The 54,933-nt window shown below is 72.7% G+C and carries 53 protein-coding genes, 3 tRNA genes and 1 pseudogene (2 of these 57 running past the window's edge); 34 read left to right on the forward strand and 23 right to left on the reverse strand.

Annotation, left to right across the window (positions count from 1 at the left end):
- Positions 1-1,141: the 5' portion of a CocE/NonD family hydrolase gene (locus tag AB0Q96_RS02075; protein ID WP_365321094.1), read on the reverse strand. The gene continues 878 nt to the left of window position 1, outside the view; the window shows 1,141 of its 2,019 coding nt (coding positions 1-1,141); it begins with the start codon at positions 1,139-1,141; its stop codon lies off the left edge, out of view.
- A gap of 21 nt (positions 1,142-1,162) precedes the next feature.
- On the reverse strand, positions 1,163-2,668 hold the full coding sequence (locus AB0Q96_RS02080) for a peptide MFS transporter (protein WP_365321095.1): 1,506 nt from the start codon (positions 2,666-2,668) through the stop codon (positions 1,163-1,165).
- Positions 2,669-2,889: 221 nt separating this feature from the next.
- On the opposite strand from AB0Q96_RS02080, the gene AB0Q96_RS02085 reads away from it, so the two are divergent.
- Entirely contained in the window at positions 2,890-3,900 is a 1,011-nt protein-coding gene (locus AB0Q96_RS02085) for a polyprenyl synthetase family protein (protein ID WP_365321096.1), read from the forward strand.
- A 138-nt stretch (positions 3,901-4,038) separates the two neighbouring features.
- On the forward strand, positions 4,039-5,205 hold the full coding sequence (locus AB0Q96_RS02090) for a DUF2092 domain-containing protein (protein ID WP_365321097.1): 1,167 nt from the start codon (positions 4,039-4,041) through the stop codon (positions 5,203-5,205).
- Between the two features lie 103 nt (positions 5,206-5,308).
- On the opposite strand, the gene AB0Q96_RS02095 is transcribed toward AB0Q96_RS02090, so the two are convergent.
- Both AB0Q96_RS02095 and AB0Q96_RS02100 read right to left on the reverse strand, forming a co-directional pair.
- Entirely contained in the window at positions 5,309-6,616 is a 1,308-nt protein-coding gene (locus AB0Q96_RS02095) for a M28 family metallopeptidase (protein ID WP_365321098.1), read from the reverse strand.
- Positions 6,617-6,821: 205 nt separating this feature from the next.
- Positions 6,822-8,648 carry a DUF4157 domain-containing protein gene (locus AB0Q96_RS02100; protein WP_365321183.1) on the reverse strand — a complete coding sequence of 609 codons (1,827 nt, stop codon included), beginning with the start codon at positions 8,646-8,648 and terminating at the stop codon, positions 6,822-6,824.
- Between the two features lie 675 nt (positions 8,649-9,323).
- Here AB0Q96_RS02100 and AB0Q96_RS02105 point away from each other — a divergent pair.
- The gene (locus AB0Q96_RS02105) at positions 9,324-10,973 is read left to right on the forward strand and encodes a CocE/NonD family hydrolase (protein ID WP_365321099.1); all 1,650 of its coding nucleotides are present in this window, start codon (positions 9,324-9,326) and stop codon (positions 10,971-10,973) included.
- A 94-nt stretch (positions 10,974-11,067) separates the two neighbouring features.
- On the opposite strand, the gene AB0Q96_RS02110 is transcribed toward AB0Q96_RS02105, so the two are convergent.
- Together AB0Q96_RS02110 and AB0Q96_RS02115 are read right to left on the reverse strand one after the other, a co-directional pair.
- The gene (locus AB0Q96_RS02110; RefSeq protein ID WP_365321100.1) at positions 11,068-11,922 is read right to left on the reverse strand and encodes a helix-turn-helix domain-containing protein; all 855 of its coding nucleotides are present in this window, start codon (positions 11,920-11,922) and stop codon (positions 11,068-11,070) included.
- A 271-nt stretch (positions 11,923-12,193) separates the two neighbouring features.
- Positions 12,194-12,613 carry an ATP-binding protein gene (locus AB0Q96_RS02115; protein ID WP_365321101.1) on the reverse strand — a complete coding sequence of 140 codons (420 nt, stop codon included), beginning with the start codon at positions 12,611-12,613 and terminating at the stop codon, positions 12,194-12,196.
- Between the two features lie 142 nt (positions 12,614-12,755).
- Between AB0Q96_RS02115 and AB0Q96_RS02120 the strand changes: the two genes are divergently transcribed.
- From AB0Q96_RS02120 to AB0Q96_RS02130, 3 genes are read left to right on the forward strand one after another with little or no spacing between them, the layout of a single operon-like run.
- Positions 12,756-13,622 (forward strand): helix-turn-helix transcriptional regulator, encoded by an 867-nt coding sequence (locus tag AB0Q96_RS02120; protein WP_365321102.1) that lies wholly within the window; start codon positions 12,756-12,758, stop codon positions 13,620-13,622.
- The gene (locus AB0Q96_RS02125; RefSeq protein ID WP_365321103.1) at positions 13,619-13,807 is read left to right on the forward strand and encodes a DUF397 domain-containing protein; all 189 of its coding nucleotides are present in this window, start codon (positions 13,619-13,621) and stop codon (positions 13,805-13,807) included. Before AB0Q96_RS02120 ends, AB0Q96_RS02125 begins: the two co-directional genes overlap by 4 nt.
- Before the next feature lie 38 nt (positions 13,808-13,845).
- Positions 13,846-14,358, forward strand: a complete 513-nt coding sequence (locus AB0Q96_RS02130) for a DUF1203 domain-containing protein (RefSeq protein WP_365321104.1) — start codon at positions 13,846-13,848, stop codon at positions 14,356-14,358.
- A gap of 216 nt (positions 14,359-14,574) precedes the next feature.
- Here AB0Q96_RS02130 and AB0Q96_RS02135 read toward each other — a convergent pair whose 3' ends face one another.
- The 3 genes from AB0Q96_RS02135 to AB0Q96_RS02145 form a co-directional block, all read right to left on the reverse strand.
- Positions 14,575-15,126, reverse strand: coding sequence for a DinB family protein (locus AB0Q96_RS02135; RefSeq protein ID WP_365321105.1), 552 nt, complete (start codon positions 15,124-15,126; stop codon positions 14,575-14,577).
- A 66-nt stretch (positions 15,127-15,192) separates the two neighbouring features.
- The gene (gene dapB / locus AB0Q96_RS02140; RefSeq protein WP_365321106.1) at positions 15,193-16,011 is read right to left on the reverse strand and encodes a 4-hydroxy-tetrahydrodipicolinate reductase; all 819 of its coding nucleotides are present in this window, start codon (positions 16,009-16,011) and stop codon (positions 15,193-15,195) included.
- Between the two features lie 5 nt (positions 16,012-16,016).
- Complete coding sequence (locus AB0Q96_RS02145) at positions 16,017-16,472, reverse strand: VOC family protein (protein ID WP_365321107.1); 456 nt, start codon at positions 16,470-16,472, stop codon at positions 16,017-16,019.
- Positions 16,473-16,538: 66 nt separating this feature from the next.
- On the opposite strand from AB0Q96_RS02145, the pseudogene AB0Q96_RS02150 reads away from it, so the two are divergent.
- Together AB0Q96_RS02150 and AB0Q96_RS02155 are read left to right on the forward strand one after the other, a co-directional pair.
- A pseudogene (locus AB0Q96_RS02150) lies at positions 16,539-17,111 on the forward strand (MFS transporter); the annotation flags it as partial.
- Positions 17,112-17,152: 41 nt separating this feature from the next.
- Positions 17,153-17,476 carry a DUF6401 family natural product biosynthesis protein gene (locus tag AB0Q96_RS02155; protein WP_365321108.1) on the forward strand — a complete coding sequence of 108 codons (324 nt, stop codon included), beginning with the start codon at positions 17,153-17,155 and terminating at the stop codon, positions 17,474-17,476.
- Between the two features lie 61 nt (positions 17,477-17,537).
- On the opposite strand, the gene rarD is transcribed toward AB0Q96_RS02155, so the two are convergent.
- Positions 17,538-18,638, reverse strand: coding sequence for an EamA family transporter RarD (rarD, locus tag AB0Q96_RS02160; protein ID WP_365321109.1), 1,101 nt, complete (start codon positions 18,636-18,638; stop codon positions 17,538-17,540).
- A 105-nt stretch (positions 18,639-18,743) separates the two neighbouring features.
- Positions 18,744-19,610 (reverse strand): NmrA family NAD(P)-binding protein, encoded by an 867-nt coding sequence (locus AB0Q96_RS02165; protein ID WP_365321110.1) that lies wholly within the window; start codon positions 19,608-19,610, stop codon positions 18,744-18,746.
- Positions 19,611-19,721: 111 nt separating this feature from the next.
- On the opposite strand from AB0Q96_RS02165, the gene AB0Q96_RS02170 reads away from it, so the two are divergent.
- From AB0Q96_RS02170 to AB0Q96_RS02185, 4 genes are all read left to right on the forward strand, one after another.
- On the forward strand, positions 19,722-20,114 hold the full coding sequence (locus tag AB0Q96_RS02170) for a helix-turn-helix domain-containing protein (protein WP_365321111.1): 393 nt from the start codon (positions 19,722-19,724) through the stop codon (positions 20,112-20,114).
- 140 nt (positions 20,115-20,254) lie between these two features.
- Positions 20,255-21,049 carry a hypothetical protein gene (locus AB0Q96_RS02175; protein ID WP_365321112.1) on the forward strand — a complete coding sequence of 265 codons (795 nt, stop codon included), beginning with the start codon at positions 20,255-20,257 and terminating at the stop codon, positions 21,047-21,049.
- A gap of 149 nt (positions 21,050-21,198) precedes the next feature.
- Complete coding sequence (locus AB0Q96_RS02180; RefSeq protein ID WP_365321184.1) at positions 21,199-23,421, forward strand: bifunctional serine/threonine-protein kinase/ABC transporter substrate-binding protein; 2,223 nt, start codon at positions 21,199-21,201, stop codon at positions 23,419-23,421.
- Between the two features lie 6 nt (positions 23,422-23,427).
- On the forward strand, positions 23,428-25,605 hold the full coding sequence (locus AB0Q96_RS02185; protein WP_365321113.1) for a bifunctional serine/threonine-protein kinase/ABC transporter substrate-binding protein: 2,178 nt from the start codon (positions 23,428-23,430) through the stop codon (positions 25,603-25,605).
- Positions 25,606-25,662: 57 nt separating this feature from the next.
- Here the strand turns inward: AB0Q96_RS02185 and AB0Q96_RS02190 are convergent, their stop codons facing one another.
- From AB0Q96_RS02190 to AB0Q96_RS02210, 5 genes are all read right to left on the reverse strand, one after another.
- A complete protein-coding gene (locus tag AB0Q96_RS02190) occupies positions 25,663-26,715 on the reverse strand; it encodes a 2-oxoacid:ferredoxin oxidoreductase subunit beta (RefSeq protein WP_365321114.1) in 1,053 nt (350 codons plus the stop codon).
- Positions 26,708-28,645: a 2-oxoacid:acceptor oxidoreductase subunit alpha gene (locus tag AB0Q96_RS02195; protein WP_365321115.1), complete on the reverse strand. Its 1,938-nt coding sequence runs from the start codon at positions 28,643-28,645 to the stop codon at positions 26,708-26,710. Before AB0Q96_RS02195 ends, AB0Q96_RS02190 begins: the two co-directional genes overlap by 8 nt.
- Before the next feature lie 277 nt (positions 28,646-28,922).
- Entirely contained in the window at positions 28,923-29,597 is a 675-nt protein-coding gene (locus tag AB0Q96_RS02200; protein ID WP_365321185.1) for a response regulator transcription factor, read from the reverse strand.
- 131 nt (positions 29,598-29,728) lie between these two features.
- Entirely contained in the window at positions 29,729-31,015 is a 1,287-nt protein-coding gene (locus tag AB0Q96_RS02205) for a sensor domain-containing protein (RefSeq protein WP_365321116.1), read from the reverse strand.
- Between the two features lie 472 nt (positions 31,016-31,487).
- Positions 31,488-32,672, reverse strand: coding sequence for a sensor domain-containing protein (locus AB0Q96_RS02210; protein WP_365321117.1), 1,185 nt, complete (start codon positions 32,670-32,672; stop codon positions 31,488-31,490).
- 193 nt (positions 32,673-32,865) lie between these two features.
- Between AB0Q96_RS02210 and AB0Q96_RS02215 the strand changes: the two genes are divergently transcribed.
- From AB0Q96_RS02215 to AB0Q96_RS02280, 14 genes are all read left to right on the forward strand, one after another.
- Positions 32,866-33,288: an NADH-quinone oxidoreductase subunit A gene (locus AB0Q96_RS02215; RefSeq protein WP_365321118.1), complete on the forward strand. Its 423-nt coding sequence runs from the start codon at positions 32,866-32,868 to the stop codon at positions 33,286-33,288.
- Positions 33,279-33,851, forward strand: a complete 573-nt coding sequence (locus tag AB0Q96_RS02220) for an NADH-quinone oxidoreductase subunit B family protein (RefSeq protein ID WP_365321119.1) — start codon at positions 33,279-33,281, stop codon at positions 33,849-33,851. The genes AB0Q96_RS02215 and AB0Q96_RS02220 overlap by 10 nt, the downstream gene beginning before the upstream one ends.
- Complete coding sequence (locus AB0Q96_RS02225) at positions 33,848-35,344, forward strand: NADH-quinone oxidoreductase subunit C (RefSeq protein WP_365321120.1); 1,497 nt, start codon at positions 33,848-33,850, stop codon at positions 35,342-35,344. Before AB0Q96_RS02220 ends, AB0Q96_RS02225 begins: the two co-directional genes overlap by 4 nt.
- Entirely contained in the window at positions 35,341-36,309 is a 969-nt protein-coding gene (locus AB0Q96_RS02230) for a complex I subunit 1 family protein (RefSeq protein WP_365321121.1), read from the forward strand. The genes AB0Q96_RS02225 and AB0Q96_RS02230 overlap by 4 nt, the downstream gene beginning before the upstream one ends.
- A gap of 2 nt (positions 36,310-36,311) precedes the next feature.
- The gene (locus AB0Q96_RS02235) at positions 36,312-36,899 is read left to right on the forward strand and encodes an NADH-quinone oxidoreductase subunit I (RefSeq protein ID WP_365321122.1); all 588 of its coding nucleotides are present in this window, start codon (positions 36,312-36,314) and stop codon (positions 36,897-36,899) included.
- The gene (locus AB0Q96_RS02240; protein WP_365321123.1) at positions 36,896-37,459 is read left to right on the forward strand and encodes an NADH-quinone oxidoreductase subunit J; all 564 of its coding nucleotides are present in this window, start codon (positions 36,896-36,898) and stop codon (positions 37,457-37,459) included. Before AB0Q96_RS02235 ends, AB0Q96_RS02240 begins: the two co-directional genes overlap by 4 nt.
- Positions 37,459-37,800: an NADH-quinone oxidoreductase subunit NuoK gene (gene nuoK, locus AB0Q96_RS02245; protein WP_365321124.1), complete on the forward strand. Its 342-nt coding sequence runs from the start codon at positions 37,459-37,461 to the stop codon at positions 37,798-37,800. The genes AB0Q96_RS02240 and nuoK overlap by 1 nt, the downstream gene beginning before the upstream one ends.
- Complete coding sequence (locus AB0Q96_RS02250) at positions 37,797-39,770, forward strand: NADH-quinone oxidoreductase subunit L (protein WP_365321125.1); 1,974 nt, start codon at positions 37,797-37,799, stop codon at positions 39,768-39,770. The genes nuoK and AB0Q96_RS02250 overlap by 4 nt, the downstream gene beginning before the upstream one ends.
- A gap of 27 nt (positions 39,771-39,797) precedes the next feature.
- Positions 39,798-41,351, forward strand: a complete 1,554-nt coding sequence (locus AB0Q96_RS02255; RefSeq protein WP_365321186.1) for an NADH-quinone oxidoreductase subunit M — start codon at positions 39,798-39,800, stop codon at positions 41,349-41,351.
- A complete protein-coding gene (locus AB0Q96_RS02260) occupies positions 41,351-42,862 on the forward strand; it encodes an NADH-quinone oxidoreductase subunit N (protein WP_365321126.1) in 1,512 nt (503 codons plus the stop codon). The genes AB0Q96_RS02255 and AB0Q96_RS02260 overlap by 1 nt, the downstream gene beginning before the upstream one ends.
- A gap of 34 nt (positions 42,863-42,896) precedes the next feature.
- Positions 42,897-43,367, forward strand: coding sequence for a large conductance mechanosensitive channel protein MscL (mscL, locus tag AB0Q96_RS02265; protein ID WP_365321127.1), 471 nt, complete (start codon positions 42,897-42,899; stop codon positions 43,365-43,367).
- Between the two features lie 145 nt (positions 43,368-43,512).
- On the forward strand, positions 43,513-44,376 hold the full coding sequence (gene htpX, locus AB0Q96_RS02270; protein ID WP_365321128.1) for a zinc metalloprotease HtpX: 864 nt from the start codon (positions 43,513-43,515) through the stop codon (positions 44,374-44,376).
- Entirely contained in the window at positions 44,373-44,774 is a 402-nt protein-coding gene (locus AB0Q96_RS02275; protein WP_365321129.1) for a YccF domain-containing protein, read from the forward strand. Before htpX ends, AB0Q96_RS02275 begins: the two co-directional genes overlap by 4 nt.
- A complete protein-coding gene (locus AB0Q96_RS02280; protein WP_365321130.1) occupies positions 44,774-45,790 on the forward strand; it encodes a hypothetical protein in 1,017 nt (338 codons plus the stop codon). The genes AB0Q96_RS02275 and AB0Q96_RS02280 overlap by 1 nt, the downstream gene beginning before the upstream one ends.
- On the opposite strand, the gene AB0Q96_RS02285 is transcribed toward AB0Q96_RS02280, so the two are convergent.
- On the reverse strand, positions 45,771-47,000 hold the full coding sequence (locus tag AB0Q96_RS02285) for an APC family permease (protein WP_365321131.1): 1,230 nt from the start codon (positions 46,998-47,000) through the stop codon (positions 45,771-45,773). The two genes, AB0Q96_RS02280 and AB0Q96_RS02285, sit on opposite strands and share 20 nt — an antisense overlap.
- A 57-nt stretch (positions 47,001-47,057) precedes the next feature.
- Between AB0Q96_RS02285 and AB0Q96_RS02290 the strand changes: the two genes are divergently transcribed.
- On the forward strand, positions 47,058-47,327 hold the full coding sequence (locus AB0Q96_RS02290) for a GlsB/YeaQ/YmgE family stress response membrane protein (RefSeq protein WP_365321132.1): 270 nt from the start codon (positions 47,058-47,060) through the stop codon (positions 47,325-47,327).
- A gap of 18 nt (positions 47,328-47,345) precedes the next feature.
- Here the strand turns inward: AB0Q96_RS02290 and AB0Q96_RS02295 are convergent, their stop codons facing one another.
- The 3 genes from AB0Q96_RS02295 to AB0Q96_RS02305 all read right to left on the reverse strand — a co-directional run bounded on the left by AB0Q96_RS02295 (position 47,346) and on the right by AB0Q96_RS02305 (position 49,032).
- A complete protein-coding gene (locus AB0Q96_RS02295; protein ID WP_365321133.1) occupies positions 47,346-47,975 on the reverse strand; it encodes an alpha-ketoglutarate-dependent dioxygenase AlkB in 630 nt (209 codons plus the stop codon).
- A complete protein-coding gene (locus tag AB0Q96_RS02300; protein WP_365321134.1) occupies positions 47,972-48,478 on the reverse strand; it encodes a methylated-DNA--[protein]-cysteine S-methyltransferase in 507 nt (168 codons plus the stop codon). The genes AB0Q96_RS02295 and AB0Q96_RS02300 overlap by 4 nt, the downstream gene beginning before the upstream one ends.
- A gap of 62 nt (positions 48,479-48,540) precedes the next feature.
- The gene (locus AB0Q96_RS02305) at positions 48,541-49,032 is read right to left on the reverse strand and encodes a YajQ family cyclic di-GMP-binding protein (RefSeq protein WP_365321135.1); all 492 of its coding nucleotides are present in this window, start codon (positions 49,030-49,032) and stop codon (positions 48,541-48,543) included.
- A gap of 172 nt (positions 49,033-49,204) precedes the next feature.
- Between AB0Q96_RS02305 and AB0Q96_RS02310 the strand changes: the two genes are divergently transcribed.
- Positions 49,205-49,286 (forward strand) — tRNA-Tyr (locus AB0Q96_RS02310).
- A gap of 71 nt (positions 49,287-49,357) precedes the next feature.
- Here AB0Q96_RS02310 and AB0Q96_RS02315 read toward each other — a convergent pair.
- From AB0Q96_RS02315 to AB0Q96_RS02325, 3 genes are read right to left on the reverse strand one after another with little or no spacing between them, the layout of a single operon-like run.
- On the reverse strand, positions 49,358-50,347 hold the full coding sequence (locus AB0Q96_RS02315) for a DUF6236 family protein (protein ID WP_365321136.1): 990 nt from the start codon (positions 50,345-50,347) through the stop codon (positions 49,358-49,360).
- A 52-nt stretch (positions 50,348-50,399) separates the two neighbouring features.
- Complete coding sequence (locus AB0Q96_RS02320; RefSeq protein ID WP_365321137.1) at positions 50,400-51,056, reverse strand: SDR family oxidoreductase; 657 nt, start codon at positions 51,054-51,056, stop codon at positions 50,400-50,402.
- A 17-nt stretch (positions 51,057-51,073) separates the two neighbouring features.
- Positions 51,074-52,339 (reverse strand): amidohydrolase family protein, encoded by a 1,266-nt coding sequence (locus AB0Q96_RS02325; RefSeq protein WP_365321138.1) that lies wholly within the window; start codon positions 52,337-52,339, stop codon positions 51,074-51,076.
- Positions 52,340-52,559: 220 nt separating this feature from the next.
- Between AB0Q96_RS02325 and AB0Q96_RS02330 the strand changes: the two genes are divergently transcribed.
- The 6 genes from AB0Q96_RS02330 to AB0Q96_RS02355 form a co-directional block, all read left to right on the forward strand.
- Positions 52,560-52,632: transfer RNA gene (locus tag AB0Q96_RS02330), tRNA-Thr, on the forward strand.
- 44 nt (positions 52,633-52,676) lie between these two features.
- Positions 52,677-52,749, forward strand: a tRNA-Met gene (locus AB0Q96_RS02335).
- An 88-nt stretch (positions 52,750-52,837) separates the two neighbouring features.
- Positions 52,838-53,002 (forward strand): 50S ribosomal protein L33, encoded by a 165-nt coding sequence (gene rpmG, locus AB0Q96_RS02340; protein ID WP_003956487.1) that lies wholly within the window; start codon positions 52,838-52,840, stop codon positions 53,000-53,002.
- Positions 53,003-53,084: 82 nt separating this feature from the next.
- A complete protein-coding gene (locus AB0Q96_RS02345) occupies positions 53,085-53,537 on the forward strand; it encodes a MaoC family dehydratase N-terminal domain-containing protein (protein ID WP_329423164.1) in 453 nt (150 codons plus the stop codon).
- Between the two features lie 2 nt (positions 53,538-53,539).
- Positions 53,540-53,968 carry a MaoC family dehydratase gene (locus AB0Q96_RS02350; RefSeq protein ID WP_365321139.1) on the forward strand — a complete coding sequence of 143 codons (429 nt, stop codon included), beginning with the start codon at positions 53,540-53,542 and terminating at the stop codon, positions 53,966-53,968.
- 55 nt (positions 53,969-54,023) lie between these two features.
- A protein-coding gene (locus tag AB0Q96_RS02355; protein WP_365321140.1) for a UDP-N-acetylmuramate dehydrogenase crosses the window boundary here: on the forward strand, positions 54,024-54,933 show its 5' portion. The gene runs 146 nt beyond the window's last position; 910 of the gene's 1,056 nt are visible here — the first part of the coding sequence; it begins with the start codon at positions 54,024-54,026; the stop codon falls past the right edge of the window.

The following is a 54,933-nucleotide window of genomic DNA, read 5'->3' on the forward strand; positions in this document are numbered from 1 at the left end:
CGTCGTTGCCGAAGGGGAAGAAGCGGCCCGCGTCGAGGCCGGTCTGCTGCGGGGAGCGGACCGGCACCGGGTCGCCCGCGAAGGCGTACGTGACGGGGGTGACGTGCGGGGAGGGCCAGGCGGGGTCGGTGACCCAGCGGCCGGGCAGCTCCTCGTACACGGTGGCCGGCGGGTGCGAGCCGCTGATCCAGGAGCGCAGCAGCGGTTCGGCCATGACGTCGTTGTCGGCGCCCTTGAGGTGGTGGTCCCACCAGCGCAGGGTCTCCTGGAGGAAGCCGATGGCGGGGCCGGGCGGCAGCCCGCGGTCCGGGTACTGGTGCGACCAGGGGCCGATGATGCCGCGCACCCGGTCCTGGGGGAGGTGTTCGACCAGGCGGAGGACGGTGTCGCGGTACGGGTCGTGCCAGCCGCCGACGGCGAGGACGGCCGCCCCGATCGCGGAGTAGTCCTCGCAGACGCTGCCGTGCCGCCAGTAGGCGTCGCGGGTCTGGTGGGCGAGCCAGGTGTGGAGGAACGGTTCGACGGCCTCCAGGCGCTTCAGCCACAGCTCGCGCCACTCCTCGCCCGCGTACAGCGGGTCCGGCGGCCGGGCGACGAAGGCGAGCATGGTAGCCGCCCAGGCGTGCATGTCGACGGCGAGCACGGAGCCGCCCATGTAGTGCACGTCGTTGTCGTAGCGGTCGTCGGTGGAGCAGACGGTGACGACGGCCTTCAGCGGCTCGGGGGCGAGCGCGGCGATCTGGAGCGAGTTGAAGCCGCCCCAGGAGATGCCGAACATGCCGACCTTCCCGGTGCACCAGGGCTGTTCGGCGAGCCAGTTCACGACGGCCACGCCGTCGGCGAGCTCCAGGGCGTCGTACTCGTCGCCGGGCAGGCCCTCGCTGTTGCCGTGGCCGCGGACGTCGACCCGTACGGAGGCGTAGCCGTGGCCCGCGTACCAGGGGTGGCGCTGCCAGTCGCGGGGCGCGGTCCAGTCGGTCAGGCGGTACGGCAGGTACTCCAGGAGCGCCGGTACGGGCTCGTCGGTGAGCGGGCGCCAGACGCGGGCGTAGAGCCGGGTCCCGTCGGGCATCGGGATGCGGATGTCCTCGTGGCGGGTCTCGTACGGGAAGTCGGTGCGGATGTGCGGCGCGGCGGGCATCGGGGTCACCTCGGGGCTGCGTCAGTGGACGGGGTGCATGGTGCGGCGCAGCCAGGGCGCCAGGGCGATCACGGCGAGACCGACGGCGACCGCGATGGCGCCGTTGACGCCGAAGTAGGCGGGTTTGGAGACGTCGTCGTAGAGCTTCACCGTCTGGGCCTGGATGCCGTTGGCGAGCGCGAGGGAGAGGAACCAGAGCGACATCGTCTGGCTGGCGAACGCCTTCGGCGCCAGCTTGCTGGTGGCGGACATCCCGGAGGTCTCCAGGAGCACGTCGCCGAGGCCGAGCAGCAGGTACGAGCCGACGATCCACCAGGCGGCCATCTGGTAGGTGTCGTCGGCGTGCCCGGAGGTCGGCAGGACCATCAGGAGGAACGACAGGCCGCCGAGGATCACGCCGAAGGCGATCTTGTTGGAGGCGTGCGGCTGGCGGGGGCCCATCCGGGCCCAGACGGCGGCCACGACGGGCGCCAGGAGCACCTCGAAGGCGCCGAGGGCGGAGGCGTACCAGCTGGCCGGGAAGTCGAAGCCGAGGATGGTCGTGCGGGCGTTGGTGGACGCCAGCAGGATCATCGTCGAGTACGCCTGGAAGAGGATGAAGTTGAACGCCACCGAGGCCAGGAAGAGGACGACGTACGGCTTGAGGCGGCCGCGTTCCTCGGCGGTGACCCGGGGGCTCGCGAACATGACCCAGAAGTAGACGACCGGGGCGATCACCGAGACGAGGGTGAGCAGGTCGACGAAGCGGTCCATGGTCAGCCAGCCGGCCAGGGCGAGCGCGCCGCCGAGGACGGCGGCGGCCAGCACGCCGAGGACGATGTTGCGGACGGCGCGGCGCAGGGCCTCGGGGGCGAGCGCGTACTCGGCGGAGTGCTTGCGCCCGGCCAGGTGACGGCGGCCCGCCACGTACTGGATCAGGCCGAAGGTCATGCCGATGGCGGCGGCCGAGAAGCCCCAGTGCCAGCCCTTGTGGTCGCCGAGCCAGCCGGTGATCAGCGGGCCGGCGAAGGCGCCGATGTTGATCGCCATGTAGTACAGCGCGAATCCGGCGTCGCGGCGCTCGTCGTCGGTGCGGTACAGCTTGCCGACCATGGTGGCCACGTTCGGCTTGAGGAGTCCGGTGCCGGCGCTGATGAGCCCCAGTCCGACCCAGGTCATCGCGGCGGTGGGGATCGCCATCGCGTAGTGGCCGCAGGCGATCAGGATGCCGCCGTAGAGGACCGCCCGGTACGAGCCGAGGATCCGGTCGGCCAGCCAGCCGCCGGCCACGGAGACCAGGTAGACGAGGGTGCCGTACGCGGCGGAGACCGAGGCGGCGGTGCCCGGGTCCATGCCCATGCCGCCGTGCGCGACGGTGTCGGCGAAGTACAGGACGAGGATCGCCTGCATACCGAGGAACGAGAAGCGCTCCCAGACCTCCAGGCCGGAGAGGGTGAGCAGACCCCTCGGCTGCCCGAAGAAGGCGGCGTCGTCCTCGGGGGGCGGCTGCTCGCCGTTCGTGTCGGTATCGATCGTTGTTCGGGACAAAACGCGCACTCCTGGTCGTATGAGCTGATCACGAACATACCGGGGGTGACGGGAAGGCGCCCACGGTGATCGAAACGTGACCGGATACGCTGGCTTGAGCGAATCGACCGACACATCGACAATCCGAGTGATCGGCGCGATCGGCGAGTGGTTCGGACAGCGTCGGTTCGGACAGCGTCAAGGACAGCGTCAGCAGGCGTCAGCAGACAGGAGACCCCCTCGTGACCGTCGTCGGGCCGTTCGGTCTTAGCGTGCGGGACCAGGCTCTCGAAGCCGATGTCCAGACCGGATTGGCGGCGGTGGAGGCCGGCCTCCTCGACGCCACCAAGAGCGACGTGCCGTTCATCACGGAGGCCGCCCAGCATCTGGTGCTGGCCGGCGGCAAGCGGTTCCGGCCGCTGCTCGTGATGCTCGCCGCCCAGTTCGGCGACCCCTACGCGCCGGGTGTCGTGCCCTCGGCCGTCGTCGTCGAGCTCACCCACCTCGCCACGCTCTACCACGACGACGTCATGGACGAGGCGGACGTGCGCCGCGGCGTCGACAGCGCGAACACCCGCTGGGGCAACTCCATCGCCGTCCTCACGGGTGACTTCCTCTTCGCCCGCGCCTCGCACACGCTGGCGGACCTCGGACCCGAGGCCGTACGCATCCAGTCCGAGGCGTTCGAACGGCTCGTGACCGGTCAGATCCTGGAGACCGCGGGCCCGCAGGAGGGCCGCGACCCGGTCGACCACTACCTCGACGTGCTCGGCGGCAAGACCGGCTCGCTCGTCGCCGTCTCCTGTCGCTTCGGCGCCATGATGTCCGGCGCCGACGAGAGCGTCGTCGACATCCTCACCCAGTACGGGGAGCGGCTCGGCGTCGCCTTCCAGCTCGCCGACGACGTCCTCGACATCGCCTCCGACTCCCACGAGTCCGGCAAGACCCCCGGCACCGACCTCCGCGAGGGCATCCCCACCCTCCCGGTGCTCCGCCTCCGCGCCGCCGCCGCGGCCCACGGACGCCCGGAGGACCTGGAGCTCGTGGCCCTCGTCGACGGCGACCTCACCGACGACGCCCGGCACGCCGAGGCCCTGCGCCGCCTCCGCGTCCACCCCGCCCTGGAGCAGGCCCGCCGCGACACCGTGCGGTACGCGGAGGAGGCCCGCGCCATGCTGGACCCGCTGCCCGAGGGGTACGCGAAGTCGGCGCTGGCGGAGATGTGCGACGCCGTGGTGCACCGCGCGCGCTGACCGCACGGGCTAGGGGTTCTCGGGGTGGGGTCATCCTGGAGGGGTACGCCAGGTTGATCCCGAGGGCTGACGTTTCCGCGCCGCCTGTTTGGTGAGATGGATCCATCGACCAAGGTGCCCACGGAGGTAGCGCAGACCATGGCAACGAACGAAAACCGTCAGCGTAAGGCGAGCCGTTACGTCGTTCCGGTCGTCGTGGCGGGGGTGGCGGCGGCGACGATCGGTCTCGTCCCCGCGCTCGCCGCGTCGGGCGACCCGGACCTGCCCGAGATCACCGCGCAGCAGCTGATCGAGAAGATCGCCGGCTCGGACACGCAGACCCTCTCCGGCACGTTCAAGATCAGCACCGACCTGGGCCTGCCGTCCTTCGCGGGCCTGCTGCCCGCCCCGTCCGGCTCCGCGTCCGCCGACCCGGCGGACAAGCTCACCGAGCTGGTCTCCGGCTCGCACACGCTGCGCCTCGCGGCGGACGGCCCCGACCGGCAGAAGCTGACCCTGCTGGACGGCTCCGACGAGTACAGCCTGATCCACAACGGGAACGACGTCTGGGCCTACGACAGCAAGTCCAACGAGGCGTTCCACGAGAAGGCCGAGGGCAAGGACGGCGCCGAGGCGGAGGAGGGCAGGCTCCCCGGCACTCCGAAGGAGCTCGCCGACGAGGTCCTGAAGGCCGCCGGCGACACCACCTCGATCACCGTCGGCGGCACGGCGAAGGTGGCCGGCCGGGACGCCTACCAGCTGGTGATCAAGCCGAAGCAGTCCGGCTCGACGGTCGAGTCGGTCAAGATCTCGGTGGACGCGAAGACCGGCACCCCGCTGAAGTTCACGCTGGCCTCGGTCGACGGCGGCAAGCCGGTCGTCGACGCGGGCTTCACCAAGATCGACTTCGGGAAGCCGGACGCCTCGGCCTTCGACTTCAAGGCCCCCAAGGGCGCGAAGGTGACGGAGGGCGCCGCCGAGAAGGGCGCGCGCGAGGGCGCGGACAAGCCCTTCGGCGGCCTGGCCGACCTGGGCGGCTTCGGCGCCGGCCTCGACGGCAAGGACGGCTCCGTCGACGTCATCGGCGAGGGCTGGACCACCATCGCCAAGCTGGACTCCGGCGCGCCCGCGCCCAAGACGGACGAGGCGCCGAAGGAGGTCCAGGGCTTCCTGGACGCGCTCGGCGACAAGGTGAGCGGGAAGTTCGGCTCCGGCACGGTCTTCAAGACGAAGCTGGTCAACGCGCTGATGACGGACGACGGCAAGGTGTACGTCGGCGCGGTGACCCCGCAGAAGCTGGTGGAAACGGCGAACGCGGCCAAGTAGCGGACGCGCGGGGCCGGTTCGGTCCGGCCGAGTTGGGACCCCGGGTGGGTCGGGGGCGATGGTCACCGACCCACCCGGGAGACTTTCGGGGACGTGCGGAGGCTTACGGGAACGTCAGCTTGAACTGGCTGATGTAACCGGTGTCGGCCGACGCCTTGTCCTGCACGCGGAGCTTCCAGACGCCGTTGGCGACCTCGGAGGAGGCGTTCACGGTGTAGGTCTGGTTGATGTTGTCGGTGCTGCCGCCGGCACGGTTGTGCAGGTTGTAGACCGAGCCGTCGGGGGCGATGAGGTCCACGACGAGGTCACCGATGTAGGTGTGGACGATGTTCACGCCGACCGCGAGGGTGGCCGGGGCGTTGCCCGTCACACCCGAGACGGTCACGGACGAGGTCACCGCGGCACCGTTGTCCGGGACGGACACGTCGGTGTCGTTGGTGAAGACCGTGCCGGTGGGCGGGGTCGTCGAGCCGCTGGACAGGTTCCACACCGCGTACGCGATGGCATCCGAATTGCGGTCCAGGGCGGTGTCGTTGATGTTCGCCGTGGTGTCGCAGGAGGCGTGGTAGCACCGGTCGAACGCCTGACCCGAGGTGCCGCCCCACTTCTGCGCCTGGGCGGCGGTCTTGATGTAGTCGGCGCCGGAGAAGAGCCCGCCGACGGGGATGCCGACGTTCTTGAACGGCGCGTGGTCGGAGCGCCCGTCGCCCTCGGTCTCGATCTCCGTGGGGACGCCGATGCCGGCGTAGTAGTTCTTGAAGGTCTGCTCGATGGTGGGGTCGTCGTCGTAGACGAAGTAGCCCGGGTTCGGCGAGCCGACCATGTCGAAGTTCAGATAGCCCGTGATCTTCGAACGCTCGGCCGCGGGCAGGTTGTTGACGTAGTACTTCGAGCCGATCATCCCGTACTCCTCCGCGCCCCACCAGCCGAAGCGGATGTGCTTGGAGGGCTGGAGCTGGGCGCGGGAGACGGCGAGCGCGGTCTCCAGGATGGCCGCGGAGCCGGACCCGTTGTCGTTGATGCCGGGGCCCGCGGTGACCGAGTCGAGGTGCGAGCCGGACATCACGACCTGGTTGGGGTCGCCGCCCGGCCAGTCGGCTATCAGGTTGTAGCCGGTGGCGCCGTTGTAGCTGAACGACTGGAGCGTGGTGGTGTACCCGGCCGCGTCCAGCTTGCCCTTCACGAAGTCGATCGAGGCCTTGTAGCCGGTACGGCCGTGGGCCCGGTTGCCTCCGTTGGCGGTGGCTATCGCCTGGAGGTCGGTGAGGTGCTGCTTGACGTTGGCCACGGATATGTCGGGTGGCGTCACGGCCTGCTCCGAGGCGGAGGCGGCCGGCGCGGCACCGGCGAACGCGCCGAGCACGAGCGCGGAGGCTCCGACGGCAGCGGAAAGTCTCGCGGAGAGTTTCATGTGGGGGCTCCGGATTCCGAACTGGGGATGGTACGGAACGTGCGAGCGCCTCGCACCATGGGTGGTACGAGGCGTTGGAGCTGTGCGGTTCTGCTGTGCGGTTGCGCTGTGTGTGACGAATGTTCAGCGAGAGTTTGACATCGCGTCAAGGGCGGAATTCGGTCAGGGGTGTTCGCTCAGCGGATACGCGCTCCCACGTGGCCGCCTAGGGCTTGCGGCTGCGCGTGGTGAGCGGGTTGATGATCATGTTCTGGCCGCCGCCGTACTGCTGCTCGTGGAACGACTGGCCCTGATCGGTGCCGTACATGCGGAAGAACCAGCGGGTGGGTGCCTCGACGTCCCCGGCGAGCCGTGTGTACTCCGCGTTCGCGTTGGCCCCCGCCTTCTTCGCTTCCTCCATCACCAGCTCCTTCAGCAGCTGCTGGAACTCGGTGCTGTCGGGGTTCTCCGGGTAGCCCTTGCCGAGAAGTGCCTTGACCTTGCCCGTGAGGGTCTCCTGGTAGCGGTAGAGGAGCTCCTTGTAGAGCATGATCTGGGCGTCGTTGAAGTTGTCGTCCCTGGTGTAGTTCTCCAGGGTCACGCGGTCGTTGTCGGCCTGGGCGACCACACCGGCGAAGTGGAAGTTCCACGTCAGCCCCTGCGACACCGAGGGGCCGCCGGGGGCGGCGTAGTCCGTCTGGTTGTGCGTGCCGTTGTCGCCGACGGAGTAGATGCCGAACGCCTCGCCGACCGCCGGGGCCGCGTGCTCGTTGGCACCGAGCTCCTCGGTCCCCTGCAACGCTCCGGCCGCGTGAGCCAGGCCGTACCGCTCGCCGAGGGGCGTCTCGTTCCCCGCCTGGGCGTTCGGGCCGTCAGCCAGCCTGCCGGCCAGGTCCTTCGCCTCGAAGACCTCTCCGCCCGGTGTGGTGTGCTTCTTCGGCGCCGGTGTGAAGTTGGCGTTGCCGTGGAAGTCCTGCCGTACCGCCATCCCGATGACCCCGCCCGCGACGCGGATGCACTGGTGCTCCACGAGATTCGCGAACTGCCCGGCCTGGAAGGCGCTGCCGCGCCGGATCGCGGTCACCTTCTGGAGGGTCCTGGGCGTCCCCGCGGCGTCGACGGCGATCGTGGTGTTCCCGACCGCCGTGAGCTCGATCGCGCTTCCGGCTTCCGCCAGGGCGGTGTTGGCCTCGGCGAGGCGCTCCGCGGTGGCGTAGAACTCCTTCGGCTCGTCCTCGCTGTCCAGCACGGCGAGCGAGTAGTCCTGTGAGACGCGCACGTTCACCGGTGTGGCGGCGCTCGGCGTGTGGGTGGTGACCACGTGGTCGATCTTCCACTGCGTCTGGCCGTCGGCGTGGTTGTCGTCCAGCACCCCGCTCGGGCCCTGCGTCTGGAAGTGCGGACCGTCGCCTCCGGCCGTCGTGATCTGCTGCGGCTGAGTGTGGTAGCGCTGCACGGTCGCGGTGGCTCGGGTGGTTGGCCCGGCCTGCGTGGCCTGCGTGGCCTGCGTGGCCTGCGTGGCCTGCGTGGCCTGCTCGGTCGGCCCGGTGGCCGTCTCGTCCCGGGCGCGCTGGACGGTGTCGGGTGCGGGGCCCGCCAGCGCCCGCGCGGCGTTGGCCTCGGCTTCGCGTTCGAACCGGTCCGAGGGGTCACTGACCCGCAGGCCGCTTCCGTTGTCGGTCCCGGCGACGGGCCCCTGGCGCTGCTGGATGACGTGGGTCAGCTCGTGGGCGAGGGTGTGCCGGTCGGCGCCGCCGTCGCCGATGACGACGTGGTTGCCGGAGGTGTAGGCCCGGGCGCCGACCTCGGCCGCGGATTCCTTGGCGGCGCTGTCCGTGTGGATGCGGACGTCGGAGAAGTCCGCCCCCAGCCGGGACTCCATGTCGGTGCGGGTGGCATCGTCCAGCGGACGCCCCGGCGCGCGCAGCACGCCGTGGACGGCGGAACGCTGCACCGGGGACGCCACCTCCTCGTTCTGCGGGTGACCGCAGCCGGCCCCGTGCTGGTGCGGGTCCTGAGTCCGGGCCCCGGGGTGGCCGGCCAGCCGCAGCATCTGGACGACCGCGGCGTTGCCGGCCGTGGCCTGCAAGGCCAGCAGACCGTGCGGTTCCGTCTGCCGGGTGGGTGCCTGCTTCCTGGCGGGCGTGCGTTCACTGTCGGCCCTGGTGGGCTTGACGTGCTCGGAACCGTTCAACGGGACACTCCTTCACGTGAGTTCATGGCCTCCTCCTCCCTACGCCGTGGGGGACGGGCCGCGCCAGGTCCGGAGGGGCAGTACTGCGGACCGGACGCGCAAGCGACGGCCCCGCCCGCTCGCGGCGGAGGCCCGCGGCCGGGACGGAGGGCAGGCCGAACCGGCGTGGTCGGAACCACGCCCACCGTCACCTCGGGCGGCCTCCTGAAGCAGCTGGATCGCGCTCAGTTCATCGCCGTGCTGGAGAGGAGGAGAGGATCCGCGTCCGTGGCGGTGCGCCCCGGCGATTACCGGCCAGACGAGCCGCCCCAGGCCGGGAACGTTCACTCATCCCGATCTCTCTTGATCATTTTCGATCAATCCTGAAGCGGATCGTCGTGTGGCATATCAGTCTGTCGATACTGAACCCGGCCCTGGGCTCCTGCCGTTGTCCACGGTTTCGTGGTTCCACGTCCTCGTGGTTCCACGGTGTGGGTGACCAGGGCATGTGACGAGCAGAGATGGACCGACGTGACTTTAGAAGGCGGTAGCAACATGGCATCGGCAGGTCTGTACCCGGAGTTGAACGAGGCGGCCCTCGCGCAGTTCGTCACCGCCCTGGAGGGCGGTGGCACCTCGACGCTCTCCTCCGAGCTGGCCGACGAGGCGAACCAGGCCCGCGGGAGCATCGAGTTCTTCAAGTGCCGGGTGCCGGTCGATCCCTCCCCCGCCGAGCCGGGCGTGAGCGTCGAGCTGGACGCGGCGGTGTGCATGCCGAGGGGTTCGGGGCCGTTCCCTTGCGTGGTGATGCCCGCGCCGTGGGCGGACCTGGGCTGGGTCGCGTACATCGCGCAGGCGGCGAAGCTCGCGCTCAAGGGCTACATCGTGCTGGCGTACACGCCCCGCGGCTTCGGCAAGTCGGGCGGCCAGGTCGAGGTCGGCGGCTCGCTCGACATCCGGGACGGCAGCGCCGTCACCGACTTCCTGCTGGCGAACCTCCCCGCCGCCGACCCGAGCCGGATCGCCTTCCTCGGCGACTCCTACGGCTCCGGCATCAGCCTCCTCGTCGCCGCGAACGACCCCCGGGTGAAGGTGGTCGGCGCCCTGAGCACCTGGGGCAGCCTGTTCTCGGCGTTCTACGAGAACGACACCCAGCACACCGCCTCCGTCGACGCGCTCCGCGGCGCCGCCGCCAACGCCCGGCTGAGCGAGCGGACCCAGTGGGCCTTCGACCAGATGCAGAACGGCGACAACATCTCCGACGAGCTCCGGGACTGGGCGGACGAGCGCTCCCCGCTCAAGGCCGTCGACCGGCTCGACCGGTCCGACCTGTCGATCTTCTTCGCGCACGCCTGGCACGAGACGCTCTTCCCCGTCAACCAGACACTGGAGCTCTTCAACACCCTCAGCGCCGCCACCAAGCTCCTCGACCTGTCGATCGGCGACCACTCCTCCCCGGAGATGTCGGGCCTGATCGGCCTGCCCAACCGGATCTGGAGCGACGCCCACCGCTGGCTCGACTACCACCTCAAGGGCCTGGGCGAGCTCGACGGAAACACGGTCGTCAGCCAGATCATGTGGAGCAAGACCCTGGAGTCCAGCCCGGACTGGGACGCGGCGACCGGCACCCCCACCCGCCTCCACCTGACCGGGCCCGTGGCCGGCGCCACCGACGGCGGCCTCGCGGAGAAGCCCCTCAACGGCTGGAGCACCGTCCTCGCCACCGGCACGGACACCCCGGCCACCGTCGCCGGCGCGATCATCAAGACCGGCTACGCCGAAATGCTCGGCAAGCCCAAGGTCTACCCGACGGCCGAGATCAGCCGCACCGACGCCGCCGTGTGGACGGGCGAGCCCCTGACCGGGACGGCGAAGGTCCGCGGCATCCCCGGCCTCCGGCTGACCTTCCAGCCGAGCGCCGCGAACGCCGGATTCGTCGCCTACCTCTTCGACGTCGCCCCGGACGGCAACGCCTCGATCATCACCCACGCGCCCTTCACCGTCCGGGACGCGTCCCCGGGCGAGCCGGTCGTCGCGGACATCCAGCTCCAGGCCGCCGGCTACGACGTGCCGGCCGGGCACCGCCTGATGCTCGTGGTCGACACCAAGGACCCGTTCTACGGGGACGTCAATGAAGCGGGCGGCAAGCTCACCTTCTCCTCGCCCGAGGGCGCCCCGTCCTACCTGGACCTGCCCCTCGCCTGACCGGCCGGACACCGCCGCCCCGCCCCGTACCCCCAGTGGGCAACCACCGCGCGGACGTTGAGCCTGGCCCGGGCCCGATCGACCGGAGTCCTGGCTAGGCCGCGTCGCTTCTCGGCGGGCGGCAGTCGCGGCACAGTCCGTCGGGTGAGGAGTCGTCGAGGAAGGGGCGCCCGCAGTCGTCGCACTCCGGGAACGGGGAGCGGGGTGAGGTCAGCGTCATCCGGCCGCCGCGCGAGACGACGGGCGGCGGCGGGGGCGGCAGCAGCGTCGCGAGGCGGTGCGCCAGCAGGCCCGCCGGGTGGGCCAGCCGGTCCGGCAGCCCCGCCGTGAGCGTCCGGCACACCGCCTCGGGCCGGGCCCCCTGCCCCAGCCAGGCCGCGACCCCCGGCGCCAGCCGCGCGATGTCCCGCGCGCCCAGCGGCAGCCGGGGCTCGCGTACGCGAAGGTCCTCAAGCAGCGCGGCGGCAGGCAGGTGGTGCTCGGCGAGCGGCGGTGGCGGCGGGGGCGGGACCGGGGGTGCCGGGGTCGGGGGTGCCGGGATCGGGGGTGCCTGGGCCGGTGCCGGGCGGGGACGCTTCTCGCGCCTCGGGGTCGCCCGTACGGGCTCCGGCTCAGCCCCCGGGCGGTTGTACGACACGGTGCGCGGTACGAAGCGTCCGTCCGGGAGTCGTTCCCGGGTCCGGGCCAGGTAGCCGTGCTTCTCCAGCTCCCGCATGGCCGCCGCGACGCGCAGTTCGCTCTCCGGGTGCAGGGCCGCGACGGCCTTGATGCCGACGCTCGCCCCGGCGGGCAGCGACTGGAGGTACAGGGCCAGGCCCTTGGCCAGCAGCGAGAGCCCGCGGTGCTGGGCGAGGTGGTTGCCGACGACCGTGTAGCGGGTCGTGTGGCGGACATTGACGTGTACGAGCCCGGAGGCGTGCGGGCGCGCGCTAGTCTTCTTCGTATCCATCGGGAAGGTGCTTCTTCCTCGGTGGTCAGGCCCTCGATCGGGATTCCAGTCCCGGCCGGGGGCCGACGTATGTGTGGGGTTGTGGGCAGGAGCATATGCCACGCAACCCGCGCCAAATCCAGTCGAGTTGGCCCAAGTCACCCGTCCGGGTGACGGGCGGTCCCGAGCGGACCGGGGGAGGCTGGAGGGGTTGGGAGGGGAATTCCCCCGGGCTTTAAAGCCTTTACGGCGCGGACCCCCGCGTCGCGCCCGTCCGCGACGCGGTCCGCTGCTACGCCAGAGCCAGTTCCGCCCACACGGTCTTCCGGGGTACGGGCCCGGCCTGCACCCCCCACCCCCGCGACGCCAACTCCTCCACGATCAGCAGCCCGCGCCCCGACTCGGCCAAGCCCGGACTCCCGAGCCGGGGCATCCGGTCACCCCGCGTGTCCGCGACCTCGATCCGCAGGACGTCCTCCCGCGCGAACAGCGCGAGGTGGAAGTCCCGTCCCGAGACGTGGCCGTGCGTCACCGCGTTCGCCGCGAGCTCGGCGACGATCTGCGCCGCCGGCTCCGCCACACACAGCAGATCCCAGGAACGCAGCTGCTCCACGGCGAGCAGCCGGGCCAGCCGGGCACCCCGGCGGGTGGCGGAGAGCTGGATTCCGAATTGGCGTACGGGCGCCAAGAGTTGGGTGGGTTCTTCGTTCATGTCACCCAGAGTGGCGGCGACTGCTTACGCTGCCCATCGAACATGCCCTTACGTACGGTTACTGTCCCGCGACTGTCCGGCCCTGTCCCGACTGTCCGGGGCCACCCCAGGGGTAGGGCGGGGCCGAAGGAGGTGGGCGCGCATGAGCGTGGACGAGGTGGACGGTGCGGGTACGGAGGACGCGGGCTGGGAGGTGGAGCCCGGCGACGAGTCGGGTGCGGCGGTCGTGGCCGCCGTGGGCCGCCAGCTCAAGCTGTGGCGGGAGGCGAAGGGGCTCGGAGCGGTAGAGCTCGGGGAGCGGATCGGCTACGGGGAGGACCTGGTGCGCAAGGTCGAGCGCGGGGCGCGCATCCCGCGCCCCGAGTTCCTGGACAAGTCGGACGAGGTGCTGGGTGCGGCCGGGTTGATCTCGGCGATGAAGAAGGACGTGGAGGAGGTCCGCTATCCGAAGCAGGTGCGCAACCTGGCGAAACTGGAGGCGAGGGCGGTCGAGTTCTGCCTCTACTCGAACTTCAACGTCCACGGCCTGTTGCAGACCGAGGAGTTCTCGCGAGCGATCATGCGGACGTGGCGTCCGGCGTACGGCCTTGAGGAACTGGAGCGGTACCTGGCGGCACGGGTGGCTCGTCGCTCGGTGTTGGAGAAGGACCCTGCACCCGAGTTCAGCTTTATCCAGGAAGAGGTGTCGCTGCGACGGCCCATCGGAGGGAGGATGGTGCTGCGTCGCCAGCTCGAACGTCTCCTGGAGGTGAGTGAGCTGCCCAACGTCGAGATTCAGGTGATGCCGACGGAGCGCGCTGACCATCCCGGTACAGGAGGGGTGATCGAGATGCTGAAGTTCGGGGACGGTACAGCGGTCGGGCGCATGGACGGAGACTTCGGAGGCCGCCCGGTCTCCGACCTCAAAAGGCTCCGGATCTTGGATCTGCGCTATGGCATCATCCGGTCCAAGGCCCTCACTCCTGCGGAGTCACGGGACTTCATCGAGCAACTGCTGGGAGAGACATGATCCGCACCCCCGAGCTGGACTGGTTCAAGAGCAGCTACAGCAGCAGCGGCAACGGCAACGACTGCGTCGAGGTCGCCGCCACCCCCGGCACCGTCCACGTCCGCGACTCCAAGGACGCCGACGGCGCTCGTCTCGGGTTCGGGCGGGACGCCTGGGCCGGGTTCCTGAGCTTCGCGTCCGAATAGCGCCAGCGTGTGGGGTGGTCGCGCGTGACGCTGGAGGCATGACGACCACCGCGTACACCGCGCTCCCCATCCCGCCCACCGCCCTCGCCCAGCTTCGCCGCGTCGACGACGCCGGGCAGCCCTGTCTTCCGTACGCCGTGACCGAGGACGGCGCCGGCAGTCCGCTGCGGTGCTGTCTGCGGCCGGTGGCGGCGGGGGAGCGGATCGCGCTCGTCTCGTACGCGCCGCTGCGGCGGTGGGCGGCCGAGACGGGGGCCGAGCCGGGTGCGTACGACGAGCAGGGGCCCGTGTTCATCCACGCCGAGGAGTGCGGAGGGCCGGACCCGGACGCCGCCGCGTACCCCTTCGACCGGCCCGGCGCGCTGCGGACGCTGCGCCGGTACGACGCCCGGGGCCGGATCGTCGGAGGGCGGCTCCTGGAGATTCCCGAGGCGGCGGGCGAGGGCTTCGACCGGGCCTTCGGCGAGGCGTTCGCGGATCCGGCCGTTGCCCTCGTGCACGTCAGGGCCGTGGAGTACGGCTGCTTCCAGTTCGAGGTGCGGCGCGCGTGAGCGTGTGTGGGCGCGCGGGCCCCGCCGGATCGGCGGGGCCCGCACGCTTCCGCACGAGGCGCGGCGACGAGGCGTGTCATGCGTCCGGCGGCGTCAGAGGTGGGCGTGGCCGATCGCTTTGGCCACGACGTCGGTGATCAGCGGGCCGCATCCGCCGGGTGCGCGGCCGGCGAACTCCAGGGTGAAGTGGTCCTCGCCGGCACGTCGTGGTTCAGTTCACCTCGGCGGGTCCTCACCCGTGAGCCCGTCGACGGATTCACGGATGAGGTCGGCGTGACCGGCGTGGCGGGCGTACTCCTCGATGAGATCGAGGAGAACGCGGCGGAGGTTCGGACGTTCGCCGCTTCGCGTGGTGTAGGCGCCGAGTTGGTCCAGCCCGCCCGTGCTGAGCGCCTCGTCGACGATGGCACGTGAACGGGCGACCGATTCCCTCCAGAGGGCGCGCAGCTGATCGGGGGTGTCCTCGGCGGCGGAGCGGTAGTCCCAGTCAGGCGTGCTGTCCCAGTCGACGGTGTCCCAGGGCGCGCCGACGGGGGAGCCGAGCCACAACCGGGCGAAGTGACGGTCCTCGGTGTGCGCCAGGTGCTTGAGGAGGCCGCCCAAGGTGATGGCGGACGTGCCGAGCGTGGCGCGAAGACCGGCGGCGTCCAGGCCGGAGCACTTCCAGGCGAGGGTGGCACGCTGACGTTCGAGGGCGCCGAGGATCGCCGCGGCCTCGGTGCCGGCGAGGGGAGGTTCCGGCCAGGCTTCGGCCTTGCTCTCGATCATGGCTGGAGACCTTAGCGAACGGAGCTGACAGCGCGGCTGACGGGTGGACCGAAGCGCATCGCTCACTCAAGATCCGCCGGACGGGCCGTCGCCGAACAGCACCGACCCCAGCCCCCGCCGCACCCCCACCGCCTCGCCGACTCGCCGGACCGCGAGCAGCGTGCCCGCCGTGTACGGGTCGGGGGTCGGGCCCGCGTCGTGGCGGAGGGTCAGGCGTTCGCCGTCGCCGCCGAAGACGACCTCCGTGCTGAGCAGGAAGCTGGGGAGGCGTACGGAGTGCACGCGGCTGCCCGCCACGTCCGCGCCCCGCGCCTCCACCGGGCCGTGCAACTCGGCCAGTGGGACGCCCTGTTCGGGGGCGCGGATGCCGCCCAGGGTCTCGGCGAGTTCGCGGGCCGTGCCGCTCGGCACGTCGGGCTTGGCGGCGCTCGCGTAGTCGATGATCTCCCAGTGGTCCAGGTGCTCGGCCGCGAGTTCGGCGGCGCGGGCGAGGAGCGCCGCCATCACGGAGAAGTTGCCCGCCGCGATCACCCCGACGCCCCGCGCGCGGGCCAGCGCGTCGAGTTCGGCGTAGTCCTCGGCGGTGAGACCGCTGGAGCCGACGACCACGTGGACGCCCGCGTCGACCGCCGCCCACACGTTGTCCCGTACGGCGGCGGCGCTCGTGTAGTCGACGAGCACGTCCGCCGGGACGGCCGCGAGGGCCTCGGCGACCGTGCCGTGCACCGGGCCCTCGGAGCGGACCCCCGTCACCTCGGCGAGCGGGCGCCCGGCCGCCGACCGGGACACCCCGGAGGCGAGTTCCAGGTCGGCGGCGTGGGCGATGCCCGCGAGGATCGGCGGGGCGGTCCAGCCGGTGACACCGGCGAAGCAGACTCGGATCATGCGGGTCAATGTACGCAGAACTCGTTGCCTTCCGGGTCCGACATCACGACCCAACTCCCGCCGGGTTGCGCCACTTCCCGCAGCGTGGCGGCGCCGAGCGCGGTCAGCCGGGCGACCTCCGCCTCCCGGCTGTCCGCCTGCGGGTGCAGGTCGATGTGGAGGCGGTTCTTGACGGTCTTCGGCTCCGGTACGCGCTGGAACAGGATGCGGCGGCCGAGACCCGTGTCCGAGGCCGGGTCGAACGGGTCCTCCGGATGCCGCACGGCCGCCAGGTCGCGCCAGGCGGCACGGCCCCCGACGGTGAGCGTGGCCTCGGGCGGGGCGGCTCCGGCGGCGAGCAACGCGGCGATCAGGGCACTGTGGTCCTCCTCCGCGTACGCCAGCGCGGCGGCCCAGAAGGCGGCCTGGGCATGCGGATCGGCGCAGTCGACGACGAGCTTCCAGTGCACGGGAGTGGTCATGGGTGCGTTTATACGGGAGGGGGCTGACAGTCCGGCGGAGCGCGAGCGGCGCGCCCCGCCCGGCCCTCGCTCCAGACCGCCCTCGCGCTCCTCGTGATGGGCGTCGACGCGATCCTCGCGCCGACCCTGACGCCCCGGCTCGTCGCCCGCTACGGCAACGCCAAGGTGATCCTCGGCGGCTTCGTCCTCGCGGTCCTCTCGTACGCGCTCTTCCTGCCGGTCGGCCCGGACCGCTCGTACGCGGCGATGTTCCCCGCGCTGCTGCTCACCGGCCTCGCCTTCAGCCTGGCGTACGGGCCGCTCGCCATCGCCGCCACGGACGGCGTGGCGGAGGAGGAGCAGGGCCTCGCGAGCGGGCTGCTGACCACGGCCACGCAGTTCGGCTCGGCCGTCGGCGTGGCGGCGGTGACCGCGGTGTACGGGATCGCCGGCGGCGGCATGGAGGGCATCCGGGGGGCGCTCGTGGTCCCGCCGGCGATGGTGGCGCTCGGCGCGGTGATCTCCGCGACGGGGGTACGGGGGAGGGGGAACCGATCGGCCACCGGCTCGGCCACCGGCTCGGCCACCGGCTCCGGCTCCGCACCGGTGTCCGGATCGGCCCCCGACGGTGCTTCCGCTGCGACCAAGGTCACGGCCTGAAGGGCGTCCGGCTCGGCTCCCGACGTGCCTAATGTGGGGGAATGAACGATTCGCCCGGCTGTCCCCTGGCCGATGTCGCCGCCGCGTACGCGCCCCGGCTCTCGGAGTGTTCCTCCGAGCCGGGGCTCGTGGCCGCGCTCGACCAGCACGCGGCGGCCGTGTGCGACGCCCTGGTCCCGGACCGGCGCGGGGCCCGGGGCCGGAGCGTGGGGCGGGAGGAGCTGGGGGACTACGTCCTCGGCTTCACCGACCGGCTCGCCGAGGTCGCCTGGACCGAACCGGCCGGCCACGACTTCGCGACGCTGCGGCTCACCGCCGTCTGCCGCCTCATCCGGGACCACGACCTGCTGGACACCGGACGCTAGCGGCCGGGGCCCGCGAAGACGGGCCCGAAGACGGGCCCGAAGACGGGCCCGATGCCGGGCCCTACGCCGGATCGGCGGCCGGCTGCGCCGCCGCGGGTGCCGTCACCGGAGAAGCCGCGGAAGCGGCGGGACCGGACACGGCCCCGGACGCGGACGCGGACACGGCCCCCGACGCGGCCACGGCACCGGACGGGGAAGCAGGTCCAGACGCGGGCGCCCCCGCCTCCAGGCCGGCCGCCACCCCCGCCTCCCGGCTCGCCGCCTCCACCGCCGCCCGGCTCCGGCGGGCCGTGCGCAGGGCGTCCCAGGTCAGGATCGTCAGGGCCAGCCACACCAGCGAGAAGCCCGCCCAGCGCTCCGCCGGCATCGCCTCGTGGAAGTAGACGACGCCGAGCAGGAACTGGAAGACCGGGGCCAGGTACTGGAGCAGTCCCAGCGTGGAGAGCGGGACGCGGATCGCGGCGGCGCCGAAGCAGATCAGCGGGACGGCCGTCACCACGCCGGTGGACGCGAGCAGGGACGCGTGGCCGGTGCCGTGGGCGCCGAAGCTGAGCGTGCCCTGGGTGCCGAGCCAGACGAGGTAGCCGAGCGCGGGCAGGAAGAGTACGGCCGTCTCGGCGGCGAGCGACTCCACGCCGCCGAGGTTGACCTTCTTCTTCACCAGGCCGTAGATCGCGAAGGAGAAGGCGAGCGTGAGGGAGATCCACGGCAGGCGCCCGTAGCCGATGGACAGCACGACGACGGCGGCGAAGCCGACGCCGACCGCCGTCCACTGGGCGGGCCGCAGGCGTTCCTTGAGGACGAGGACGCCGAGCGCGATGGTGACGAGTGGGTTGATGAAGTAGCCGAGCGACGCCTCGACGACCTGGCCGTTGTTGACGGACCAGATGTACAGGCCCCAATTGACGCTGATCACGGCCGCGGCGACGGTGATCAGGGCCAGCTTGCGCGGGCTGCGTATCAGCGCGGGCAGCCAGCTCCAGCGGCGCATCGCGACCAGCGCGAGGGCGACGACGGCGAGCGACCAGACCATCCGGTGGGCCAGGATCTCGACCGCGCCCGAGGGCTTGAGGAGCGGCCAGAAGAGCGGGACCAGGCCCCACATCCCATAGGCACCGATCCCGTAGATGAGCCCTGTCCGGGCCTCGTTGTCGTCCTTCATCGAACCTCCCCGCCCCTAGCCGCGCTGTCCCGTCGAAGGTAGCGCCGCACGGGGCGGGCTGTCATGTCCGTATCGCCATACGGTCCTGACGGATCTTGGTGCCGGTCAGGCGGTGGCGAGCGCGGCGCCGATCGTCTCGGCGATCGGCGTGGTCGGGCGGCCGATCAGCCGCGCCAGGTCGTCGCCGCGGCTCGCGAGCGCGCCGTGCTCGACGGCCCGGTCGACGTCGACGAGGATCTCGGCGAACGGCAGCGGCACCCCGGCGCCGGTGAGGATCTCCAGGTGGGCGGCGGCGGGCACGCTGCTGTACGTGATCTCCCGGCCGGACCGGCGGGCGACCTCCGCCGCGTACTCGGCCAGCGACCAGGACACGTCGCCGTTCAGCTCGTACGCCCGGTTCAGGTGCTCCTCGGCCGGTCCGGTGAGGACGGCGGCGGCAGCGGCGGCGTAGTCGGCGCGGGAGGCGGAGGCGATCCGGCCCTCGCCCGCGTTGGCGACGACGGCGCCGTGGGCGAGCACGGGCGCCAGGTTCGCCGTGTAGTTCTCGGTGTACCAGCCGTTGCGCAGGAAGGTGTACGGCAGCCCCGAGTCGAGGATCGCCCGCTCGGTCGCCTTGTGCTCCTCGGCGAGCAGGAAGTCGGCCTCGGGTCCGCCGAGGACGCCGGTGTACGCGAGCTGGGCGACGCCCGCGGCCTTCGCGGCGGCCACCACGGCGGTGTGCTGCGCGACCCGCTGCCCGACCTCGCTGCCGGAGATCAGCAGCACCCGGTCGCCCGCCTCGAAGGCGCCGGCCAGCGTCTCCGGGCGGCTGTAGTCCGCGATCCGCAGCTCGACCCCGCGCTCGGCCAGACCGGCGGCCTTGTCCTTGTCGCGGACGACCGCGGCGACGGAAGAGGCGGGGACGGTGGCGAGGAGGGCGTCGATGACGAGGCGGCCCAGCTGGCCGGTGGCTCCGGTGACGACGATGCTCATGGTGGGGCTCCTGTGGTGGGTGCGGCGGGGGGTGCCCGGCGGTCCTGCTCCACTCACCGTACGGCGGGCACTAACCTTTCGTAAGTACCCACTTTGAAGTAAGGTACTGGTATGGAAGTAAGTGTGGACGGAGTCACCCGGACCGTCGTCGTCGACGCACTGTGCCCCGAGCGGCGCGTCCTGGAGCACGTCACCAGCCGCTGGGGCGTGCTGATCCTCATCGCCCTGCTGGCGCGCTCGTACCGCTTCAGCGAGCTGCGCCGCGCGATCGGCGGGGTCAGCGAGAAGATGCTCACCCAGACCCTCCAGACCCTGGAGCGCGACGGCCTCGTCCACCGCGACGCCAAGCCGGTGATCCCACCCCGCGTCGACTACAGCCTCACCGCCCTCGGCCGCGAGGCCGCCGAGCAGGTCACCGCGCTGGCCCGCTGGACCGAGCGGCGGCTGCCCGCCGTGCAGGAGGCCCGGGAGCGTTACGACGAGGTCCGCGGCTCGTCCCAATGACGTTGTAGACCGGGCGAGTTGATCCCCCGAGCCGTACGATCTCCTTCACCGACCGGGGGGATCGTGCGAACGACCGTGGGGGAATCGTGAGGGACGCGTACGGAAGAGCGCTGCGCGCCGGGGGCCTGCTGGCGGCCGGCGTGGTGTTGACGTTAGTGGCGGGGTGCTCTTCCGGGGGCGGAGGCGGGGACGGCGGGAAACCCCCGCGGGCGACGCCCACCACCGGCGCCGCCCCCACCGCCTCCCCCTCCGCCTCCTCCTCCGGCACCCCGGTCCCTGCCCCGACCGGCCCCGCCTTCACCCCGGACCCGAAGCGGGCCCCCCGCGACGCCGCCGCCGCGAAGAGCCTGGCGCTCGCGCTGGTGGCGGGCCCGGACGACTGGGGGCCCGAGTACGTCAAGCGCACCCCATACCTCAGCGAACCCGGCGCCTGGCCGGTCCTCGACCCGGGCTGCGAGTGGGAGCTCGGCACGCCGCCGGGCTCCGTCCTCTACAGCGTCACCGCCTACAGCCAGATCCCGGCGGCCGGTGGCAAGGGCCCGCTGCGGGTCGCCGCCACCGTCACCGTGCACCGCACCGACTCCGACGCCGACTGGGAGATGGCCGGGACCCTGGAAGAGGCGCTGCGCTGCCCCGACCAGCAACTGCGCCAGGGCGAGCGCATCAGCCGCCTGCTGTCCCTCGGCGTCCCCTACGGCACCGCCAACAACACGTACGCGACCGACACCCTCCTGGAACGCGGCTCGTACCTCAACGACGCCTTCAAGGGACCGCAGTTCTACACCTGGATGCAGACCCGCGTCGCGCAGGTCACCGTCGCCGTCGTCGTCAAGGGCGCCCCCGGCTACACCGAGGCGGACATCACCGCCGCCCAGGCCCGGGCCAGCGTCATCATGCAGGACCGCGCGAAGAAGCAGTTGGGAGCCCAGTCGTGAGCCCGACGAGCCACCCCGGCCCCGAGCCGGACCCGCAGCCCACTCCGCAGCCGGACCCGCAGTCCGCCTCCCAGCCGGACCCGCGGCCGACGCCCGCCGCGCAGGCCACTCCCCAGCCGGACCCGCGCCCCGCCGCCCTCCAGCCGCTGGTGCCCGCCGACCCGTCGACGATCGCCGGCTACCGGCTGCTCGGGCGGCTCGGGGCCGGTGGCATGGGCGTCGTCTACCTCGGCCGCACCGGCAACGGCGAACTCGCCGCGGTCAAGGTCACCCACGCCGACCAGGCCGACCAGCCCGACTTCCGGGCCCGCTTCCGCCGCGAGGTCGAGGCCGCCCGCCGGGTCGCCAGCCCCTGGGCCGTCCCCGTCACCGGCGCCGACCCCGACGCCCCCGAGCCCTGGATGGCGACCGCCTTCGTGCCGGGCCCGTCCCTCGGCGAGGCCGTCCGCGCCCACGGGCCGCTGCCCGAGCGGAGCGTACGGATCCTCGGCGGGAGCATCGCCCGCGCGCTCGCCGCCGTCCACGCCGCCGGGCTCGTCCACCGCGACGTGAAGCCTGGCAACGTCCTGCTCGCCATCGACGGCCCCCGCCTGATCGACTTCGGCATCGCCCGCGCCACCGGCGAGTCCGGGCTCACCTCGGCCGACATGGTCGTCGGCACCCCCGGCTTCCTCGCCCCCGAACAGGCCGAGGCCCGCGCCGCCGAGATCGGCCCGCCCGCCGACGTCTTCGCGCTCGGCTGCCTCCTCGCCTTCGCGGCGACCGGCCGCCCGCCCTTCGGCAGCGGGACCGTGGACGCCCTGCTCTACCGGACCGTCCACGACGCACCCGACCTCGCGGGCGTCCCCGAGGAGCTGCTGCCGCTCCTGACGGCCTGCCTCGCCAAGGACCCGGCCGACCGGCCCACCGCCGACGAGGTCGCCGCCCGGCTCACCGAGGACGCCCCCGGCAACGCCGCCGACTGGCTGCCCGCCCCCGTCGTCACCACCATCGCCGAACGCTCGACGGCCATGCTCGCGCTGCCCGACATCGACCCCACCGCGCCCGGCACCGACCCCACCGCCCCGCCGAAGCCGAGCCGCCGAGGCTTCCTCGCGCTCGGCGCGGGCGCCGCCGCGCTCGCGGCCGGCGGCGGCGCGTTCGCCCTGTGGAACTCCCGGCGCGACGGCACCGGCGACGGGAAGCCCCCCGCCCCGAAACGCCGCACCACCTGGTCCATCGGCGTCCTCGCCGACCTGTCCGGACCCGCCCAGGAGATCGGCCGCGCCCAGGAGCGCGGCGCCCGGCTCGCCGTCGAGCGCTTCAACGCCGCGCACAAGGGCAAGCCCTTCACCCTCGAACTCAAGGTCTCCGACGACCGCGGCGACCGCGCGGGCGCCCTCGCCGCCGCCCGCCGGCTCACCTCCGACCCCTCCGTGCTCGCCGTCCTCGGCCCCACCTCCGACGACACCGGCGAGGCCGCGCTCCCCGCCTTCGAGGAGTCCGGCGTGCCGCTCCTCACCGTCTCCTCCGGCTACCACCTGCTCACCCTGCTCGGCGACGGCGTGTCGTCGAACACCACCGTGCTCCGGGCCATCCCCAACCACATCCTGGCGGGCACCTACCTCGCCTGGTCGGCCACGCTGCTGCCGCGGATCCGCCGCCCCGGAGTCCTCCAGGAACGCACCGACGACCAGTACAGCTGGCAGTACACCGGCGGGGTCCGCTTCGGCTTCAGACAGGCCGGGATCGAGCCGCACTTCCGCGTGGTCCCGGCCCGGGTCACCGACTACCGCGCGGTCCTCGCGGAGATGATCGACGCCGGCATCGACGCGTACGTCCACTGCGGGGTGCGTTCCACGGCCGTGCTCGCCGCCCGCGCCCTGAACCAACTCGGCTTCACCGGGCCCCGGTTCACCGGTCAGCGGGTCTTCGGCTCGCAGTTCCTGAAGGAGGCCGGGAGCGACGCGGAGGGCTGGTTCGTCTGCGCGCCCGTCGTCGACCCCGTCCAGCGGGCCGCCGACCCCAAGCAGAAGGCGGCCGACCACAAGCTCGCCCAGGAGTTCGTCGACGCCCACCGCAAGCGCTACGGCACCGCCCCGGCGTACTACACCGGCGAGTCCTTCGACGTGGTCAGCATGGTCCTGAGCCGGATCGCGGACAACACCGCCCGAGCCCCGCTCACCCACAAGGGGCTGTGGCAGGCGCTGCAGAAGCAGGAGTACACCGGGGCCATGGGGGCCTACAGGTTCGGCGACAACGGCGAGCTCAAGGGCGTCGGGACCTTCGTGTACGCGGTGCGGAACGGGGCCTACGGCTTCATCGGGGCCGCACCGTCCGAGCCCAACAAGGCCGGCAAGCCCAACGAATCCGGCAATCCCGAGACGGCCTGACGGACCGTGCGCCCCCTCAAGAAGGCCGACCCGTCCTCGATCGCGGGCTATCGCCTGCTCGGGCGGCTCGGCACCGGCGGCATGGGCGTGGTCTACCTCGCCCGCTCCTCGGGCGGCGCGCTCGCCGCGCTCAAGCTGATCCGCGCCGAGCACGCCACCGACCCCGGCTTCCGCGAACGCTTCCGCCGCGAGGCGCGGGCCGCCGAGCGGATCACCGGGCGCTGGGTCGTCCGGGTCCTCGGCGCCGACCCGGAGGCCCGCGAACCGTGGCTGGCCACCGAGTTCGTGCCCGGCCCCTCGCTCGCCGAGGCCGTCGCCGCGCACGGCGCCCTGCCCGAACCGACCGTACGGGCTCTCGGCGCCCGGCTCGCCGACGCCCTCGACGGCATGCACGGGGCCGGGCTCGTCCACCGCGACGTGAAGCCCGGCAACGTCCTGCTCGCCCTCGACGGGCCCCGGCTCATCGACTTCGGCATCGCCCGGGTCAGCGGCGCCACCGCGCTCACCGCCACCGACGCCATGATCGGCACGCCCGGCTTCCTCGCCCCCGAACAGGCCCGGGTCACGGGCGCGGGCGAAGTCGGCCCGTCCAGCGACGTGTTCTCGCTCGGCTGCGTCCTCGCGTACGCGCTGGCCGGCCGCCGCCCCTTCGGTACGGGCCCGGTGGCCGCCGTCGTCTACCGCACCGTCCACGAGGAGCCCGACCTCGACGACGTACCGGACACCCTGCTGCCGCTCGTCACCGCCTGCCTCGCCAAGGACCCGGCGCTGCGGCCCACCGCGCGGGAGGTACGGGACCGGCTCGGCGCCGCCGACCAGCCCGCCCGCGACTGGCTCCCGGCCGGGCTGCCCGCGCTGATCGCCACCGGCTCCGCCCGCGTCCTCGACCTGCCCGTCGCCGAACCGACCCTCCTGGTGGCGGGCGAGGAGCCGCCGGGCCCCTCCCGTCGCAGGCTCCTGATCGCCGGTTCCGCGGCGGCCGTCGCGAGCGCCGGCGGACTCACCGCCTGGCTGCTCGGCCGCGACCCCTCCGGCGCGGGTGCGGGCACCGGCGCGGGCCTCGTGCGCGCGGCGTACACCGTCGGTGTGCTGACCGACCTGAGCGGCCCCACCCGGGTGGACGGGCGCGCCCAGGAACGCGGGCTGCGGCTCGCCACGGAGACCTTCAACGCCCGCGCCGACCGCCCCTTCGACCTGGTCCTCAAGGTGACGGACGACGGCGCCGACGCCCGGCGGGCCGCCGCCGGGGCCCGCGCCCTGCTGAAGGAACGGGCCCTGGTGGCCGTCCTCGGCCTGACGACCACCGACACGGCCATCGCGGCGGCGAACGCGCTCGTCGACCTGAAGGTGCCGGTGCTGAGCGCGGTGGCGTCCGTCCCGGACGGGGTGATCCAGGGTCAGACACCGCAACTGCGCACCTACTTCGAGGCGCGGCCCTACCCCGACGTGATGGTCGTCGCCTTCAAGCGCTACCTCACCGAGCACCGCCTGGGCCGCACCGCCGTCATCGAGGACCGGGCCGCCGGCACGTACAGCTGGCTCGGCGTCCGCAGCGTGCGGACCTCGCCGCCCGCCGGTGGCACGGTCACCACGCACCCGGTCGAGGCGGACAGCGAGGACTTCGGCGCGGCGGTCCGCGCCGCGCTCGCCACCTCGCCGACGGGCGTGATGTACGTGGGGACGTCGCCGCGCCGGGCCGGCCTGTGCGCGAAGGCCCTGAAGCGGCAGGGGTACCGGGGGCCGGTCGGCAGCGTCGAGCCCGCGCTCCAGCCGGAGTTCCTCACCGTGGCGGGCCCGGCCGCCGAGGGCTGGTACTTCGGGGCGGGCTACACCGACCCCGACACGGTGCCGTCCGCGAAGGAGTTCGCCGCGGCCTACCGGCGGCGCTGGCGGCTCGCGCCGGGCGAACCGATCGAGCGGTTCGCGGTCGAGTCGTACGACGCCCTGCTGTGGACGGGGAAGGCGCTGGCCACCGTCCTCGGCCGGAACGCGGTGAACCCGGGCGCGGCGGTCGCGAACGCGTTCATGAAGGACGACAAGGTCTACCGGGGCGTGGCCAGGTCCTACGACTCCCGGTCCAGCGACAGCGCGTCGACCGTCATCGAGGGCCTCACCCTCTGGCAGATCCGCTCCGGCCGCCCCCACTGCCTCGGCCCGTTCGCCGAAGCGGCGAAACGCGGCTGACCGCGGACCCCCGGGGGGCCCGCGGTCAGCGGACGGGCGATGCGGCCGGACGAGGTGTCAGCCGACGACCGTCCACGTGTCGTTGCCCGCGAGGAGCTGCGCCAGGTCGCCCTTGCCCTGCTGCTCCACGGCCTTCTCCAGCTGGTCCGCCATCAGCGTGTCGTACACCGGCCGCTCCACGGACCGGAACACCCCGATGGGCGTCTGGTGCAGGGTGTCGGGGTCGGCGAGCCGGGAGAGGGCGAAGGCGGTGGTGGGGGAGGCGGAGTGGGCGTCGTGGACGAGGATCCGGTGCTCGTTCTCCGGGGTCACGGCGACGACCCGGAGGTCGCCGGTGGCCGGGTCGCGGACGACGCCCTTGTCGAGCGCGGCGCCGAAGCGGATCGGCTGCCCGTGCTCCAGGCGGATCACCGCCTCCTTGGCCTGCTCGTTGTCCTTCAGGACCTCGAAGGCGCCGTCGTTGAAGATGTTGCAGTTCTGGTAGATCTCCACCAGGGCCGTGCCGTTGTGGTCGGCGGCCTGCCGCAGGACCTCGGTGAGGTGCTTGCGGTCGGAGTCCACCGTGCGGGCCACGAAGCTGGCCTCGGCGCCGATCGCCAGCGACACCGGGTTGAAGGGCGCGTCGAGGGAGCCCATCGGCGTCGACTTGGTGATCTTGCCGAGCTCGGAGGTGGGGCTGTACTGGCCCTTCGTCAGACCGTAGATCCGGTTGTTGAAGAGCAGGATCTTCAGGTTCACGTTGCGGCGCAGCGCGTGGATCAGGTGGTTGCCGCCGATGGACAGCGCGTCGCCGTCACCCGTGACGACCCACACCGACAGGTCGCGGCGCGAGGTCGCGAGGCCGGTCGCGATGGCCGGGGCGCGGCCGTGGATCGAGTGCATCCCGTACGTGTTCATGTAGTACGGGAAGCGGGAGGAGCAGCCGATGCCGGAGACGAAGACGATGTTCTCGCGCGCCAGACCGAGCTCCGGCATGAAGCCCTGGACGGCGGCGAGCACGGCGTAGTCGCCGCAGCCGGGGCACCAGCGGACCTCCTGGTCGGACTTGAAGTCCTTCATCGACTGGGCGGCCTCGGCCTTGGGCACCAGGTGCAGCAGCGACTCACTCATCGATGACCTCCTTGAGAGCGGCGGCGAGCTGCTCGGCCTTGAAAGGCATGCCGTTGACCTGGGTGTGGCTGCGGGCGTCGACGAGATAGCGGGCCCGGACGAGGGTGGCGAGCTGGCCCAGGTTCATCTCGGGCACCACCACCTTGTCGTAGCGCTTCAGCACCTCGCCGAGGTTCTTCGGGAAGGGGTTGAGGTGGCGCAGATGAGCCTGCGCGATGGGGCGGCCGGCCACCCGGAGCCGCCGCACGGCCGCGGTGATCGGGCCGTACGTGGAGCCCCAGCCGAGGACCAGGGTGCTCGCGCCGTCCGGGTCGTCGACCTCGATGTCGGGCACCTCGATGCCGTCGATCTTGGCCTGCCGGGTGCGCACCATGAACTCGTGGTTGGCCGGGTCGTAGCTGATGTTGCCGGTGCCGTCCTGCTTCTCGATGCCGCCGATGCGGTGTTCGAGACCGGGGGTGCCGGGCACGGCCCAGGGCCGGGCGAGGGTCTCCGGGTCGCGCTTGTACGGCCAGAAGACCTCGGTGCCGTCGGCCAGCGTGTGGTTCGGGCCGGCGGCGAAGGGCGTGGTCAGGTCGGGGAGTTCCGCGACCTCCGGGATCCGCCAGGGCTCGGAGCCGTTGGCCAGGTAGCCGTCGGAGAGCAGGAAGACGGGGGTGCGGTAGGCGAGCGCGATCCGGGCCGCGTCGACCGCCGCGTCGAAGCAGTCGGCGGGGGTCTTCGGGGCGACGATCGGCACCGGGGCCTCGCCGTTGCGCCCGTACATGGCCTGGAGGAGGTCGGCCTGCTCGGTCTTGGTGGGCAGACCGGTGGACGGGCCGCCGCGCTGGATGTCGACGATGAGCAGCGGCAGTTCGAGCGAGACGGCCAGGCCGATGGTCTCGGACTTGAGCGCCACGCCGGGGCCGGAGGTCGTGGTCACGGCCAGCGAGCCGCCGAAGGCGGCGCCGAGCGCGGCACCGATGCCGGCGATCTCGTCCTCGGCCTGGAAGGTGCGCACGCCGAAGTTCTTGTGCCGGGACAGCTCGTGGAGGATGTCCGAGGCCGGGGTGATCGGGTACGAGCCGAGGTAGAGCGGCAGGTCCGCCTGACGGGCGGCGGCGATCAGGCCGTACGAGAGGGCCAGGTTCCCGGAGATGTTGCGGTACGTGCCGGTGGGGAAGGCCCGGGTCGCCGGGGCGACCTCGTAGGAGACGGCGAAGTCCTCGGTGGTCTCGCCGAAGTTCCAGCCGGCCCGGAACGCGGCCACGTTCGCCTCGGCGATCTGCGGCTTCTTCGCGAACTTCTGCCGCAGGAAGGTCTCCGTGCCCTCGGTGGGCCGGTGGTACATCCAGGAGAGCAGCCCGAGCGCGAACATGTTCTTGGAGCGCTCGGCCTCCTTCCGGGACAGGCCGAACTCCTTCAGCGCCTCCACCGTCAGGGTGGTCAGCGGCACCGGGTGGACCCGGTAGGCGTCGAGCGAGCCGTCCTCCAACGGGGAGGTGGCGTAGCCCACCTTGGCCATCGCGCGCTTGGCGAACTCGTCCGTGTTGACGATGATCTCGCCGCCGCGCGGCACGTCCCCGACGTTCGCCTTCAGCGCGGCCGGGTTCATCGCGACCAGGACGTTCGGAGCGTCGCCCGGGGTCAGGATGTCGTGGTCGGCGAAGTGCAACTGGAACGAGGAGACGCCCGGCAGGGTGCCGGCGGGGGCCCGGATCTCCGCGGGGAAGTTCGGCAGCGTGGAGAGGTCGTTCCCGAACGACGCGGTCTCCGAGGTGAAACGGTCACCCGTGAGCTGCATGCCGTCACCCGAGTCACCCGCGAAGCGGATGATCACCCGGTCGAGCCGGCGGACTTCCTTGGCGGAACCGTGGTCGGCCGTCGCCGGGGCGCTGCGCTGCTCCCCGACCAGGGCCTCGCCGGCCTCGCTACTGACCTGGCTGGTCACTGAACTGGACCTCCCTCGCGGCAGGGGTTCTCTCTCCGCAGGGGCGGAGAAGGCTCGGAGGACGACCGGCCGACCGGTCGTCCCGTGGCCCACCCTACGTCCGTGCGGGAGTCCCTCCCGGCACTTCTCGCATGGTGGACGCTGTTTTGAGACGCCTGGGACGTCCTTTTCTTGTCAATTGTCTCGCTCTGCGAACCCCCGGGTCCACCGAGGGTCACGCTCCGTCCATTGTCGGTCACGCGGTGGCGTTCCCGGTATCTGACAGGGTGTCAGGCAATCAGGAATTGAGATAGGTCAGCACCGCGAGTACCCGACGGTGATCCCCGTCACTCGGCGAGAGGCCCAGCTTCATGAAGATGTTGCTGATGTGCTTCTCCACCGCGCCGTCGCTCACCACCAGCTGCCGGGCAATGGCCGAATTCGTACGCCCCTCCGCCATCAGCCCCAGCACCTCGCGCTCCCGGGGCGTCAGCGCCGCCAGCACGTCCTGCTTACGGCTCCGGCCCAGCAGCTGCGCCACCACCTCCGGATCCAGCGCCGTGCCGCCCCGGGCCACCCGCACCACCGCGTCCACGAACTCCCGGACCTCCGCGACCCGGTCCTTCAGCAGATAGCCGACCCCCACGCTGGAGCCGGCCAGCAGCTCCGTGGCGTACTGCTCCTCCACGTACTGCGACAGCACCAGCACCCCGATCCCCGGATGCTCCTTGCGCAGCCGCACCGCCGCCCGCACGCCCTCGTCCGTGTGCGTCGGCGGCATCCGCACGTCCGCCACCACCACGTCCGGCAACGCCCCCTCGGCCGCCAGATCGGACACCGTCTTCACCAGCGCCTCGCCGTCACCCACCCCGGCCACGACCTCGTGCCCCAAGTCGGTGAGGAGCCGGGTCAGACCTTCACGGAGCAGCACCGAATCCTCGGCGATGACCACCCGTACCGCCTCCGCGCCCATGTCCGTCACGGCCCTGCCTTTCTGCCCGTGCTGAGCACTCCTCAGCATCGCAAGCATCGCAGCAGAAGGGACGCGCGAGAGGGCGCGGGGGTTCAACTCGGCGAGTGGGGAGCGGGAGGCCCCCCCGGCCGTCACACCCGCCAGGGCAGCTCCGCCGTGACCGTCGTCGGGCCGCCCGCCGGGGAGTCCACCGCGAGGACGCCGTCGACCGCGTCCAGGCGCTCCGCGAGCCCCGCCAGGCCCCGCCCCTCCGCCGGCGCCGCCCCGCCCACGCCGTCGTCACGGACCTGGATCATCAGCCGGTCCTCGGACCGCCACACGTCCACCCAGGCCCGCCGGGCCCGCGCGTGCTTGGAGACGTTCTGGAGCAGCTCGGAGACGGTGAAGTACGCGATGCCCTCGATCGCCGCGACCGGGCGGCCCGGCAGCTCCACCTCCACCGTCACCGGAACGGTGCACCGCGCGGCGACCGCCGAGAGCGCCGCGTCCAGACCGCGGTCGGTGAGGACGGCCGGGTGGATGCCCCGGGCCAGATCGCGCAGCTCCTGGAGCGCCAGCTTCACCTCGCCGTGCGCCTCGTCGACCATCGCCGCCGCGGCCAGCGGATCGTGCGCCAGCTTCTCCTTCGCCAGACCCAGGTCCATCGCCAGCGACACCAGCCGGGCCTGCGCCCCGTCGTGCAGGTCCCGCTCGATGCGCCGCAGGTCGGCGGCGGCCGTGTCCACCATCACGCCCCGGTCCGACTCCAGCTCCGACACCCGCGAGGCCAGCCGGGACGGCCCGAGCAGCCCCGACAGCATCAGCCGGTCCACCGCCACCAGGCCCCGCAGCACCCACGGTCCGACCAGCACGAACAGCAGGCCCACCAGGCTGGTGAACGCGATCTCGAAACCCGAGTCCAGGTAGAAGGAGTGCGTGTCGTCCCCGTACAGCTGGAGCCCGGCCTGACCCGCGTACATCGGGAACACCCACTGCCACAGCGGATACGTGAACAGGCTCCAGCCCCAGGTCCACAGCGCGAGCGCCACGGAGAAGGAGAAGACGGCCCACGGCAGGTGCAGCAGCGCGTAGAGCAGGTGCCGCCAGGACGCCCCGCTCTTCAGCATCGCGCCCATCCACGACAGCGCCCCGCCGGTCCGGCCGCGCACCGGCTCCGGCGCCCCCACGTCCAGCCGCAGCAGCCCCCGCGCCCGCGCCCGCTCCACCGAGCCGAAGCCCCGGCACATCGCGAGCGTGCCGGCCAGCACCGGGATGCCCAGGAAGGTGATGAGCAGCCCGGCCCCGGCGGAGAAGAAGGACACGGCGAAGCAGAAGTAGACGACGCTCAGCGGAAAACCGAGCAGGACGTAGCCGAGCTCACGCCAGGTGCGCCCTTCGAACGGCGCGCGGACGGCGGCGGGCAGACGGGGGGAGGCCATCGGAAGGTTCCGTTTCTCACGCGGTCGGTCGGTCGCTTCCAGCCTCCCGGGAGGGGAGGGGTCCGGACCATGAGGAGGGTCGGCGTCTGCGGTGGGGGGTTTTCCCTACCGGAGGGGTGCGGGGGCCCGGGGGCCGGGCGTGTGTGGCCGGGAGTCCTGGGGCCGGGCGTGCGGCCCGGGGGTGCGGGGTGAAGGGGCCCGGGCCCGGGAGCCGGGGGTGCGGGCCCGGGGGTGCGGGGTGAAGGGGCCCGGGCCCGGGAGCCGGGGGTGCGGGCCCGGGGTGCGGGGCCCCGGGGGGGCGGGTGTGTGGCCGGGAGTCCGGGGGCCTGGCGTGCGGGCCCCGGATTCCGGGGGCCGGCGTGTGTGGCCTGGGGCCCGGGAGCCGGGCGTGCAGGCCCGGGGGTCGGCGGCCGGGGCGGGCGGTCCCGGGCGTCCGGGGCCCGGGGACCCGGGCCGTCGCGTCCGGCAGGTCCTACCGGCCGCCCGCCGGCGCCCGGTCGCGCCACGGCAGTTCCGCCGTCACCACCGTCGGGCCGCCCTCCGGCGAGTCCACGACGAACAGCCCGTCGACCGCGCCGAGCCGCTCCGCGAGCCCCGCCATGCCCGTACCGCCGCCGTCCAGGCGCGCCCCGCCCACGCCGTCGTCGCGGACCTGGATCATCAGCCGGTCCTCGGACCGCCACACCTCCACCGAGGCCGCCCGGGCCCGGGCGTGCTTGGAGACGTTCTGGAGCAGTTCGGAGACGGTGAAGTACGCGATGCCCTCGATGGCCTCCGCGGGCCGGGCCGGCAGGTCGACGCCCACCTTGACGGGGACGGTGCAGCGCGCGGCGATCGCGGAGAGGGCCGCGTCGAGGCCGCGGTCGGTGAGGACGGCCGGGTGGATGCCCCGGGCCAGATCGCGCAGCTCCTGGAGCGCCAGCTTCACCTCGCCGTGCGCCTCGTCGACCATCAGCGCCGCCGCGTCCGGGTCGTCCAGCAGCTTCTCCTTCGCGAGCCCCAGCCCCATCGCGAGCGCCACCAGCCGCGCCTGCGCGCCGTCGTGCAGATCGCGCTCGATGCGGCGCAGATCGGCGGCCGCGGTGTCCACCACGACCCCCCGGTCCGACTCCAGCTCGGCGATCCGCCGCTCCAGCTCGTCCGAGGGCGACAGCAGCCCGCGGACCATGGCCCGGTCGACGTTGCCGAGGCCACGGGCCAGGAACGGCAGCACCGGCCACAGCACGAACAGCGACACCAGGGTCACCGTGAACGTCACGATGCCCCACGGCAGCCGGACGAAGCCGTACAGCTGGCTCCGCCACGCCACCGGGTCCTTCAGCTGCGCCCACAGCCAGCCGAAGAACCCGTGCCGGCGGGGCAGCCGGCTCGGCTCCTCGACCCGTACGCCCAGCAACGCCCGGGCCCGGGCCCGCTCCGCCCGCGCCATGCCGCGCGCCCCGGCGAGCCCGAGCGCGAGCAGCGGCAGACCGATCACGGTCACGGCGAGCCCGACGCCGAGCGCGATCGTCACGACGGAGTACACGAAACCCGCCAGCGCGCAGGGCAGATCGGCGAGGAGGTGCGCGACCTCCTTCCAGGTGTACCGGTCGTACGCGAGACGCGCGGGCGGCGGAGGCGTGCCGGCGTCGGTTTCGGTGGCGGTGTGGTCACTCATGAGGACAAGGCTGCCGGTTGGGCACCCGGACACGCCATGGGGGAGGTCGGTGAAGCGGAGGGGGGATAACCCCACCCGGGAACCGACCCGGGAACCGACCCGGGAACAGGCCCGGGAACCGGCCCCGAACCCCGCCCCGGACTGCTTACGGTCCCTTTAGCAGGGCCTAGACTCGCGTGCGTAAACACACCGGATGAGACAACGAGACCGAGGGGCGGACGTGCCGGAACCGACCGTTCTTGTCGCGGCGGACTACTTTCAGACGTACTCCGTCGTCGGGCTGCTGGCCGTCGTCGGCGTCCTCTTCGTCGCCGTCGCGTTCGGCGCGGGCCGGCTGCTGCGGCCCGTCGTGCCGACCCCCGAGAAGCTGCTGACGTACGAGTGCGGCGTCGACCCGGTCGGCGAGGGCTGGGCCCACACCCAGGTCCGCTACTACGTCTACGCCTTCCTCTACGTCATCTTCGCGGTCGACTCGATCTTCCTCTTCCCCTGGGCCACGGTCTTCGCCGCGCCCGGCTACGGGGCGACGACGCTGGTCGAGATGTTCGTCTTCCTCGGCTTCCTGGCCGTGGGACTGCTCTACGCGTACAAGAAGGGCGTCCTGGCATGGACGTAACACCCCTGCCGGCCCCCAAGCTGGGCCCGCTCGCCCGCCTGGCCCCCGAGCCGATGAAGGTGGTCCTCAACTGGGGCCGCCGCTACAGCCTGTGGGTCTTCAACTTCGGCCTCGCCTGCTGCGCGATCGAGTTCATCGCCGCGTCGATGGCCCGCCACGACTTCATCCGGCTCGGCGTGATCCCCTTCGCGCCGGGCCCGCGCCAGGCCGACCTGATGATCGTCTCCGGCACGGTCACCGACAAGATGGCGCCCGCGGTGAAGCGCCTCTACGAGCAGATGCCGGAACCCAAGTACGTCATCTCCTTCGGCGCCTGCTCGAACTGCGGCGGACCGTACTGGGACTCGTACTCGGTCACCAAGGGCGTCGACCAGATCATCCCGGTCGACGTCTACGTGCCCGGCTGCCCGCCGCGCCCGGAAGCCCTCCTCCAGGGCATCCTCAAACTCCAGGAGAAGATCGCGAACGAGAGCCTCGGCGAGCGCTACGGCGCCGGCGCGCCCTCGGTCGCGCAGCTGACCAGCGGCCTCGTGCGGCCCCCGGAGCCGGGAGCGACGGCATGACGCCGGACCGGAACGCCTACGACACCCTCCCCGACGCGGTCACGGAGCTCTTCGGCGAGGAGGCGACCGCGGAGCGGGCCTACGACCTGCTGACCGTCGACGTCCCCACGGCCTCCTGGATCGCCGCGCTGGAGATCGCCCGCGACAAGCTGGGCTGCACCTACTTCGACTGGCTCAGCGCGGTCGACGAGCCCGGCACGGGCTTCCGCGTCTGCGCCCACGTGGCCTCGCTCGGCACCGGCCACGTCCGCCGCCTCATGCTCCGTACGACGGTCCCGCACGCGGCGCCCTCCCTGCCGTCCGCCATCGCGGTGTACGCGGGGGCGGCCTGGCACGAGCGCGAGACGTACGAGATGTTCGGCGTGACCTTCACGGACCACCCGCACCTGGTCCACCTGCTCCTCCCCGAGAACTTCGAGGGCCACCCCCTCCGCAAGGACTTCGTCCTCGCCGCCCGCGTGGCCAAGGCATGGCCTGGCGCCAAGGAACCGGGCGAGTCGCACGACCCGAACGCGCCCAAGCGGCGCCAGATGCTCCCGCCGGGCGTCCCCGACCCCAACGAGTGGGGCCCCCTGAAGGGCCAGCTCCCCCCGGCCCCCGCCCGCCCGGCCCGCGCCGCCGCCGGCGACCGACCGGCCCGCCGCACCCGCACGACAGCCGAGGGCTCGACCACCCAGCCGGCCCCCGCGACCCCGCCTCGCCGCTCCCGCTCGGTCACAGAGGGCTCGGCAAGCCAGCCGCCCCCGCCGAACGAGCCCAGCGAGCCGAGCCAGACGAGCCGGCCGGATCCGTCGGCTCCGGTCCGCCGGTCGCGTTCGGCGTCGGAGGGCTCGGCGAGCCAGACGAGCCAGGCGGATCCGTCGGCTCCGGTCCGCCGGTCGCGTTCGGCGTCGGACGGCTCCGCGAGCCAGACGAGCCAGGCGGACCCGTCCGCCCCGGTCCGCCGCTCCCGCAGCGCGAGCGCGGGCTCGGCGAGCCAGCGCGCCGAGACCCCGGCGCCCGCCGAGGGCTCCGGCACCCCCGTACCCGCCGAAGGCTCCGGCACCCCGGCTCCCGAGGCACCCGCCGCCCCGGCACCCGAGGCGCAGGAGAAGCCCGCGCCCCGCACCCGCAGCGCGGACGCCCCGTGGCACCACGCCCGCCCGGCGTTCGACGAGAAGCCCGCGGCGGACGAGAAGTCCGCGGCCGGCGAGAAGCCCGCGGCCGAAGAGGACGCCGGCCCGAAGGAGGCGGCTCCGAAGGACGCGGCTCCGGATGCCCCGGCCCCGGCCCCGAAGGATGCGGCTCCCAGCGAGCCGAATCCCGACGGGCCGACTCCCGACGCCTCGGCTTCGAAGGACGCGGCTCCGGACGGGCCGACTCCCGACGCCCCGGCTCCGAAGGACGCGGCTCCCAGCGAGCCGGCCCCCGACGAGCCGGCTCCGAACCCCCCGGCTCCGAACCCCCCGCCCGCCGACCCCCACGACACCCCCGCCGGAGGCGATCCCGCGTGAACGACGTACTCGACGTCGCCCTCCGCCTGCTCATCGTCTTCGCGGTCTTCCTCGTGCTGCCGCTCGTCGTCGGGCAGACGGAACACAAGGTCATGGCGCACATGCAGGGCCGCCTCGGCCCCATGTACGCGGGCGGTTTCCACGGCTGGGCGCAGCTCGTCGCGGACGGGGTGAAGTTCGCGCAGAAGGAGGACGTCGTGCCGGCCGCGGCCGACCGGCGGGTCTTCCAGCTCGCGCCGGCCGTCGCGCTCCTGCCGTACCTGCTCGTGCTGGTCGCGATCCCGATCGGGCCGAGCGAGGGCGCGGTCGGACAGGTGATCGACGCGGGCATCTTCTTCGTGCTCGCGGTGATGGGCGTCGGCGTGCTCGGCAGCCTGATGGCGGGCTGGGCCTCGGCCAACAAGTTCTCGCTGCTCGGCGGTCTCCGTACCGCCGCCCAGCTGCTCGCGTACGAGCTGCCGATGCTGCTCGCCGCCGCGTCCGTCGCGATGGCGGCCGGCACGGTCTCGCTGCCGGGGATCCTGAACGCCTTCGCGTGGTGGTGGGTGCCCTGGCAGATCGTCGGCGCGCTCGTCTTCTTCACCGCGGGCCTCGCCGAGCTCCAGCGCCCGCCGTTCGACATGCCCGTCGCCGACTCGGAGATCATCTTCGGCGCGTACACGGAGTACACCGGTCTCCGCTTCGCGCTGTTCCTGCTCGCCGAGTACGCGGGCATCGTCGTCCTGTGCGGTCTGACCACCGTCCTCTTCCTCGGCGGCTGGCACGGCCCGTTCGGCGCCGACGGCCTCGGCTGGGTGTGGACCCTGCTCAAGACCGCCGTCCTGGCCTTCGTCGTGATCTGGCTGCGCGTGTCGTACCCCCGGCTGCGCGAGGACCAGCTCCAGAAGCTGGCCTGGACGACCCTCGTACCGCTCGCCCTCGCGCAGATCGCGCTGACCGGCATCGTGAAGGTGGCGATCCAGTAACCATGGCTCCGATCCCCGGCTCCGGCCTCGCCAAGGGCCTCGCCGTCACCCTCCGCACGATGACCCGCAAGAGCGTCACCGCGCAGTACCCGGAGGCCCAGCCCGAGCTGCCGCCCCGCACCCGCGGGGTGATCGGGCTGTTCGAGGAGAACTGCACGGTCTGCATGCTGTGCGCCCGCGAGTGCCCCGACTGGTGCATCTACATCGACTCCCACAAGGAGACGGTGCCCGCGGCGGCCCCCGGCGGGCGCGAGCGCAGCCGCAACGTCCTGGACCGCTTCGCGATCGACTTCTCCCTCTGCATGTACTGCGGTATCTGCATCGAGGTGTGCCCCTTCGACGCGCTGTTCTGGTCACCCGAGTTCGAGTACGCGGAGACCGACATCCACGAGCTGACGCACGAGCGCGACAAGCTGCGCGAGTGGATGTGGACCGTCCCGGAGCCGCCCGCGCTCGACCCGCGCGCCGAGGAGCCGAAGGAGATCGCCGCGGCCCGCAAGGCGGCCGAGAAGGCGGCGGCCCAGGCCGCGGCCGAGGCGGCCCAGGCGGCCCAGGCCGCGCCCGAGGCGCCCGAGGGGGAGCAGCAGTGATCCTCGCCGCCCCGAACGCCCACGGCTTCCTGTCGCCCACCGGCGTCGAGATCGCCTTCGTCCTCGTCGGCCTCGTCACCGTCGGCGCGGCCCTCGTCACGGTCACCACCAAGCAGCTCGTGCACGCCGCCCTGTGGCTGGTCGTGGCGCTCGGCGGCGTCGCCGTCGAGTACCTGCTGCTGACCGCCGAGTTCATCGCCTGGGTCCAGGTGCTGATCTACGTCGGCTCGGTCGTCGTCCTCCTCCTCTTCGGGCTCATGCTCACCAAGGCCCCCATCGGCCGCTCCCCGGACTCCGACTCGGGCAACCGGCCGGTCGCCCTGGCCGTCGCGGTCGTGGCCGCGGCGGCCCTGGTCTGGGTGGTCGTGGACGCCTTCCGCACCACCTGGATCGAGCTCGAAGGGCCCGGCGGGACCGTCCAGGGCTCCACCGCGGTGACCGGCGAGATCCTCTTCCGGCACTGGGTGCTGCCCTTCGAGGCGCTGTCGGTGCTGCTGCTGGCGGCCCTGGTCGGAGCGATCGTCCTGTCGAAGCGCACCACCGAGGGGGAGCGGGACTGATGCACCTCGTCTATCCGGCGGTCCTGGCCGCCCTCCTCTTCTCCATCGGCCTGTACGGCGTGCTCGCCCGCCGCAACGCGATCCTGGTCCTGATGTCCGTCGAGCTCATGCTCAACGCCGTCAACCTCAACCTGGTCGCCTTCGACGTCTGGCTCCGGGACACCCTGCACGCCGGCCAGGCCCTCACCCTCTTCACCATCGCCATCGCCGCCGCGGAGATCGGCATCGGTCTCGCGATCGTCCTGATGGTCTACCGCAACCGCGGCACCTCGGACGTCGACCGGCTCCGCGACACCAAGGAATCGCCGTCCGAGGACGAGAAGGCCGAGGCCACCGCGTGACCACCACGACCCTCGCCGTCCTCGTCCCCCTCCTCCCCTTCCTCGGCGCCGTCGCCGGCCTGTTCCTGGGCCGCACCGCCCCCGGCTTCGTGCGCCCGCTCGCCGTGCTGCCGACGCTCACCGCGGCCGGCCTCGCGGTCGCCGTCGCCGTCCGGCAGGGCGGCGGGAAGGCGATCGACGCCGCCACCCAGCTGACGCCCACCGGCTCGGTCCCGATCGACCTGGCGCTGCACATCGACGGCTTCGCCGCCCTCGTCGCGATCCTCGTCGGCACCGTCGCGACCTGCGTGCAGGTCTACTCGACCGGCTACCTCCGGCACGACCCGCGCTACCCCTCGTACGCGGCGCTGGTCTCCCTCTTCACCTCCGCGATGCTGCTCGTCGTCTACTCGGGCGACCTGATGGTGCTCCTGGTCGGCTGGGAGATCATGGGCATCTGCTCGTACTTCCTGGTCGGGCACTACTGGGAGACCCCCGAGGCCCGCTCGGCCTCCCTGAAGGCGTTCCTCGTCACCAAGCTGGGCGACGTCCCCTTCCTGTTCGGCCTCTTCGCGCTGGCCACCGACGCGGGCACCTTCCGCATCACCGGGGTCCTCGGCGCCGTCGCGAGCGGCGGCCTCGACCACCCCACCCTGATCGCGCTGCTGCTCCTCGCGGGCGTGGCCGGCAAGTCCGCCCAGTTCCCGCTGCACACCTGGCTGCCCGACGCGATGGCCGGCCCCACCCCCGTCTCCGCGCTGATCCACGCGGCGACGATGGTCGCCGCCGGCATCTACTTCGTGGCCCGGCTGCTGCCCGTCTTCACCGAGTCGGCCGCCGCACTCGTCGTGCTCGCCGTGATGGCCGCGGTCACCATGGTCGGCTCGGCGCTCGCCGCGCTCGCCCAGGACGACATCAAGCGGGTCCTCGCCTACTCGACGATCGGCCAGCTCGGCTACATGTCGGGCGCCCTCGCCGTCGGCGACCGCGGGGCCGCCGTCTTCCACCTCCTGTCGCACGGCGCCTTCAAGGCGCTGCTGTTCCTCGCCGCGGGCGCGGTCATCCACGCCGCCGGCACCAACTCGCTCTCCGCCATGTCCCGGATGAGCGGACTGACCAAGCGCGTCCCCGACGCCTACTGGACGATGACCGTCGGCCTGCTCGCGCTCGCCGCGATCCCGCCCTTCGCCGGCTTCTTCTCCAAGGAAGCCGTCCTGGTCGCCGCCGAGCACACCGCCACCGGGGAGACGACCGTCGCCCCCGCCGGGGCCGGCTGGATCGTCTTCGTCGCCGGCCTGCTGACGGCGCTGCTCACCGCCGCGTACGCGATGCGCCTGTGGCTGCTCGCCTTCCGCGGCCGGGGCACCGAGGCCCCGGACCACGGCCGGCAGCCGCTCGCCATGACCACGGTCCTGTGGGTGCTCGCGATCCCCTCCCTCGGCTTCGGACTCACCGCCGCCTACCTCGACGACTGGTTCGACGGGCAGCCGCTGACCCCGACCGTCACCACCGCGGTCCTCGGCACCGGCCTCGCCGTCGTCGGCGCGGCCGTCCTGTACGCCGTCTGGCGGGCGCTCGCCCCCAAGCGCGCGGTCCCGGCCGGCGCCACCGTCGCCCACCCCGACGCCGAGGCGGGCGCGGTCGAGGCGGAGGCCCTGGACCTGCCGCACCCCGCGCGGGACCCGGCCGACCCCGGCCGCGCCCTGCTCGGGCCGCTGCACCGCCCGGCCGCCGACGGCTTCCACCTGGACGCCGTCTACCGGACCGCCTTCGTCCGCCCCGTGCTCGCCGCCGCCTCCCTGGTCCGCTTCCTGGACCGCGAGGTCGTCGACACCTACGTACGCGGCGCGGCCGACAGCGCCAAGGGCCTCGGCTGGCTCGTCCGCCGCGCCCAGACCGGCAACGTGCAGAGCTACCTCAGTGCCCTGCTCGCCGGCTCCGTCGTCCTGGCGATCGTCGCCGTCGTCCTCGCCAACGTCGCCGGAGCGTGAGCCGTGATCGATATCAGCGAATCCGTGATGCAGTTCCTTCTCGCGTTGATCGTCGCCGGACCGCTGGTCGGCGCCGTCGCCGCCCTCCTGCCGGCCCCGCCCGGACTGAAGGGGAAGTCGCCCGACCAGGCCGTGCTCCGGCACGGCGTCACCGTCACCGGCGTGATCCTGCTGGCCGCGATCGTCCTCGCGCTCGGCTTCGACCACGCCCACCCGTCGACGATGCAGGCCACGACGGACGTCAGCTGGATCCACGCGCTCGGCGTGCGCATCCACCTCGGTGTCGACGGCATCTCGCTCCCCCTCCTGCTCCTGACCGCGCTGCTGACCTTCCTGTGCGCGCTGTACAGCTACTTCAAGATGCCTTCGGGCCCGTCACCCAAGGCATTCGTCGCGCTGCTGCTCGTCCTCGAGTCCGGCACCCTCGCGACCTTCGCCGTCCTCGACCTGGTCCTGTTCTTCCTGGCCTTCGAGATGGTCCTCATCCCGATGTACTTCCTCATCGCCCGCTGGGGCGGCGAGGGGAGGCGGGCCGCCTCCTGGAAGTTCATCCTCTACACGCTGCTCGGCTCGGTCGTGATGCTGCTCGGTCTCCTCCTCATCGGTGTGAAGGCGGGCACGTTCGACATGGTGGCACTGGCCACTGACAACGGCCGGGGCCTGACCACGTCCGTGCAGGTCGTCGCGGTCCTCGCGATCGGTCTGGGGCTCGCGGTGAAGACCCCGATGTGGCCGCTGCACAGCTGGCTCCCGGACGCCCACACCGCCGCCCCGACGGTCGGCTCGGTGCTCCTCGCCGGCGTCCTGCTGAAGATGGGCACCTACGGGTTCGTCCGCATCGTGCTGCCGATCGCCCCCGACGGCATGCGCGTCTTCGCCCCGTACCTCGCCGGCTTCGCCGTCGCCGGGATCATCTACGGATCGCTCGCCTGCCTCGCCCTCGTACGGCCCGGCAACAAGGGCGACCTCAAGCGCCTGATCGCCTACTCCTCCGTCGGCCACATGGGCTTCGTCCTGCTCGGCATCGCGACCATGACCCCCACCGGCGTCAACGGCGCCCTGTTCGCCAACATCGCCCACGGCCTCATCACCGGCCTGCTCTTCTTCCTGGTCGGCGCCCTCAAGGACCGCTACGGCACCGCCGACCTCGACACCCTCGCCGGGGCCACCGGCGCCGCCCTCTACGGCCGCGCCCCCCGCCTCGGCGCCCTCCTCGCCTTCGCCGCCGTCGCCTCCCTCGGCCTGCCGGGTCTCGCCGGGTTCTGGGGCGAGATGCTCGCCCTGTTCGGCGCCTTCGAACCGGCCGAGGGGCTCAGCCGGCCCGCCTTCCTCACCTTCATGGCGATCGGCGGCCTCGGCACCCTCCTCACCGCCGCCTACCTGCTCCTCGTCGTCCGGCGCGTCTGCATGGGCGGCCCCCGCCCGGCCGGGGAGGCCGCCATCGCCGACGTCCAGGCGTACGAGGTCGTGGCCTGGAGCCCGCTCGTCGCCCTCACCGTCCTCGCCGGACTGTGGCCCGCGGTCCTCCTCGGCCTCACCGACCCGGCCGTCCAGCGCCTGCTCGCCGGAGGAAAGTCGTGATGTCCCTCGTCCAGTCCGTCGACTGGCTCACGATCGCGCCGCCCACCCTCACCGCGGTGGTCGCCGTCGGCGTCCTCGTCGCCGACCTCTTCGTGCCCGCCGCCCGCAAGCAGCTGCTCGGCTGGACCGCGGTCGGCGGCCTCGTCGCCGCCCTCGCGCTGCTCGTGCCGCTGCGCGGCGGCGACCGCGCGACCTTCTGCCTCACCCCGGACACCGCCCTGCGGGCGTGCAGCTACACCGCCGACCACTTCACCGTCGTCATCCAGTTCCTGGTGCTCGGCGGCGCGCTCGTGACCGCGCTGCTGTCGCTCGCCGACACCCGCGACAAGCTGCCCGCGGGCGAGTACTGGTTCCTGCTGCTGTCCTCCGCGGCCGGCGCCGCCCTGCTGCCCGCCGCCCGGGACCTGGCGACCCTCGTCGTCGCCCTCGAAGTGGCCTCGCTGCCCGCCTTCGCGCTGGTCGGCATGCGCCGCGGCGACCGCATGTCCAGCGAGGCGGCGCTCAAGTTCTTCCTCTCCTCGGTCACCGCGACGGCCGTGACCCTGCTCGGCGTCAGCTTCGTCTACGCGGCGACCGGCACCCTCCACCTCACCGAGGTCGCCGCGCGGCTCGGCGGGGTCCCGGGCCAGCTGCAGACCCTCGCCCAGGCGGGCGTCGTCCTCACCCTCGTCGGCTTCGCCTTCAAGACCGCCGCCGTCCCCTTCCACTTCTGGGTGCCCGACACCTACGTGGGCGCCCCGCTGCCCGTCGCCGCCTACCTGTCCGTGGTCGGCAAGGCCGTCGGCTTCACCGGCGTCATCCTGGTGACCGTCGTCGCCTTCCCCTCGTACGCGGACGTGTGGGGCCCGGCGCTGGCCGTGCTGGCCGCGCTCACCATGACCGTCGGCAACGTGGCCGCCCTGCGCCAGCGCTCCACGCGCGCGTGGAGCGCGGTACGGCTGCTCGCCTGGTCCTCCGTCGCCCAGGCCGGCTACCTCCTGGTGCCGATCGCCGCCGCCGCGTACTCCAGCGACGACCAGGTCGGCGCCACCGTCGCGTACGCCCTGATGTACGCCGTCGTGAACCTCGGCGCCTTCGCCGTCGTGGTGCTCGTCGCCCGGACGCACCCCCAGGCGCGGATCTCCGACTTCCGCGGCCTGTACGCGGAGCGCCCCGCCGCCGCCCTCGCGCTCGGGTTCTTCCTGCTCAATCTGGCCGGTCTGCCCCCGGGTATCATCGGCCTCTTCGCCAAGGTGACCGTCTTCTCGGCCGCCGTCGACGCCGGCCTCGGCTGGCTCGCCGTGATCATGGGCGTCAACGTCGTGATCGCCCTCTACTACTACCTGCGGTGGACCGCGCTGCTCTTCCAGGCGCCGGAGACCGCGCCCATGGCCGAGGGCGAGCCGCGCACGGTACGCGCCGGGGTCCCCACCCCCGTCACCCTGGCGGTCGCGCTGACCGCCGTCGCGGGCGTGGTGCTGTCGGGCTACCCGCAGATCGCCCTCCGCTTCGCGGCGAACAGCCTCTTCTGATCCCCCCACGGAACACACCAAGGAGCAGTACCCCGTGCTGAACGGTTTCAAGGACTTCATACTTCGCGGGAACGTCGTCTCGATGGCCATCGGCCTCGCTGTCGGCTCGGCCTTCACGGCCGTCGTGACCGGCTTCAGCAAGGCGTTCATCACCCCGCTCATCGGTCTGGCCACCGGCTCGGTCGGCGACTTCAGCGAGGCGCAGTTCACCGTCGGCAAGACCGTCTTCCCGTACGGCCTGGCCATCGCCGCCGCCATAGCGTTCGTGATCACCGCGGCCGTCCTCTACTTCCTGATCGTCGTCCCCATGACGAAGATCCAGACGAAGTTCGCCAAGGAGGAGGCGGCCGACCCGAAGTCCGCGAAGCGCGACTGCCCCCGCTGCTTCACCGAGATCCCGGCCATCGCCTCCCGCTGCGCCCACTGCACCAGCGAGGTCGAGCCGCTGTCCGACGCCCCGGAGAAGGCGCACCTGGAGTCGTTCGGCGTCCCCACGCCCCGCTAGTCACCCGTACGGCCCACACGGCGTCCCGTGCGGCCCGGGGAACCCGAGCCTCCCGCCTGGCGTTGACCAGGAGGGGAGGGTCCACTGGACGGTGGACCCTTATAGAGCAAAGGGTTCCCCTGCCGCACCACTTGGAGGGCGTACCGTGCACCGCCGGCACAACGGGCTGAGGACCGCCGTACTCCTCGGAGGGCTTTCGGCCCTCATCATCGTCATCGGCAGTTTCTTCGGGCGTACGGGCCTGATCGTCGCGCTCTTCGTGGCGATCGGCACCAACGCGTACGCGTACTGGAACAGCGACAAGCTGGCGCTCCGCGCCATGCGGGCCCGGCCCGTGAGCGAGTTCGAGGCCCCGGCCCTCTACAAGATGGTCCGGGAGCTCTCCACCCAGGCCCGCCAGCCGATGCCACGGCTCTACATCTCGCCCACCCAGGCGCCCAACGCCTTCGCCACCGGACGCAACCCGCGCAACGCGGCCGTCTGCTGCACCGAGGGCATCCTCGCCATCCTCGACGAGCGCGAGCTGCGCGGGGTCATCGGCCACGAGCTCAGCCACGTCTACAACCGGGACATCCTGATCTCCTCGGTCGCCGGAGCACTCGCCTCCGTGATCATGTTCCTGGTGAACTTCGCCTGGCTGATCCCGGTCGGCCGCTCCAACGACGACGACGGCCCCGGCCTGCTCGGCATGCTGCTGGTCATGATCCTGGGGCCCATCGCCGCCTCCGTCATCCAGCTCGCCATCTCGCGCTCCCGCGAGTACGAGGCGGACGCCTCCGGCGCCCAGCTCACCGGCGACCCGCTCGCCCTGGCCAGCGCCCTGCGCAAGCTGGAGGCGGGCACGAAGCAGCTTCCGCTGCCCCCCGAGCCGAAGATCGAGACCGCGAGCCACATGATGATCGCGAACCCCTTCCGCCCGGGACAGGGACTCTCGAAGATGTTCTCCACCCACCCGCCGATGGCCGAGCGCATCGCCCGGCTCGAACAGATGGCAGGTCGACGCCCGTGAAGACAATCCTGAACGTCATCTGGCTGGTCCTCTGCGGATTCTGGATGTTCCTCGGCTACATGCTGGCGGGCGTCCTGCTCTGCATCACGATCATCGGCATCCCCTTCGGCATCGCCGCCTTCCGGATCGGCCTCTACGCCCTGTGGCCCTTCGGGCAGACCGTCGTCGACCGCCACGACGCCGGCGCGCCCTCCTGCGTGGGCAACGTGCTCTGGCTGATCCTCGCCGGCTGGTGGCTGGCCCTCGGCCACATCACCACCGGCATCGCGCTGTGCATCACGATCATCGGCATCCCGCTCGGCATCGCGAACTTCAAGATGGTGCCGGTCTCGCTGATGCCGCTGGGCAAGGAGATCGTCCCCACGGACCAGGCCGGCTACGGCTACGCAGCCCGCTAGTGCGGAACGCGAAGTACGCGCTGCTGGCCGGCGCCGACGTCCTCGCCCTGTGCGCCGGAGTGGACGGCCTGTTCGCCGAGCCCGCGCCGCCCGCCCGCGCCCGCTACGAGCTGCGCGGCTGCGAGCCGCGCGGACCCCTCGGCCGCGCCGTCACCCAGGCCGTCGTCGAGGGCAGCGCGCCCCAGGGCGAGCTGTACGTGCGCACCGCGGACGGCGTCTTCGGCCTGCGGGACGTCCGCGTCCTCGGCATACGCGGCGACGTCGTCACCGTCGAGGCCCGCACCCCGCCGCTGCGGGAGCCGCACCGGCGGGACGCCGTCGACTGCGCCAATCTCATACGGGTCTCCCCCCAGGAGCCGGAGACCGCCACCCACACCGAGGTGACCTTCCTCGGCTGCGCCCCGCGCGGCGCGCTCCGGGCGGCCGTGGAGTCGGGCACGCCGGAGCTCCCCGCCGTCCCCGTGACGTACCAGCGCCTCGCCTCCGTGGGCACGGCCGCCTTCGGCGTCCGGGGTGGCCGGGTCACCGGCTGGGCGCCGTCCGGCCACGAGCGCGGCCTCCTCGACGTGACCGTGCTCGTCGACCGCCGCGACCTGCGCCCGCCCGCCGTCGCGGACATCTGGGAGCTGTGGTGGTGGGCGCGCCCCGAGGAGCCCGGCACCTGGGCCCGCTTCCCCTCCGGGACCCGCGGCGCCTGGCTGGAGCAGGCCAGGCGCCGTTCCGACACCCCGGACCCGCCGGCCGACACGTACCACCTGGACGGCACCCACGTCGTCGACGCGGACTCCTTCTGGTGCGCCCTGGGGGAGGCGTTCCTGGGCCCCGGCGGCTATCTCGCGGACGACCTCGACCAGCTGCGCCCGCCGTTCGCGCCCGGCACCACCCTGGTCTGGCACGACGCCCATGTGGCGCGCGCCTGCCTGGGCGTCGTCCCGCGCGCGCGGGAGCGCCCGCCCACCTTCGAGGAGCTCGTCGTCGGCCTGGCCTGCTCGGGCCTCACGGTCGAGTTCGCCTGACGGCGCCCACGACGGCGTACGCGACCGTCCCCGCCGCCAGGACGCCCACCCCGGCCAGGACGGCGCCCATGGGCAGCGCGAAGGCCAGCACGCCGCAGCCGAGCAGCCCGAGCGCGGCGAGCGGGCGCTCGCGGGGGCCCAGGGTCCAGGCGGCGGCGTTGGCGATGCCGTAGTAGACGAGGACGGCGAACGACGAGAAGCCGATCGCGCCCCGCACGTCGGCCGTGGCCGCCAGCAGGGCCACCACCGCGCCCACCGCGAGCTCGGCGTGGTGCGGCACCCCGAAGCGGGGGTGGACGGCCGCGAGCGGGGCCGGCAGGTAGCCGTCCCTGGCCATCGCGAGGGCGGTCCGGGAGACGCCGAGGATCAGCGCGAGCAGCGAGCCGAGGGCCGCGAGGGCCGCGCCCACGGTGACGGCGGGGACCAGCCACGGCGCGCCCGCCGCGCGCGCGGCGTCGGCGAGCGGGGCCGCGGAGGCCGCCAGCCGGGGCGCGCCGAGCACGGAGAGGACGCTCACGGCGACGGCCGCGTAGACGCAGAGGGCGATGCCCAGGGCGATCGGCACGGCCCGCGGGACGGTCCGGGCCGGGTCGCGGACCTCCTCGCCGAGCGTCGCGATCCGCGCGTACCCGGCGAAGGCGAAGAAGAGCAGCCCCGCGGCCTGGAGGACGCCGCCCGTGGGCGCGTCGCCGTCGAGTCCGAGCCGGTCCGCCTCGCCGGCTCCCGCGGAGACCGTCACGACGGCGGCGAGCACGGCCAGGACGAGGGCCACGAGCACCCGGGTGACGAGCGCCGACTTCCGCAGGCCCCGGTAGTTCACGGCGGTCAGCGCGACCACGGCGGCGACCGCGACCGCGTGCGCCTGCTCCGGCCACAGGTAGCTGCCCACGGTGAGCGCCATCGCCGCGCAGGAGGCCGTCTTGCCGACGACGAAGGCCCAGCCCGCCAGGTACCCCCAGAACGGCCCCAGGCGGGCCCGCCCGTACACGTAGGTGCCGCCGGAGGCGGGGTGGCGGGCGGCGAGCCGGGCCGAGGCCATGGCGTTGCAGTAGGCGACGACGGCGGCGGCCGCGAGCGCCGGCAGGAGTCCCGTGCCGGCCGCGCGGGCCGCCGGGCCGAGCGCCACGAAGATCCCGGCACCGATCATCGAACCGAGCCCGATGACGACGGCGTCGAACACCCCGAGCGAGCGCCGCAGTTCCTGTGTCATGGGCCGCACCCTAGTCAGCGGGGCAACCGGCGGCGCCGGCCGGGCGTCCTTCCTGGCATGAGCATCATCGGTTGGATCGTTCTCGGACTCCTCGCCGGAGTCATCGCCAAGATCCTGCTGCCCGGCCGCGATCCGGGCGGCCTGATCGGCACGACGCTGATCGGCGTCGTCGGCGCGTTCCTCGGCGGCTGGCTGTCGGCCCGCTTCCTGGACCGCCCGATCACCACGGACTTCTACGACGGGGCGACCTGGCTCTCGGCCATCGGCGGCTCCCTGGTGCTGCTGATCGCATACCGGGTCCTCTTCGGCCACTCGCGGGGGCGTTGAGCGCGCGCCGACCCGGCGTCAGAGCCCGGTCTCGCGCAGGGTGATGTTCAGCCGCCCGGCCAGCCCGAGCGCCGGGTCGGCCGTCCCCTCGTACACCCGGGGCACGCCGTGGTACGCGAACCTGGACGGCCCCCCGAAGACGAAAAGGTCCCCGGAGGCCAGCTCCACGTCGGCGTAGGGCCGGCCGCGGCCCTCGGTGTTCCCGAGCCGGAACACGCAGGTGTCGCCGAGGCTCAGCGACACCACGGGAGCGGGGGAGCGCTCCTCCTTGTCCTGGTGCATGCCCATCCGCGCGCCGTCCGCGTAGAAGTTCACCAGCGCGGTGTCCGGCGCGAACCCGCCGTGCGCGCCGTACGCCTCGACCAGCGCCTCCCGCCCCAGCTCGGCCAGCCAGCCCGGCAGTTCGACATCGACGCCGTCCAGGTACCGGTACGGCTCCCAGCGCCGCCCCAGGCAGAGCGAGCGCACCGACATCACGCCGCCGCCGGGCAGCACGGTCCGCCGGTACGGTACGGGTCCCCGCCCGAACTCACGGCAGGCGTCGACGAGTTCCCGCTGCCGCGCGAACGGCAGCCACCCGGGCACGTGCACCGCCCCGGGCGCGGGCGCGGCCCGCTCCCTGGGGAAGAGCCCGTCCCCGCCGGTCACCCGCCGAGCGCCCCTTCGAGCCCCAGCAGCCGCTCCTTGCGCTCCAGGCCGGCCGCGTAGCCGCGCAGGCTGCCGTCCGCCCCGACCACCCGGTGGCAGGGGCGCACGACGAGCAGCGGATTGCGCCCGATCGCGGTGCCCACGGCCCGTACGGCGGCACCGGAGGACCCGACCCGCCGGGCGACGTCCCCGTACGACACGGTCGTCCCGTACGGGATCTCCTCCAGCGCTGCCCACACCCGCCGCTGGAAGTCGGTCCCGCCGCCGGCGAAGAGCAGCTCGAAGGAGTCGCGCTCGCCCGCGAAGTACTCCCGGAGCTGCCGCACGACCTCCTCGAAGGCCGCCGGATCGCGCACCCAGCCGTCCTCGACCGTCGCGCCGCCCTTCTGCCCGGGCAGCGACAGCGAGCGCAGCGCCGTACGCCCCCCTTCGGCGAGCTCTCCGACCAGGAGCATCTCGCCCAGGGGGCCGTCGGCGTACGCGTACACGGTGATGTCGTCCATGTCTCCAGTGTGCGAGCCCCGCCGGCTCACGGCTGGCGGCTTTCGGACATGGAATCCGGGACCTACCGGTAGTTGACGAACTGCAGGGCGAAGTCGAAGTCCTGGTTCTTCAGGAGCGCGATGACCTCCTGGAGGTCGTCCCGGCTCTTGGAGCTGACGCGCAGCTCCTCGCCCTGGACCTGGGCCTTGACGCCCTTGGGGCCCTCGTCACGGATGACCTTGGAGACCTTCTTCGCGTTCTCCTGGGAGATGCCCTCGACGATCGAGGCGAAGAGCTTGTACTCCTTGCCCGACAGCTGGGGCTCGCCCGCCACGTCCAGCGACTTCAGCGAGATGCCGCGCTTGATCAGCTTGGACTGGAAGATGTCGAGGATGGCCTTGACCCGCTCCTCGCCGCTCGCCTGCATGAGGATCTTCTCGCCCGACCAGTCGATCGAGGCGTTGGTGCCCTTGAAGTCGTAGCGCTGCTGGATCTCCTTGGCGGCCTGGTTGAGGGCGTTGTCGACCTCCTGCCGCTCGACCTTGGAGACGATGTCGAAACTGGAGTCGGCCATGAGGTGTGGCTCCTTGCTCGGATGCGTTCGGGTACGGCACAAAGCGTAGCCACCCGCGGCGTCGCAAACTCGTGATCAAACCGGTGGCGAAGCACCCCTCGGGATCAGGTATCGTTTACGTCGTTGCCAAGGAGCACCGCCGAAAAGCGGCCAACCGAAGCGACAAACCCATGGCGGTGTGCCCGAGTGGCCAATGGGAACGGACTGTAAATCCGTCGGCTTAGCCTACCCAGGTTCGAATCCTGGCGCCGCCACATGGAAGGAACGGCCCCCGATCTGCGGAAACGCGGATCGGGGGCCGTTCTGTTCGCATGCCCGTAGGGGCTCAGCCCAGTTCCTCGCGGGCGTGGTGCAGATACGCGAAGTCGTGCCCGTCCCGGCGGGTCTTCAGCGGGCGGACCGGGGTCGTGGCGACGTTGATCGCGTAGGCGCCCGCCGTGGCCGCCGTGACGGTGGCCCAGTCCGGCAGGGACGACGCGGCGCCGGCGGTGCCCGTGAGGGCGACGGCGACGGTGATCAGGCGGGTCCGCCAGGCCATCCGCAGGGCCGTGCCGGCGGCCCGGTAGTCGGCGGCCGCGGCGGAGATCTCGCGCTCCAGCTCGGCGAGCAGCTCGGCCGGGTGGGCGTAGTCGCGGCGCAGCTCGCCCAGGAGGCGGTGGACGGCCCGCAGCAGCCGGTGCCGCTCGTCCTCGTGGCGCTCGCGGAAGGCCAGGACCGCCGAGAGCGGGGTGCCGGGGGCGGGCAGCGGCAGGACGCGCCCCAGGTCCACCTCGTAGCCGCCGGCCAGGGCGCCGGGGGACAACTCGCGCGCGGCCCGGTGCGCGACGGGACGGTCGGTGTACGGGATGTACGCCGTGGTGCCGCGGCTCGCCTCCGCGGCGGCGATCCGCGCCGCCGCGCCGATGACGGTCTGCGCGGTCCCGGCCGTCACGGCGACGGACCAGCGCCCCGGCAGCCGGGTGCCGAGCCCGAGACGGACGACCACCTCCTCCAGGGACCACGACCACTTCGAGGAGTTGATGTACGCGTCGAAGGGCTCGGGCGCCGCCTCCTGACGGGCCGCCAGCCGGTGCAGCTCCGCCCGGATCCGGCCGGTGAACTCCTGGTCGGGCAGCGCGCTGTCGAAGAGCCGGAAGTGGTCCATCGGGTGGTACAGGCCGCGTTCCCCCAGCTCCCTCAGCTCCGGGCTCGTCGCGGCCCGCCGGACCTCGCGGTCGAGCGGTGTGACGGACGCGATGGCGTCCCAGTACAGGAGCGCCTGGTGGATGACCTCCACCGGCGGTGAGACGAGCGGGTAGTAGAGCAGGACGCGCATGCGTGGGACCCCCCGGCACGATGTGGAGGGTCCAACGTAAGCCCGCCGGCGCTCAGTTCCCCGCGATGTCCTTCACCGCGACCGAGACCGGGACCGTGCCCGAGATCAGTTCGAGGGTCAGGCCCGCCGTCGCCGGGGTCTCCAGGAGCTCCGCCAGCGCCGCCGCCACGTCGTCGCGGGGGATCGGACCGCGGCCCGTGCGGGCCTCCAGACGGACCAGGCCCGTGCCCGCGTCGTCGGTGAGCATGCCGGGGCGCAGGATCGTCCAGTCGAGCCCCTGGCGGGCGCGTACGGCGTCGTCCGCGGCGCCCTTCGCGCGCAGGTACGCGTCGAAGACCGCGTCGCCCTGATGGCCGGCGTCCGCGCCCATCGACGAGACCACCACGAACCGGCGCACGCCCGCGCGTTCCGCCGCCTCGGCGAAGAGGACCGCCGCCCCGCGGTCCACCGTGTCCTTGCGGGCCGCCCCGCTGCCCGCACCCGCGCCCGCCGCGAAGACGGCCGCGTCCGCGCCCTGGAGGATCCCGGCGACCTCCTCCACGGAGGCCGATTCCAGGTCCATGAGCGCCGGCTCGGCACCCGCCTCCCGCAGGGCCGGACCCTGCTCCGGGCGGCGGATGATCCCCACCGGTTCGTGTCCGCCCGCGGCGAGCAGCCGCTCCAGCCGCAGGGCGATCTGTCCGTGTCCACCAGCGATGACTACGCGCATACTCCCGACCGTACGGCTCAGCGCGCCGCGCTGCTCCCCGGATCGGGCCGCTCAGGGCGTGTCTGCCTCGGCAGGTCCAACGCCGCCGCCGAGTCGCAGTACTCCCGCACCGCGCTCGTCCGGGCCACCACCCGGCCCCGGTGCACCACGATCCGGCTGTACGCGAGGGACAGCACGCCCGCCAGCCGCTCGCCCCGCACCGCCAGCAGCTCCGCGGGGAAGCCCGCCTCCACCCGCACCTCCGGGAGCCCCAGCGCCGCCCGCGCGTCCGCGCTCACCGCCTCGTACGCCACCCCCGCCGGCAGCCCCGCCAGCGAGGCCAGCAGATACGCCGCCTCCAGCGGGTCCCCGCGCCCCACCGGGTTGCACACGTCCCGCAGCGCCCCGCTGCCCGCCGCGACCCGCACCCCGGCGGCCCGCAGCAGCCGCACCGGGGCCGAGCCGCGCAGCTCCGTCGCGCCGCAGCCGCCCTGGGGGAGCGCGACGACCGTCACGCCGGCCGCCGCCAGCTGGTCCGCCGCCCGCCGGGCCGCCTCCGAGGGCAGCCGGCCGAGCCCCGCGCAGGGCGCGAGCGTCACCCCGGGGCGCAGCCCGCCGGCCATCGCGGCGAGCCGGGCCAGCCGCGCCGGATCGTCACCGTCCGTGTGCAGGTCCACCGGGCAGCCGTGCTCCGCGGCGACCTCCAGCACCGCCTCCACGTACCCCGTCGGATCCGGATCCAGGTCCGGACAGCCGCCCACCACCCCGGCGCCCATCTTCACGGCGTCCCGCAGCATCGCGAGCCCGTCGGCCCCGGCCACCCCCGTCAGCAGCCGGGGCACCGCCACGGCCGTCAGGTCGACCAGGCCGCGCAGCGAGCGCCGGGCCTGCAGCACGGCCTCCAGCGGCCCCAGACCGTGCACGTCCCCGATCCGTACCTGGGCGCGCTGCGCCGTCGCGCCGTGCCCGAGCTGGAACAGCGCCGCCTCGGTGGCCCGCCGCTGCACCTCCTCCGGGGCGTACGAGACGGGGCCGGGGGAGTCCGCGGTGAGGGCGGTGTCGGCGTGCGCGTGGGGCTCGACCGGCGCGGGCAGCAGCAGATGGCCGACGAGGTCGACCCGGGCGCCGACGGCCGCGAGGCTGCCGGCCGTCCCGACGGCCTCGATCCGGCCGCCGGCGAGCCGCACGTCCACGGTGCGCCCGTCGGTCAGCCGTGCGTTGCAGAGCAGCAGCGACGTGGTGTCGGCGGTGGCCGCGGCCCGGTCCTCGGGCGACGGCTGCGGCTGCTTGCTGTCGGCTGACAATCGGGCTCCTCGGGCTCCGGTTCCACCGCTGCCCAAGATCAAGATCATGCAGCGTGCGCCCGAGCCTAGGGGCGCCCGCAGCCGCCTTCGAGGAGGAGCGCAATAGTCGTACTGATGAGGGCACGAGTGGCCTATGAGGCGCCCGGGGCAAGGTCGCGCAGGTGGCGGGGGAAACGGATTTGGGTGATGGGCGGAGGACCGTGTAATGTCTTCCTCGCTCGCCCCAATAGCTCAGTCGGTAGAGCGTCTCCATGGTAAGGAGAAGGTCTACGGTTCGATTCCGTATTGGGGCTCTGGTGAGAAGGATCCCACCTCCGGGTGGGATCCAGACCATCAAAGCGGTGTAGCTCAGTCGGTAGAGCAAGCGGCTCATAATCGCTGTGTCACCGGTTCAAGTCCGGTCACCGCTACAAGAAGTAGCCGATTGTGGGGTCGGTCCTACGATCGGCTACTCTTTTCTGCGTTCATCCGTCAATCCGTCCGTCAAGGAGCACTCACGTGGCTGCCACCGACGTCCGCCCGAAGATCACGCTGGCCTGCGTGGAGTGCAAGGAGCGGAACTACATCACCAAGAAGAACCGGCGTAACAACCCGGACCGACTTGAGATGAAGAAGCACTGCCCTCGCTGCAACTCGCACACCGCGCACCGCGAGACGCGTTAATCAGGCTCGTACACGAGGCCGTCCCCTCTGGGGGCGGCCTCGTGTCGTTTGTACAGGCAACACACCAGGAGGTATCGAGGCCATGGCGCTCGACCAGTCCTTCGTGGGCCGGACCTATCCGCCCACCGCGCCGTACGAAGTCGGCCGCGAGAAGATCCGCGAGTTCGCCGAGGCGATCGGGGACGCGAACTCCGCGTACACCGACCAGGAGGCCGCCAAGGCGCTCGGCCACCCGGACGTGATCGCCCCGCCGACCTTCGTCTTCGCGATCACCTTCAAGGCCGCGGGCCAGGTCATCGACGACCCCCAGCTGGGTCTGGACTACAGCCGGGTGGTGCACGGCGACCAGAAGTTCGCCTACACCCGCCCGGTGCGCGCCGGGGACCGCCTCTCGGTCACCTCGACCATCGAGGCGATCAAGTCCCTCGCCGGCAACGACATCCTGGACATCCGCGGCGAGGTCCACGACGAGAGCGGCGAGCACGTCGTGACCGCCTGGACCAAGCTGGTGTCCCGCGCCCCCGAGGAGGCCTGACCGTGACCGCGAAGATCGCTTACGACGAGGTCGAGGTCGGCACCGAGCTGCCCGCGCAGACCTTCCCGGTGACCCGCGCCACCCTGGTGCGGTACGCCGGCGCCTCCGGGGACTTCAACCCGATCCACTGGAACGAGAAGTTCGCCCGTGAGGTCGGCCTGCCCGACGTCATCGCCCACGGCATGTTCACCATGGCCGAGGCCGTCCGCGTCGTCACCGACTGGGCCGGCGACCCGGCCGCCGTCGTCGAGTACGGCGTCCGCTTCACCAAGCCGGTCGTCGTCCCCGACGACGCCGAGGGCGCCGTGATCGAGGTCTCCGCCAAGGTGGCCGCCAAGCTGGACGACCAGAAGGTCCGCGTGGACCTCACCGCCATGGCCGCGGGCCAGAAGGTCCTCGGCATGAGCCGGGCTGTGGTCAAGCTCGCCTGACGCCGTCGACGGCACGGGCCCCTTCCGTACGGGAGGGGCCCGTACTCTTGAGCCCGTGCAGCAGCTCAACGACGCCCCCCTCGCCCCCCTGACCACCTTCAGGCTCGGCGGGCCCGCCACCCGGCTCGTGACCGCCACCACGGACGACGAGGTGATCGCCGCGGTCCGCGAGGCCGACGCCTCCGGTACGCCGCTGCTCGTCATCGGCGGTGGATCCAATCTGGTCATCGGCGACAAGGGCTTCGACGGCACCGCCCTGCACATCGCCACCACCGGCTTCTCCCTCGACGGCACCCGCCTGGAACTGGCGGCCGGAGAGGTGTGGACGGACGCCGTCGCGCGGACCGTCGAGGCCGGGCTCGCCGGGATCGAGTGCCTCGCCGGCATCCCCGGCTCCGCGGGCGCCACCCCCATCCAGAACGTCGGCGCCTACGGCCAGGACGTCTCCGCCACCGTCGCCGAGGTCGTCGCGTACGACCGGCGGGCCGAGGAGACGGTCACCCTCACCAACGCCGAGTGCGCCTTCTCGTACCGGCACAGCCGCTTCAAGGACCAGCCCGACCGCTACGTCGTGCTCCGGGTCCGCTTCCGGTTGGAGGACGCCGCCGGGATGTCGGCGCCGATCGCCTACCCGGAGACCGCCCGCGCCCTCGGCGTCGAGGCCGGCGACCGCGTACCGCTCGCGCGGGCCCGGGAGACCGTCCTGCGGCTCCGCGCCGGCAAGGGCATGGTCCTGGACCCGGAGGACCACGACACCTGGTCGGCCGGCTCCTTCTTCACCAACCCGATCCTGACCGACGAGGAGTTCGCGGCCTTCCGGAAGCGGGTGACCGAGCGCCTCGGCGCCGACGCCGAGGCCCCGGCGTTCCCCGCGGGCGAGCACTCCGTCAAGACCTCGGCCGCGTGGCTGATCGACAAGGCCGGCTTCGTGAAGGGCTACGGCTCCGGGCCCGCCCGCATCTCCA

Source organism: Streptomyces sp. NPDC093111 (assembly GCF_040683955.1).
GTDB lineage: Bacteria > Actinomycetota > Actinomycetes > Streptomycetales > Streptomycetaceae > Streptomyces.

Bases quoted from the DNA above. Each gene is read 5' to 3' on its own strand.
- AB0Q96_RS02090 (WP_365321097.1), top strand. From the start codon at position 4,039: ATGGCAACGAACGAAAACCGTCAGCGTAAGGCGAGCCGTTACGTCGTT.
- AB0Q96_RS02095 (WP_365321098.1), bottom strand. From the start codon at position 6,616: ATGAAACTCTCCGCGAGACTTTCCGCTGCCGTCGGAGCCTCCGCGCTC.
- AB0Q96_RS02100 (WP_365321183.1), bottom strand. From the start codon at position 8,648: ATGCTGCGGCTGGCCGGCCACCCCGGGGCCCGGACTCAGGACCCGCAC.
- AB0Q96_RS02105 (WP_365321099.1), top strand. From the start codon at position 9,324: ATGGCATCGGCAGGTCTGTACCCGGAGTTGAACGAGGCGGCCCTCGCG.
- AB0Q96_RS02110 (WP_365321100.1), bottom strand. From the start codon at position 11,922: ATGGATACGAAGAAGACTAGCGCGCGCCCGCACGCCTCCGGGCTCGTA.
- AB0Q96_RS02115 (WP_365321101.1), bottom strand. From the start codon at position 12,613: ATGAACGAAGAACCCACCCAACTCTTGGCGCCCGTACGCCAATTCGGA.
- AB0Q96_RS02120 (WP_365321102.1), top strand. From the start codon at position 12,756: ATGAGCGTGGACGAGGTGGACGGTGCGGGTACGGAGGACGCGGGCTGG.
- AB0Q96_RS02125 (WP_365321103.1), top strand. From the start codon at position 13,619: ATGATCCGCACCCCCGAGCTGGACTGGTTCAAGAGCAGCTACAGCAGC.
- AB0Q96_RS02130 (WP_365321104.1), top strand. From the start codon at position 13,846: ATGACGACCACCGCGTACACCGCGCTCCCCATCCCGCCCACCGCCCTC.
- AB0Q96_RS02135 (WP_365321105.1), bottom strand. From the start codon at position 15,126: ATGATCGAGAGCAAGGCCGAAGCCTGGCCGGAACCTCCCCTCGCCGGC.
- dapB (WP_365321106.1), bottom strand. From the start codon at position 16,011: ATGATCCGAGTCTGCTTCGCCGGTGTCACCGGCTGGACCGCCCCGCCG.
- AB0Q96_RS02145 (WP_365321107.1), bottom strand. From the start codon at position 16,472: ATGACCACTCCCGTGCACTGGAAGCTCGTCGTCGACTGCGCCGATCCG.
- AB0Q96_RS02155 (WP_365321108.1), top strand. From the start codon at position 17,153: ATGAACGATTCGCCCGGCTGTCCCCTGGCCGATGTCGCCGCCGCGTAC.
- rarD (WP_365321109.1), bottom strand. From the start codon at position 18,638: ATGAAGGACGACAACGAGGCCCGGACAGGGCTCATCTACGGGATCGGT.
- AB0Q96_RS02165 (WP_365321110.1), bottom strand. From the start codon at position 19,610: ATGAGCATCGTCGTCACCGGAGCCACCGGCCAGCTGGGCCGCCTCGTC.
- AB0Q96_RS02170 (WP_365321111.1), top strand. From the start codon at position 19,722: ATGGAAGTAAGTGTGGACGGAGTCACCCGGACCGTCGTCGTCGACGCA.
- AB0Q96_RS02190 (WP_365321114.1), bottom strand. From the start codon at position 26,715: ATGAGTGAGTCGCTGCTGCACCTGGTGCCCAAGGCCGAGGCCGCCCAG.
- AB0Q96_RS02200 (WP_365321185.1), bottom strand. From the start codon at position 29,597: ATGGGCGCGGAGGCGGTACGGGTGGTCATCGCCGAGGATTCGGTGCTG.
- AB0Q96_RS02205 (WP_365321116.1), bottom strand. From the start codon at position 31,015: ATGGCCTCCCCCCGTCTGCCCGCCGCCGTCCGCGCGCCGTTCGAAGGG.
- AB0Q96_RS02210 (WP_365321117.1), bottom strand. From the start codon at position 32,672: ATGAGTGACCACACCGCCACCGAAACCGACGCCGGCACGCCTCCGCCG.
- AB0Q96_RS02215 (WP_365321118.1), top strand. From the start codon at position 32,866: ATGAGACAACGAGACCGAGGGGCGGACGTGCCGGAACCGACCGTTCTT.
- AB0Q96_RS02220 (WP_365321119.1), top strand. From the start codon at position 33,279: ATGGACGTAACACCCCTGCCGGCCCCCAAGCTGGGCCCGCTCGCCCGC.
- AB0Q96_RS02225 (WP_365321120.1), top strand. From the start codon at position 33,848: ATGACGCCGGACCGGAACGCCTACGACACCCTCCCCGACGCGGTCACG.
- AB0Q96_RS02235 (WP_365321122.1), top strand. From the start codon at position 36,312: ATGGCTCCGATCCCCGGCTCCGGCCTCGCCAAGGGCCTCGCCGTCACC.
- nuoK (WP_365321124.1), top strand. From the start codon at position 37,459: ATGCACCTCGTCTATCCGGCGGTCCTGGCCGCCCTCCTCTTCTCCATC.
- AB0Q96_RS02255 (WP_365321186.1), top strand. From the start codon at position 39,798: ATGCAGTTCCTTCTCGCGTTGATCGTCGCCGGACCGCTGGTCGGCGCC.
- AB0Q96_RS02260 (WP_365321126.1), top strand. From the start codon at position 41,351: ATGTCCCTCGTCCAGTCCGTCGACTGGCTCACGATCGCGCCGCCCACC.
- AB0Q96_RS02285 (WP_365321131.1), bottom strand. From the start codon at position 47,000: ATGACACAGGAACTGCGGCGCTCGCTCGGGGTGTTCGACGCCGTCGTC.
- AB0Q96_RS02290 (WP_365321132.1), top strand. From the start codon at position 47,058: ATGAGCATCATCGGTTGGATCGTTCTCGGACTCCTCGCCGGAGTCATC.
- AB0Q96_RS02300 (WP_365321134.1), bottom strand. From the start codon at position 48,478: ATGGACGACATCACCGTGTACGCGTACGCCGACGGCCCCCTGGGCGAG.
- AB0Q96_RS02305 (WP_365321135.1), bottom strand. From the start codon at position 49,032: ATGGCCGACTCCAGTTTCGACATCGTCTCCAAGGTCGAGCGGCAGGAG.
- AB0Q96_RS02315 (WP_365321136.1), bottom strand. From the start codon at position 50,347: ATGCGCGTCCTGCTCTACTACCCGCTCGTCTCACCGCCGGTGGAGGTC.
- AB0Q96_RS02320 (WP_365321137.1), bottom strand. From the start codon at position 51,056: ATGCGCGTAGTCATCGCTGGTGGACACGGACAGATCGCCCTGCGGCTG.
- AB0Q96_RS02345 (WP_329423164.1), top strand. From the start codon at position 53,085: ATGGCGCTCGACCAGTCCTTCGTGGGCCGGACCTATCCGCCCACCGCG.